General features: G+C 32.1%; 55 protein-coding genes, 1 other RNA gene and 1 pseudogene (1 of these 57 running past the window's edge). 32 read left to right on the top strand and 25 right to left on the bottom strand.

Going from position 1 to position 57,671, the window contains the following annotated elements; all coding sequences use genetic code 11:
* From IR213_RS07695 to IR213_RS07685, 3 genes are all read left to right on the top strand, one after another.
* Positions 1-637, top strand: partial view of a DUF4339 domain-containing protein gene (locus IR213_RS07695; protein ID WP_194311726.1) — the 3' portion only. 83 nt of this gene lie to the left of the window's left edge; 637 of the gene's 720 nt are visible here — the last part of the coding sequence; its start codon lies off the left edge, out of view; its stop codon occupies positions 635-637.
* A 395-nt stretch (positions 638-1,032) separates the two neighbouring features.
* Entirely contained in the window at positions 1,033-2,157 is a 1,125-nt protein-coding gene (gene cfa, locus IR213_RS07690; protein WP_194311725.1) for a cyclopropane fatty acyl phospholipid synthase, read from the top strand.
* Between the two features lie 127 nt (positions 2,158-2,284).
* Positions 2,285-2,782: a hypothetical protein gene (locus IR213_RS07685; RefSeq protein ID WP_194311724.1), complete on the top strand. Its 498-nt coding sequence runs from the start codon at positions 2,285-2,287 to the stop codon at positions 2,780-2,782.
* Positions 2,783-2,884: 102 nt separating this feature from the next.
* Here the strand turns inward: IR213_RS07685 and IR213_RS07680 are convergent, their stop codons facing one another.
* The 7 genes from IR213_RS07680 to ffs form a co-directional block, all read right to left on the bottom strand.
* Positions 2,885-3,454 carry a 2-oxoacid:acceptor oxidoreductase family protein gene (locus IR213_RS07680; protein ID WP_194311723.1) on the bottom strand — a complete coding sequence of 190 codons (570 nt, stop codon included), beginning with the start codon at positions 3,452-3,454 and terminating at the stop codon, positions 2,885-2,887.
* Between the two features lie 3 nt (positions 3,455-3,457).
* On the bottom strand, positions 3,458-4,234 hold the full coding sequence (locus IR213_RS07675; protein ID WP_194311722.1) for a thiamine pyrophosphate-dependent enzyme: 777 nt from the start codon (positions 4,232-4,234) through the stop codon (positions 3,458-3,460).
* Complete coding sequence (locus IR213_RS07670) at positions 4,188-5,312, bottom strand: 3-methyl-2-oxobutanoate dehydrogenase subunit VorB (protein ID WP_228479121.1); 1,125 nt, start codon at positions 5,310-5,312, stop codon at positions 4,188-4,190. The genes IR213_RS07675 and IR213_RS07670 overlap by 47 nt, the downstream gene beginning before the upstream one ends.
* Before the next feature lie 19 nt (positions 5,313-5,331).
* Entirely contained in the window at positions 5,332-5,562 is a 231-nt protein-coding gene (locus tag IR213_RS07665; protein ID WP_194311721.1) for a 4Fe-4S dicluster domain-containing protein, read from the bottom strand.
* Positions 5,563-6,194: 632 nt separating this feature from the next.
* Positions 6,195-6,851, bottom strand: coding sequence for a fructose-6-phosphate aldolase (fsa, locus tag IR213_RS07660; RefSeq protein WP_194311720.1), 657 nt, complete (start codon positions 6,849-6,851; stop codon positions 6,195-6,197).
* A gap of 42 nt (positions 6,852-6,893) precedes the next feature.
* Entirely contained in the window at positions 6,894-7,697 is an 804-nt protein-coding gene (locus IR213_RS07655) for an SDR family oxidoreductase (RefSeq protein ID WP_194311719.1), read from the bottom strand.
* Between the two features lie 70 nt (positions 7,698-7,767).
* Positions 7,768-7,865, bottom strand: an RNA gene (ffs, locus tag IR213_RS07650) — signal recognition particle sRNA small type.
* Between the two features lie 88 nt (positions 7,866-7,953).
* On the opposite strand from ffs, the gene IR213_RS07645 reads away from it, so the two are divergent.
* Together IR213_RS07645 and hutI are read left to right on the top strand one after the other, a co-directional pair.
* Complete coding sequence (locus tag IR213_RS07645) at positions 7,954-9,003, top strand: glutaminyl-peptide cyclotransferase (RefSeq protein WP_194311718.1); 1,050 nt, start codon at positions 7,954-7,956, stop codon at positions 9,001-9,003.
* A gap of 11 nt (positions 9,004-9,014) precedes the next feature.
* Entirely contained in the window at positions 9,015-10,256 is a 1,242-nt protein-coding gene (gene hutI, locus IR213_RS07640; RefSeq protein WP_194311717.1) for an imidazolonepropionase, read from the top strand.
* Positions 10,257-10,306: 50 nt separating this feature from the next.
* On the opposite strand, the gene IR213_RS07635 is transcribed toward hutI, so the two are convergent.
* Complete coding sequence (locus tag IR213_RS07635; protein ID WP_194311716.1) at positions 10,307-11,188, bottom strand: hypothetical protein; 882 nt, start codon at positions 11,186-11,188, stop codon at positions 10,307-10,309.
* Positions 11,189-11,280: 92 nt separating this feature from the next.
* Here IR213_RS07635 and IR213_RS07630 point away from each other — a divergent pair, with 92 nt between their 5' ends.
* The 3 genes from IR213_RS07630 (at position 11,281) to IR213_RS07620 (ending at position 14,347) form a co-directional block, all read left to right on the top strand.
* Positions 11,281-12,324, top strand: coding sequence for a formimidoylglutamase (locus IR213_RS07630; protein ID WP_194311715.1), 1,044 nt, complete (start codon positions 11,281-11,283; stop codon positions 12,322-12,324).
* Positions 12,325-12,441: 117 nt separating this feature from the next.
* Positions 12,442-13,695 (top strand): DEAD/DEAH box helicase, encoded by a 1,254-nt coding sequence (locus tag IR213_RS07625; protein WP_194311714.1) that lies wholly within the window; start codon positions 12,442-12,444, stop codon positions 13,693-13,695.
* A 190-nt stretch (positions 13,696-13,885) separates the two neighbouring features.
* Positions 13,886-14,347 carry an Hsp20/alpha crystallin family protein gene (locus IR213_RS07620; RefSeq protein WP_194311713.1) on the top strand — a complete coding sequence of 154 codons (462 nt, stop codon included), beginning with the start codon at positions 13,886-13,888 and terminating at the stop codon, positions 14,345-14,347.
* 42 nt (positions 14,348-14,389) lie between these two features.
* On the opposite strand, the gene IR213_RS07615 is transcribed toward IR213_RS07620, so the two are convergent.
* From IR213_RS07615 to aroC, 3 genes are all read right to left on the bottom strand, one after another.
* Positions 14,390-16,600 carry a response regulator gene (locus tag IR213_RS07615; RefSeq protein WP_194311712.1) on the bottom strand — a complete coding sequence of 737 codons (2,211 nt, stop codon included), beginning with the start codon at positions 16,598-16,600 and terminating at the stop codon, positions 14,390-14,392.
* Between the two features lie 193 nt (positions 16,601-16,793).
* Positions 16,794-18,068: a dicarboxylate/amino acid:cation symporter gene (locus IR213_RS07610; protein ID WP_194311711.1), complete on the bottom strand. Its 1,275-nt coding sequence runs from the start codon at positions 18,066-18,068 to the stop codon at positions 16,794-16,796.
* 46 nt (positions 18,069-18,114) lie between these two features.
* Complete coding sequence (gene aroC / locus IR213_RS07605) at positions 18,115-19,179, bottom strand: chorismate synthase (RefSeq protein ID WP_194311710.1); 1,065 nt, start codon at positions 19,177-19,179, stop codon at positions 18,115-18,117.
* Positions 19,180-19,348: 169 nt separating this feature from the next.
* On the opposite strand from aroC, the gene IR213_RS07600 reads away from it, so the two are divergent.
* A complete protein-coding gene (locus IR213_RS07600) occupies positions 19,349-19,858 on the top strand; it encodes an outer membrane protein (protein ID WP_194311709.1) in 510 nt (169 codons plus the stop codon).
* Positions 19,859-19,916: 58 nt separating this feature from the next.
* Here IR213_RS07600 and IR213_RS07595 read toward each other — a convergent pair whose 3' ends face one another.
* From IR213_RS07595 to IR213_RS07565, 7 genes are all read right to left on the bottom strand, one after another.
* Positions 19,917-20,345: a protease complex subunit PrcB family protein gene (locus tag IR213_RS07595; protein ID WP_194311708.1), complete on the bottom strand. Its 429-nt coding sequence runs from the start codon at positions 20,343-20,345 to the stop codon at positions 19,917-19,919.
* Between the two features lie 92 nt (positions 20,346-20,437).
* Positions 20,438-21,571: an N-acetyl-alpha-D-glucosaminyl L-malate synthase BshA gene (bshA, locus tag IR213_RS07590; protein WP_194311707.1), complete on the bottom strand. Its 1,134-nt coding sequence runs from the start codon at positions 21,569-21,571 to the stop codon at positions 20,438-20,440.
* A gap of 568 nt (positions 21,572-22,139) precedes the next feature.
* The gene (locus tag IR213_RS07585; protein WP_194311706.1) at positions 22,140-22,622 is read right to left on the bottom strand and encodes an ABC transporter ATPase; all 483 of its coding nucleotides are present in this window, start codon (positions 22,620-22,622) and stop codon (positions 22,140-22,142) included.
* A gap of 39 nt (positions 22,623-22,661) precedes the next feature.
* The gene (locus tag IR213_RS07580) at positions 22,662-23,453 is read right to left on the bottom strand and encodes a (Fe-S)-binding protein (protein WP_194311705.1); all 792 of its coding nucleotides are present in this window, start codon (positions 23,451-23,453) and stop codon (positions 22,662-22,664) included.
* A 49-nt stretch (positions 23,454-23,502) separates the two neighbouring features.
* Positions 23,503-24,837, bottom strand: a complete 1,335-nt coding sequence (locus IR213_RS07575) for a (Fe-S)-binding protein (RefSeq protein ID WP_194311704.1) — start codon at positions 24,835-24,837, stop codon at positions 23,503-23,505.
* Between the two features lie 5 nt (positions 24,838-24,842).
* Positions 24,843-25,808, bottom strand: a complete 966-nt coding sequence (locus IR213_RS07570) for an MlaD family protein (RefSeq protein ID WP_194311703.1) — start codon at positions 25,806-25,808, stop codon at positions 24,843-24,845.
* A gap of 58 nt (positions 25,809-25,866) precedes the next feature.
* A complete protein-coding gene (locus IR213_RS07565) occupies positions 25,867-27,033 on the bottom strand; it encodes an N-acetylmuramoyl-L-alanine amidase family protein (protein ID WP_194311702.1) in 1,167 nt (388 codons plus the stop codon).
* An 83-nt stretch (positions 27,034-27,116) separates the two neighbouring features.
* Between IR213_RS07565 and IR213_RS07560 the strand changes: the two genes are divergently transcribed.
* Both IR213_RS07560 and IR213_RS07555 read left to right on the top strand, forming a co-directional pair.
* The gene (locus tag IR213_RS07560; protein ID WP_194311701.1) at positions 27,117-29,855 is read left to right on the top strand and encodes a putative LPS assembly protein LptD; all 2,739 of its coding nucleotides are present in this window, start codon (positions 27,117-27,119) and stop codon (positions 29,853-29,855) included.
* 45 nt (positions 29,856-29,900) lie between these two features.
* Positions 29,901-30,281 (top strand): RidA family protein, encoded by a 381-nt coding sequence (locus IR213_RS07555; RefSeq protein WP_194311700.1) that lies wholly within the window; start codon positions 29,901-29,903, stop codon positions 30,279-30,281.
* Here IR213_RS07555 and IR213_RS07550 read toward each other — a convergent pair.
* The 5 genes from IR213_RS07550 to IR213_RS07530 form a co-directional block, all read right to left on the bottom strand.
* The gene (locus IR213_RS07550) at positions 30,262-30,642 is read right to left on the bottom strand and encodes a methylglyoxal synthase (protein ID WP_194311699.1); all 381 of its coding nucleotides are present in this window, start codon (positions 30,640-30,642) and stop codon (positions 30,262-30,264) included. The two genes, IR213_RS07555 and IR213_RS07550, sit on opposite strands and share 20 nt — an antisense overlap.
* An 80-nt stretch (positions 30,643-30,722) precedes the next feature.
* Positions 30,723-31,574 carry an N-acetylglucosamine kinase gene (locus IR213_RS07545; protein WP_194311698.1) on the bottom strand — a complete coding sequence of 284 codons (852 nt, stop codon included), beginning with the start codon at positions 31,572-31,574 and terminating at the stop codon, positions 30,723-30,725.
* A gap of 137 nt (positions 31,575-31,711) precedes the next feature.
* Positions 31,712-32,716 carry a type I glyceraldehyde-3-phosphate dehydrogenase gene (gene gap, locus IR213_RS07540; RefSeq protein WP_194311697.1) on the bottom strand — a complete coding sequence of 335 codons (1,005 nt, stop codon included), beginning with the start codon at positions 32,714-32,716 and terminating at the stop codon, positions 31,712-31,714.
* Positions 32,717-32,799: 83 nt separating this feature from the next.
* Positions 32,800-33,786 (bottom strand): 6-phosphofructokinase, encoded by a 987-nt coding sequence (gene pfkA / locus IR213_RS07535; RefSeq protein ID WP_194311696.1) that lies wholly within the window; start codon positions 33,784-33,786, stop codon positions 32,800-32,802.
* Positions 33,787-34,012: 226 nt separating this feature from the next.
* Positions 34,013-38,440: a translocation/assembly module TamB domain-containing protein gene (locus IR213_RS07530; RefSeq protein WP_194311695.1), complete on the bottom strand. Its 4,428-nt coding sequence runs from the start codon at positions 38,438-38,440 to the stop codon at positions 34,013-34,015.
* Positions 38,441-38,641: 201 nt separating this feature from the next.
* On the opposite strand from IR213_RS07530, the gene tsaD reads away from it, so the two are divergent.
* The 7 genes from tsaD to IR213_RS07495 all read left to right on the top strand — a co-directional run bounded on the left by tsaD (position 38,642) and on the right by IR213_RS07495 (position 45,164).
* Entirely contained in the window at positions 38,642-39,664 is a 1,023-nt protein-coding gene (gene tsaD, locus IR213_RS07525; protein WP_194311694.1) for a tRNA (adenosine(37)-N6)-threonylcarbamoyltransferase complex transferase subunit TsaD, read from the top strand.
* A 3-nt stretch (positions 39,665-39,667) separates the two neighbouring features.
* Positions 39,668-40,384, top strand: a complete 717-nt coding sequence (locus tag IR213_RS07520) for a 16S rRNA (uracil(1498)-N(3))-methyltransferase (protein ID WP_194311693.1) — start codon at positions 39,668-39,670, stop codon at positions 40,382-40,384.
* A complete protein-coding gene (locus IR213_RS07515; RefSeq protein ID WP_194311692.1) occupies positions 40,381-41,019 on the top strand; it encodes a DUF4159 domain-containing protein in 639 nt (212 codons plus the stop codon). The genes IR213_RS07520 and IR213_RS07515 overlap by 4 nt, the downstream gene beginning before the upstream one ends.
* Before the next feature lie 170 nt (positions 41,020-41,189).
* The gene (locus IR213_RS07510) at positions 41,190-42,152 is read left to right on the top strand and encodes a zinc metalloprotease (protein WP_194311691.1); all 963 of its coding nucleotides are present in this window, start codon (positions 41,190-41,192) and stop codon (positions 42,150-42,152) included.
* Positions 42,153-42,231: 79 nt separating this feature from the next.
* Positions 42,232-43,323 carry an AI-2E family transporter gene (locus tag IR213_RS07505; RefSeq protein ID WP_194311690.1) on the top strand — a complete coding sequence of 364 codons (1,092 nt, stop codon included), beginning with the start codon at positions 42,232-42,234 and terminating at the stop codon, positions 43,321-43,323.
* A 2-nt stretch (positions 43,324-43,325) separates the two neighbouring features.
* Positions 43,326-44,507, top strand: coding sequence for a class I SAM-dependent methyltransferase (locus IR213_RS07500; protein ID WP_194311689.1), 1,182 nt, complete (start codon positions 43,326-43,328; stop codon positions 44,505-44,507).
* A gap of 90 nt (positions 44,508-44,597) precedes the next feature.
* Positions 44,598-45,164, top strand: coding sequence for a hypothetical protein (locus tag IR213_RS07495; RefSeq protein ID WP_194311688.1), 567 nt, complete (start codon positions 44,598-44,600; stop codon positions 45,162-45,164).
* On the opposite strand, the gene IR213_RS07490 is transcribed toward IR213_RS07495, so the two are convergent.
* Positions 45,165-45,824: a M15 family metallopeptidase gene (locus IR213_RS07490; RefSeq protein WP_194311687.1), complete on the bottom strand. Its 660-nt coding sequence runs from the start codon at positions 45,822-45,824 to the stop codon at positions 45,165-45,167. It abuts the gene before it with no gap.
* 416 nt (positions 45,825-46,240) lie between these two features.
* Here IR213_RS07490 and IR213_RS07485 point away from each other — a divergent pair, with 416 nt between their 5' ends.
* The 14 genes from IR213_RS07485 to IR213_RS07420 all read left to right on the top strand — a co-directional run bounded on the left by IR213_RS07485 (position 46,241) and on the right by IR213_RS07420 (position 57,516).
* Positions 46,241-46,918 (top strand): Crp/Fnr family transcriptional regulator, encoded by a 678-nt coding sequence (locus IR213_RS07485; protein WP_194311686.1) that lies wholly within the window; start codon positions 46,241-46,243, stop codon positions 46,916-46,918.
* An 86-nt stretch (positions 46,919-47,004) separates the two neighbouring features.
* Positions 47,005-47,421, top strand: a complete 417-nt coding sequence (locus tag IR213_RS07480; RefSeq protein WP_194311685.1) for a DM13 domain-containing protein — start codon at positions 47,005-47,007, stop codon at positions 47,419-47,421.
* 1 nt (position 47,422) lies between these two features.
* On the top strand, positions 47,423-48,214 hold the full coding sequence (locus IR213_RS07475; protein WP_194311684.1) for a hypothetical protein: 792 nt from the start codon (positions 47,423-47,425) through the stop codon (positions 48,212-48,214).
* Positions 48,215-49,082: 868 nt separating this feature from the next.
* The gene (locus tag IR213_RS07470; RefSeq protein WP_194311683.1) at positions 49,083-49,928 is read left to right on the top strand and encodes a class I SAM-dependent methyltransferase; all 846 of its coding nucleotides are present in this window, start codon (positions 49,083-49,085) and stop codon (positions 49,926-49,928) included.
* Positions 49,929-50,448: 520 nt separating this feature from the next.
* Positions 50,449-50,904: a YHS domain-containing (seleno)protein gene (locus IR213_RS07465; protein ID WP_194311682.1), complete on the top strand. Its 456-nt coding sequence runs from the start codon at positions 50,449-50,451 to the stop codon at positions 50,902-50,904.
* 85 nt (positions 50,905-50,989) lie between these two features.
* The gene (locus IR213_RS07460) at positions 50,990-51,451 is read left to right on the top strand and encodes a YHS domain-containing (seleno)protein (RefSeq protein ID WP_194311681.1); all 462 of its coding nucleotides are present in this window, start codon (positions 50,990-50,992) and stop codon (positions 51,449-51,451) included.
* Between the two features lie 6 nt (positions 51,452-51,457).
* Entirely contained in the window at positions 51,458-51,847 is a 390-nt protein-coding gene (locus IR213_RS07455) for a DoxX family protein (RefSeq protein ID WP_194311680.1), read from the top strand.
* A 60-nt stretch (positions 51,848-51,907) separates the two neighbouring features.
* Positions 51,908-52,396 (top strand): DinB family protein, encoded by a 489-nt coding sequence (locus IR213_RS07450; RefSeq protein WP_194311679.1) that lies wholly within the window; start codon positions 51,908-51,910, stop codon positions 52,394-52,396.
* Positions 52,384-53,094: an NRDE family protein gene (locus IR213_RS07445; protein ID WP_194311678.1), complete on the top strand. Its 711-nt coding sequence runs from the start codon at positions 52,384-52,386 to the stop codon at positions 53,092-53,094. The genes IR213_RS07450 and IR213_RS07445 overlap by 13 nt, the downstream gene beginning before the upstream one ends.
* A 10-nt stretch (positions 53,095-53,104) precedes the next feature.
* On the top strand, positions 53,105-54,139 hold the full coding sequence (locus IR213_RS07440) for an ATP-grasp domain-containing protein (protein WP_194311677.1): 1,035 nt from the start codon (positions 53,105-53,107) through the stop codon (positions 54,137-54,139).
* Positions 54,139-54,768 (top strand): hypothetical protein, encoded by a 630-nt coding sequence (locus IR213_RS07435; protein ID WP_194311676.1) that lies wholly within the window; start codon positions 54,139-54,141, stop codon positions 54,766-54,768. Before IR213_RS07440 ends, IR213_RS07435 begins: the two co-directional genes overlap by 1 nt.
* Before the next feature lie 394 nt (positions 54,769-55,162).
* Positions 55,163-55,726: a peptide-methionine (R)-S-oxide reductase MsrB gene (gene msrB / locus IR213_RS07430; RefSeq protein ID WP_194311675.1), complete on the top strand. Its 564-nt coding sequence runs from the start codon at positions 55,163-55,165 to the stop codon at positions 55,724-55,726.
* A gap of 6 nt (positions 55,727-55,732) precedes the next feature.
* The gene (locus tag IR213_RS07425) at positions 55,733-56,509 is read left to right on the top strand and encodes a DUF1223 domain-containing protein (protein WP_194311674.1); all 777 of its coding nucleotides are present in this window, start codon (positions 55,733-55,735) and stop codon (positions 56,507-56,509) included.
* 308 nt (positions 56,510-56,817) lie between these two features.
* Entirely contained in the window at positions 56,818-57,516 is a 699-nt protein-coding gene (locus IR213_RS07420; RefSeq protein ID WP_194311673.1) for a phosphopantothenoylcysteine decarboxylase domain-containing protein, read from the top strand.
* Between the two features lie 56 nt (positions 57,517-57,572).
* Here IR213_RS07420 and IR213_RS07415 read toward each other — a convergent pair.
* Positions 57,573-57,671 (bottom strand): annotated as a pseudogene (locus IR213_RS07415) (IS982 family transposase); the annotation flags it as partial.

Here is a 57,671-nt window from a genome sequence, read left to right as displayed (position 1 = left end):
AACAACTCCAGTCTGGTATGAAGGTATGAAAAACTGGAAATATGCTGGGGAAATAGCCGAATTAAATACTATTTTTGCTACGGTTCCCCCTCCTATTTCTTCCTTTAAAACCCCTCCTCCAACTCCAAAAATGGAGCAAAAGTCTTCATCCCATAAAATTATTGGCTTGCCCAAGACCAGCTTTTTTGTGATTTTGACTGCTTTAGTAACACTAATTGGCATTAGCGTTTTAAATACCATGCAAGAAAACAGAAGTCAGGAATTAAAGCTCAAAAATCATAAAACCGAAGTTGAAAATTATCAATATGAGCTGCAACAAAAAGAAATAGCCAACCAAAAAATCATTGCCGCTCAAGAAGAAAAAGCAGCAGCAGAAAGAATGTTGAAAGAGAAAAAAAATGCTGGCAACAATAGGCTTTTGGTTATTCAGCAAATCATCGCCGAGTATCAAACCCAATTAAAAGAAACAGAGAAAAAATTAAATGATGTTTCCGGTTTTAAGTTGTTAAGAACCGCCTCAGAAAAAAAAGAGCAAATGAATCTGTTACAAAAAAATATAGATTCCTTTAAAATCGAAACGGTAAAATTGAAAAATGAATCCGATCAACTGAAATTAGAATTGGAGAAAACACAGTAAGTTTTCATTATCTTTTCTTTCAGAAGACTATATCTGTAAATCTTAATGAATTAAAATCGTATCATTAAACTTTGAATAAGCTTTTTGGAGTCCACCTTGATTGGCACTGGTTTTAAAAGCATATTAAATTCAGAGTTGATGGGTGGTTAAATACAATTTAAAAAAATCACTTTTTAAGTCAAGATTTTTTCTGCTCTGTCCCATCTCGAAAATTACCATTCAAAGCTTTCCTAACTCATAAAAACTATACTATAATTTTTTTTACATCTTATTACAATTATCATAATTTTTTGTATCTTCAACGTGTTGAATTTCAATACATTTAATAATATTTAGTCCATTTGTTTTTTTACAGAAAATTTACACCCAATGGTATAAAATAAGTACGTTGCAAAATGAAAACAAACAAATATAAAGCAGCCGTAGAAGAATTAATTTCAGGAACCGGAATTACCATTAATGGCGATAAACCTTATGATATCCAGGTTTATAATCCAAATTTCTATAAACGTGTTTTAAGTCAAGGATCGATTGGTGTGGGGGAAAGTTATATGGAAGGCTGGTGGGATTGCCAAGACTTAGATACATTTTTCAATAAAATTTTTGCACAGGAAGTAGAAAAAAAGATACAAAATAACTGGAAATTTATTTCATTATTCGTCAAAGCAAAATTATTTAATCTTCAAACTAAATCTAAAGCGCTTCAATCCATAGCTCATCATTATGATATTGGCAACTCTTTGTATAAAAATATGCTCGATCCTTTAATGATGTATTCCTGTGGTTATTGGGAAGGAGCGGCTACTTTAAATGAAGCGCAAGAACAAAAATTAAAATTGATTTGCGAAAAACTACAATTAAAACCCGGTCAAAAAGTATTGGATATTGGTTGCGGATGGGGAGGATTTGCTTATTATGCTGCTAAAAATTATAAAGTGAATGTTGTGGGAATAACTATTTCAGCAGAACAACAAAAATTAGCAATTGAACGTTGTCAGGGTTTAAATGTTGAAATTCGTTTTCAGGATTACAGAGATATTGACGAAAAATTTGATCGCATTGTGTCCATTGGAATGTTAGAGCATGTGGGTCATAAGAATTACGCCAGATTTATGCAAATCATCAATAAAAATCTAACCGATAATGGTCTTTGTCTCCTCCATTTTATAGGTAGCAACAAATCTGATTTGAATGTTGATCCCTGGATTCACAAATATATTTTCCCTAACGGATTAATTCCATCATTGACCCAAATAGGAAAAGCAATGGAAGAAAAACTCCTATTGGAGGATTTGCACAACATTGGTCTGCATTATTATTTTACTTTGAAGGCCTGGCAAGAAAATTTCAAAAAATCAAAAGAATATCTAAAAAAGGAATACGATGAAACGTTTTACAGAATGTGGAATTTTTATCTGGCCACTTCAGCAGCATCATTTCGTTCCCGAAGGCTAAATCTTTGGCAGATTGTAGTTGCTAAACCATGTTTTCAAAAAGAATATAAATCTGTTCGATTTTAATTATTATCCAAGCAAAAACTCCTTATAATATCAAGTTGAATAAAAAATATTTTATTCCGCATAAAAGTCATTTCTGTCAAATAAAATAGACAAAATCTGAATTCAATAACTTAAAAATTAAAGAACTATGAAGAATTTATTATTTGCAATTGCAATGCTATTATGCTCAACCATTTATGCCCAAAAAGAGGTTGCGAAAAATTCTCTATTTATTCGAGTATATAATTTAGAGGGCGATAAAATGAATAAAGGAAAAGTACTTTCAGTGAATGATACCATTCTTCAACTGCAAGAAAAAAATGGCTCTGTCGATATTGACATTAGGACTATCGGCTTTATCAAAACTAAACATTCAGCTGGAAATAATATGCTTTTTGGATCATTAATTGGACTCACAGTAGGAGTGATTTTTGGCGTAGCTACTTCAGACCCTAATCCAGATGAGGTTTTCTTCGGATATTCCGCTTCAGAAGGAGGCACTGGCTTTGGTCTTATTGGTGCAATTCTTGGGACTGGAGTAGGTGGAACAACTGCTTTATTCAAAAATTCAAAATCTTATATAATCAATGGAGATACATCAAAATGGAAAGTTTTTGAAAAAATGATAAGTGGTAAGAAAAACTAAATTCTCCAATAAAAATCAAGACCTGAGAGACTCATAAATTCTCACAGGTCTTATCTAAAAAAATCAATGGGTTACTAATTCAAATTTGATTCTTATTAAAACTTAATTCTGGAAAACAGGTTCTACTACTTTATAAGGAACAATACTTTTCATTCCCATTGTAATCGCTTCCAGATTTAAAGGAATTAAGTGATGGTTGCGTTCTGAGATGGATTTTTTTAAGCCTTCAATTACATTTTCTAATTTCACTACCGGTTTTTCTTTTAAAAACCCTCCTAAAATTACCATATTAAATATTTTCTTATTTCCCATTTCGGCTGCTAATTTAGTACCTTCAATCTGGAAAATATGGATATTTTTTCTAGTGGGATGTGAAGTAATTCCGTTAGGGTCATAAATTAAAATTCCACCGGGTTTTACAGATTCCTCAAACTTATCCATCGATTGCTGATTTAAAATAATTGCGGTATCCACTATTTTTAAGTAGGGTGAACTAATTCTTTCATCACTTAAAATTACAGTAACATTTGCAGTACCACCGCGCATTTCAGGTCCGTAAGAAGGCATCCAACTCACTTCCTGATCTTGCATTATTCCGGAGTAGGCCAATATTTTACCCATTGAGAGCACTCCCTGCCCACCAAAACCTGCGATAATAATTTCTTCAGTCATGATTTAAACTTTTAATTTACCCTCTACTTTTATATCTCCAAGAGGAAAGTAAGGAAACATATTTTCTTCCATCCAAATATTGGCATCATTAGGAGTCATTTTCCAACCTGAATTACAGTTGGAAAGAATTTCAATAAATGAAAGTCCCTTTTTTAATCGTGTATTTTCAAATGCCTGTCTAATCGCTATCTTAGCTTTTCGAGCGTGTTTATGGGTATGAATCGCATGGCGACTTACTGAATAAACTCCCGGAAGATTCGCGATTAATTCTGTTATTTTTAATGGGGAACCCATGGTTTCGATTTCTCGTCCATACGGCGAAGTGGAAGATTTCATTCCTTCTAAAGTTGTTGGTGCCATTTGCCCTCCCGTCATTCCGTATATGCCATTATTGACAAAAAAGATGACCATATTCTCCCCTCTATTGCAAGCGTGAATCGTTTCAGCAGTCCCAATAGCCGCTAAATCTCCATCACCTTGATAGGTAAATACATATTTTTCAGGCCAGGTTCGGGCAATAGCCGTTGCTACTGCAGGCGCTCGTCCATGAGCGGCTTGGGTCATATCGATATTCATAAAATCATATGCTAAAACAGAACAACCAACAGGAGCTACACCAATAGTATCTTCTGAAATGCCCATTTCATCAATGACTTCCATAATTAAATTATTGGCCGTTCCATGACCACAACCCGGACAATACGACAAGGGCGTGTCCGTCATTAATTGCGATTTACAGAATACCTGATTCTCTGGTTTTATGATGTCTAATGCTTCCATTATTGATGATTTTTTGTTCTAAAGCTTCTAAAATTTCTTCCGGAGTGTGAATAATTCCCCCCGTTCTTCCAAAATGCTCCACCGGGACTTTGTGTTCTACAGAAAGTCTGACATCTTCTACCATTTGGCCGGCATTCAACTCCACACTTAAAATTCCATTGACTTGATTTGCTAATTTAAATAGCTCTTTTTTGGGAAAAGGAAACAGTGTTATTGGTCGCAATAAACCCACTTTTAGTCCTTTGGCTCTAGCCAATTCAACCGCTTTTTGAGAAATTCTTGCACTTGAACCATAAGCTACTATCAGATATTCTGCATCGTCGCAGTTAATTTTCTCAAACCGTAAGTCTTCTTTTTCCATTTGCACATATTTCTTTTGCAATCTATGTACTCTGGCTTCCATTTTTTCGGATTGTAAATCTAGAGACGTGATTATGTTGCGTTCCCTTCCTTTTTTACCGGTCACTGCCCAATCTCCGTATTTTTCGATCAATTCCTCATTAGTCAATCTTGATTTTTGATCCTTTAGAATCACTTTTTCCATCATTTGACCAATTAATCCATCGGAAAGAATCAATACAGGCGCACGATATTTAAAGGCAATATCGAAAGCATCTTCAACAAAATCTGCCATTTCCTGAACGGATGCCGGAGCTAAAACGTAAAGTTTATAATCACCGTGTCCACCGCCTTTTACCGATTGAAAATAGTCTGCTTGAGAAGGTTGTATTGTTCCTAAACCAGGGCCACCACGCACAACATTTACAATCACAGCAGGCAATTCGGCTCCAGCCAAATAAGAAATTCCTTCTAATTTTAATGAAATACCGGGGCTTGAAGAGGAAGTCAGTGCTTTTTTACCGGTACTTGCTGCACCATAAACCATGTTTACAGCCGCTATTTCGCTTTCTGCCTGAAGAACGACCATTCCTGTTCGTTTTTCGGGACGTTCGTTCATTAAATATTCAATAATTTCTGTTTGTGGCGTAATTGGATAACCAAAATAAGCATCTACTCCGGCTCTTATTGCGGCTTCAGCCAATGCTTCGTTCCCTTTCATTAATTTTAATTCTGACATTCTACTAATGGTTTAATGGTTAGGTTGAAACTTTTACTCTATATACTGAGATAGCTCTGTCGGGACATACAATACCACAATTTGTACAACCATTACAAGCTTCTGGATTTTTCATATAAGCATAGTGATAGCCTTTTCGGTTAACTTCGCTTGACATAGCAATCACCTTTTCCTGACAAACGGGAATGCAAACTTCGCAGCCTTTGCATATTTGTGTATCTACAACTATAGCTCCTTTTACTTTTGCCATATCAATAAATTTATATATGATTACTCTATAATAATTTTATTATTCTCAAAGTTACACGTTAATTATTGTTATAAAAATGATAAATATCATATTTAGCGATAATCTTAAACTTAAAAAAAAGATAAACTAGGGTAATCTTTAAAAAAGTATTTTGCTTAACCTACAAACCTCACAAAAGCAATATAAAAAAACCCACTAAATTCAATATTTAGTGGGTTGCAATTTTTAGTTAGCAAAATGCCTTCAATCAGAATTAGTTTTATACTTCAAGCTCCATCAAAAACAGCCATCATCCTCAATAGTTTATGCTTCTGAAACAGTTGTACCATTACTAAATATGGTTGAAATTGTCATCTTGTTGTTTAATGCTGTGGTAAAAAAAGCCATCCATAACTAACATTAAATGGTAAGTGTCTTAAAGTTCAGCACCCTTAAATTCATTACGTGTGATATTATACTTTAATCCTTTGGCTAAAAATGGGAATATTTTACAGCACAATCCAAGTCAAAACTCGCAACATCATCCACCTCGTTAACAGTTGTTATTATTTTTGCTTCATGGGCATTTATAAGAACGATTCTCATTAAGAATGCAATTAATACAGATAGTTTTCACATGGTTATTCTTTTTTTTATTTATTTCCTTTTTCGAAATCGGCCACAAATTGTGCCAAACCAATATCAGTCAATGGGTGTTTCAACAAGCCATAAATAGCAGAAAGTGGCCCGGTCATTACATCGGCACCAATTTTTGCACAGTTCACAATGTGCATAGTGTGACGAACTGAAGCTGCGAGAATTTGTGTTTCGTAACCGTAGTTATCATAAATCAATCTAATTTCTTCAATTAAAGCTAAACCATCGGTCGAAACATCATCTAAACGCCCAATAAACGGAGAAACGTAAGTTGCACCAGCTTTGGCAGCCAATAAAGCCTGACCTGCTGAAAACACAAGAGTAACATTTGTTTTAATTCCTTTATCAGAAAAATATTTGGCAGCCATAACACCTTCTTTGGTCATAGGCAATTTTACCACAATTTGCTCATGCAGATCCGCTAATTCTTCTCCTTCTCTAACCATTCCGTCATAATCCAGCGCATTAACTTCGGCACTTACGTCTCCATCCACACTATTGCAAATGTCAACATAATGTTTCAAAATGTTGTTTTTCCCAGTGATTCCTTCCTTTGCCATCAATGATGGATTTGTAGTTACACCGTCTAAAACGCCTAATGCTTGTGCTTCTTTTATTTGAGCTAAATTCGCTGTGTCGATAAAAAATTTCATATATTATTTAGTTTAATTGTGTGTTTAAAATTAGGTGCAAAATTACAATTTATAATGATTCATAAGCATTTTTTCATATACTTTATCCGGTAAAATTCGCTTTAAAACAATCGAAAATTTCTGCATAAAAGCACCTACTTTATAATGAATTTTGGGGTTTGGATTTTCGATAATTTGATAAACTGCTTCCGCCATTTCATTCGGATTACTTCCGCTATTCACGTGTTCGTCCATCATTTTTAGTGTATTTCCATACGGAATTTCATAAGCTGAATTCTTAATTAAAGGCGCATGAAAACGACCTGAAGCAATATTTGTGGCAAAATCTCCTGGAGCTACATTTGTAATCTGGATTCCAAAAGATTTGACTTCCATTCTCAAGGCTTCGGTAATTAATTCCAAAGCGCCTTTTGAAGCGGAGTAAACGCTGCGATATGGCAAACCCATATAACCGGCAATAGAAGTTATATTAATGATTAAACCTGATTTTTGAGAGCGCATTTGTGGCAAGACTGCCTTCATTACTTCGATTGGTCCAAAAAAATTGGTTTCAAAATTATTCTTGATTTCGGCTGTTGGAATTTCTTCCAAAGGCCCAGTAATTCCCACTCCTGCATTATTAATGACAATATCAAGTCTGCCAGAAGTGGCAATAATTTTGGCCACAGCCATATGAATTGATTCGGTATTTCGAACATCTAAATTAACCAATGGAAAAACCGAATTCAAAACTCCTCCCGGATTCCTGCTGGTTCCATAAACAACAAAGCCTTTATGATGCAAAAACTCTCCAATAGATTTCCCTATTCCCGAAGATCCGCCTGTGATTAGAACTACTTTGCTCATTTTATGAATTTAGATTTGGGTAAAAATAAAAAAATCTTCCCAAAGGAAGACTACTTTTGTGTGAAATAAAAAATGGCAAGCGACCTACATCGCACCGCTCAACCGCTTACCCTTGCTATGTTCCCATCCTGGGGGATTCTGCAGGAGCTGGTCGTGTAGGACTTGCCGGTGCAAATATACAATCTATTTTATATTTTTGCAAGGGCTTTGCACCTATAAAATATCGGTGTATATTGCATCATCAAAATTTTAATTTATGAAAAATTATAACTTCCTATTTATCATTTTATTAGGAATTACATTGGCTAATTGTGGAGGCACAAAAAAAGGTGAAAATACTTTATTTACTTTCGATGATTCGAAATTTAAGGAACAATATCAGCCACAAGAAGCTTTAGAATTGGGAATTTTAAACCCAAATTCGAAAACCATTGACAGTGTTGCTTACTTTGTTAATGACACAAAAATTGGTTCCAAGAAAGGACTTGAAAAACTTCCTTTCGAATTAAAAAACCAACGGTTAGGCTATCAAAACCTGAAAGCGGTAGTTTATTTTGACGGAGAAAATTCTGAAACAACAACACGAATAGAATTAGTCTCGAATGTGCAGCCTAAAGCATTAAAATATAAAATCATCAATATGTATTCTCATGATACAGCTTCATTTACCGAGGGGTTTGAGTTTCGTAATGACACTTTAAATGAAAGTACAGGTCAAAAAGGAGCCTCTTATTATAGAAAATACGATTATAAAACAGGTAAAATTTACAAACAAATTAATCTAGATTCAAAATATTTCGGAGAAGGGATTACTTTTGTAAACAATAAATTATACCAATTAACCTGGCAAGAAAAAACAGGTTTTATCTATAATGCCAATACTTTAAAACTGGAAAAGACATTTGCTTTTGACAAAGATATTGAAGGTTGGGGAATGACCAATGATGGAAAAAAGATATACCAATCTGATGGAACTGAGAAAATTTGGATGATGAATCCGGAGAATCAAAAAATGATGGGCTATGTAAATGTATATACTTCAAGTACAAAAATCCCAAAAATTAACGAATTGGAATGGATTGACGGAAAAATCTATGCAAATGTTTGGCAAAAAGATGCAATTGCAGTTGTAAATCCAGTAAATGGAGCTGTTGAAGGAATTTTAGATCTTTCTGGTTTGAGAAAATTTATTAAATATCCAAATGCAGACGTTCTCAATGGAATAGCCTATAATCCAAAAACAAAAACCATTTTTGTAACAGGAAAATACTGGGATAAAATGTTCGAAATAACAGTTTCAGAATAATTTCAAAATAAATGAAAACGCTAATCATCAACATTAAGGAGTTAATTCAAGTGAGAGATTCCTCAATTTTGAAAGTTTCTGGTGCTGAAATGGCAGATCTTCCCACCATTAAGAATGCTTATTTAGTAATCGAAAATGATTTGATTGCTGATTTTGGTTCAATGGAAAATGTGCCAGAGGATATTAATCCGGAAAAATGTATTGATGTTGATGGAAAAATGGTGCTCCCCGCTTGGTGCGACAGTCACACACATATCGTTTATGCCGGCAATCGAGAACAGGAATTTGTCGACAGAATCAATGGACTTTCCTATGAAGAAATTGCTAATCGTGGTGGAGGTATTTTAAATTCGGCACGAAAACTCAACGAAACTTCCAGAGACGAACTTTACAACCAATCGAAAGTTCGACTCGAAGAAATAATGCACCTAGGAACTGGTGCTGTCGAAATAAAATCAGGTTACGGACTCACCGTTGATGGCGAACTGAAAATGCTTCGGGTTATCAAAAGATTGTCAAAAGAGTATCCAATTACCATAAAAGCGACTTTTCTTGGCGCACACGCCGTTCCACGAGAATTTAAAGAAAATCGCAAAGGATATGTCGATTTGATTATTGACAAAATGCTCCCGGAAATCGCCAAAAACAAACTGGCAGACTTTATCGATGTTTTTTGTGAAACCGGTTATTTCACGGTTTCTGAAACCGAACAAATTATGCAAGCCGGAATCCGTTTTGGTTTAAAACCAAAAATACACGTCAACCAATTCAATTCCATCGGAGGAGTCCAAGCTGCAATAAAATACAATGCACTTTCGGTAGATCATTTGGAAATAATGGAATCCGAAGACATTGAAGCCTTGAGAGATACGGATACAATTCCTGTGGCCTTACCATCGTGTTCTTATTTTTTGGGAATTCCATATACTCCGGTTCGAGAAATGATGGCGAAAGGTTTGCCATTAGCACTCGCCACTGATTTTAACCCTGGTTCTACTCCTTCTGGAAATATGAATTTTGTAATTTCGACGGCTTGCATTAAAATGAAAATGACTCCCGAAGAAGCCATAAATGCTGCTACCCTAAATGGAGCTTACGCTATGGGAATTTCAGAAACCCACGGAAGCATTACCATTGGCAAGAAAGCCAATCTTATTATCACAAAACCTATTTCCTCTTATTATCAATTGCCATATGCTTTTGGCAGTAATTTGATTGATACTGTTTTTATTAAAGGAAAAGTTTTTGCATAAAAAAAGAGGAACAACTATGCTCCTCTTTCCTATATAATTCCCGAACTAACTTATCTTAAAGTAAAACTTGTTTTAGAAACCAATTCATCCTTGTCGAAAACATTTACAAAATAGGTTCCTTTTTCGAAGTTTTTACCAGGCAAATCTTGTGAAACCTGAACTGTTTTATTTTCATATTTTACAGTAGTTATAAAACTATAAGTCAATGATTTGTCTCCAAAAGAAACTGTTTGTTTATCACCTAACACATTGCTTTTGCTATCAATTACTTGTACATAATATTCTTTATCCCCAGATTTCGCAATTTGGTTTTCTGCAATTGTAAAACTAATTCTAAGTACATTGGCTCTGCCTGCTTTATCCGTCTCAATTTGTTTACCGGAACTTTTTATTTTATAAGCTGAAGTTTTCATATTCAAAACAGACAATTTCGAACCTTTTTCAACAGTTTTTGCCAACTCTTCGTTTTGACCTACCAATACTTCGTTGTTTTTTTTGGATTCACCTAAAACAACAATAGTGCTGTCTCGTTGTGTAGTTAAAACTGTGTTTTGTTTTTTCAGACCTTCGTTTTCGGCCATTAAAACCTTCATATTGCCTTCTAATTTGGCATATTGTGATCTGTATTTTGACACATCACCTTTTGATTTATTTACTTCATTTATCAAGTTTACCACTTTGTCTCTTTCTTTAATTAATTCATCGGACATTGAGGTGTTTTCAGCAATTGCGGTATCATAGGTAGCTTTTAACTCCTGTAAATCTTTCATTACCAACTCTTTTTCAGATACGGTTTTTGTCAATTCTGTCTGAACAGTTTTGGCATCTGTGGTCATTTTATAAATATAAACTAAACTTCCTACTAACAGGATTGCTAAAATGGCAATAATTACCTTTAGACTTGAACTTGAATTATTTTGTTGCTCTTCCATTTTTTTTTAAAATTTTTATACAAATTTAATAATATAATATGACCTATAACGTATTCTCGACAATTATATTATATTTGGTGATTATATATTTTATGGAAAAACTAATCCCATTTACGATTATTGACCTTGCAAAAGTTACGAACCACAGAAGTGGCGAAATAAAATTTGGAGAGAAAATGATGACTATTCCAAAAGGAGTAGATCCAACTTCTTTTTTGAAAACTTCAGAAGCAAAATATGTAATATTTGGAATCCCTGAAGATATAGGCGTCAGAGCTAATTATGGCAGACCCGGAGCAGCATCAGCCTGGGATAGTGCTATAGGAAGTATTGCCAATATTCAGCATAATCGCTTTTGCAAAGGAAGTCAAATTCTTATTTTAGGAAAACTAGACGTTTGTGAAGAAATGAAAGATGTAGAGCATTTGAATTTTAACAATGTCGATGATCGGACAAAACTGAGCCAACTTGTAGAAAAAATTGACAAAGAAGTTTCCCATATTATTTTTACTATCACAAAATCCGGGAAGATTCCGATAGTTATTGGAGGCGGTCACAACAATTCTTACGGAAACATAAAAGGAACAGCACTTGCCAAAGGAAAATCCATTAATGCCATAAATTTTGATGCTCATTCTGATTTTAGAATTCTCGAAGGACGCCATAGCGGAAACGGTTTTTCTTATGCTTATGAAGAAGGTTTTTTGAAAAAATATTTCATTTTTGGTTTACATGAAAATTATACTTCAAAAAGTGTTCTGGATATTATCAAAAAAATTGAAGACAGAGTCCGTTACAATACATATGACAGTATCAACATTCGAAAGGAAAAAAACTTTAATCAGGAACTTGTTCATGCTTTAGAATTTATTCAAAATGATTCCTACGGAATTGAAATTGATCTTGATGCGATTCCCAATATTGCAAGCAGCGCCATGACTTTAAGTGGCTTTTCTATTGAAGAACTTCGGCAGTTTGTCACTTATTTCGGCAAAAACAAAAATGCGGCTTATTTACATATTTGTGAAGGTGCTCCTGACCTTGGAGAAGAAAAAAACAATCATTTAATTGGTAAACTTATTGGTTATCTCGTTACTGATTTTATAAAATCGCATAATAGCATTGAAGCTTTGTAATGCTTTAATGTTTTTTTTGGTTATCCAAAAAATACCAACTAATTTCCAACAAAAATAATAAACCTATCTTTGCAGCACTATCTATGTACTAATTACAGGATATTTAATACAAATTATATGTTATTCGAAGATTTATCACTTTCAAAAAGTATACAAAGAGCCGTTTTTGAAGAAGGCTACATAAGCCCAACACCTATTCAAGAGCAATCCATTCCACTAGTTTTAGCAGGAAGAGATTTAATAGGTTGTGCCCAAACAGGAACAGGAAAAACGGCAGCATTTGCCATTCCTATCATACATCAATTGCACCGAATTGTGGGTTCATCGAAAAAAGCCAAAGAAATTCGGGCTTTAATTGTAACTCCTACACGAGAATTAGCAGTACAAATTGGCCAAAGCTTTGACACTTATGGCAAATATACTAACTTAACACAATTGACTATTTTTGGCGGAGTTTCTCAAGTTCCACAAGTTGATGCGCTACGCAAAGGAGTTGATGTTTTGGTTGCAACACCCGGAAGATTGTTGGATTTGCACAAACAAGGTTTTATTGATTTAGACCATTTGCACACCTTAGTCCTTGACGAAGCAGACCAAATGCTGGATATGGGATTCATAAACGATGTCAAGAAAATTGTAAAGCTTACGCCAAAAAACAGACAAACATTATTATTCTCGGCAACGATGCCAATCGCCATAAGGGAATTAGCCGAAATGTTCCTGAAAGATCCAGAAAAAGTAGAAGTTTCACCTGTTTCATCTACAGCCGAAAACGTAGAACAACACGTATATTTTGTTGAAAAAACCGAGAAAAGAAACCTGTTGTATCATTTGATAAAAAATCAAAATTTATCGGATGTTTTGGTCTTTTCCAGAACTAAACACGGTGCCGATAATGTGGTAAAAGCTTTGCGGAAAAACAACATAGCCGCTGAAGCTATTCACGGGGACAAATCACAGAACGCCAGACAACGCGTTTTGGATGCCTTCAAAAATAAAGAAGTTGGCGTTCTTGTAGCAACCGATATTGCTGCTCGTGGTATTGATATTGACCAATTGCCTTTTGTAATCAATTTTGATTTACCCAATATTCCCGAAACTTACGTTCACCGAATTGGTAGAACCGGTCGTGCCGGAAATGAAGGAATTGCGATTTCTTTTTGCGGTAAAGACGAACATCAATATTGGAAAGACATTCAAAAGCTAATCAAAGTCGAGGTAAAAACCATCAGCGACCATCCCTATCCTTGGCATTCAGGCAGTCCGGAAACAGCTCCGGCGTCTGCTCAAAAAAATTCAAACCGAAGCGGAGGTGCCCATAAATCAAGAAAATCCGAGGCTTCTAAACAAAACAAAAAACGCTGGTATTAATTGTGTCTTTATTTCGTAATATTTTAAAAAAAATCAGCTTTTAGTTAAATACTAAAAGCTGATTTTTTTATTAGTAAGTTTCTTATTATCAGATATTTAAGTGTTAATTATTTGTTATATTGATTTTATTATTAACTGATTTTCGTTAATTTTATGACAGTTAATTATAAACAATTTAATATTATACATTATGAAAACTTTAGTTAAAACAAACAGCTTGTTTCCAACAGTGGAAAGTAAATTAGTCAACAATTTTTTCGATGATTTTATTACAAAAGATTTATTTGATTGGACAGACAGAAATTTTGCAGCTTTAGGCAGCAATCTTCCTTCTGTAAATTTAAAAGAAACTGATACTAAAATTGAAGTTGAAATGGCAGCTCCTGGAATGAAAAGAGAAGACTTCAAAGTTGAAATCGATAATGATATTCTAATGATTTCTTCAGAAAAGGAAGAAGAAAAAGAAGAAAAAAAAGAAAACTACATCAGAAGAGAATTTAATTACAAATCCTTCAACAGAACTTTCAGTTTACCTGATACCATAGATGAAAACAAAATAGAAGCCAATTATAAAGATGGTATTCTTCATGTTGTTGTTGCAAAAAAAGAAGGTGCTAAAAAAAGAGCTCTAAAAACTATCCCAATTAAATAGAAGTATAATCAATTTTGTTTAATAAAGCAATAAGAAACGCTGTCAAACGACAGCGTTTTTTGTTTTATTGATTTGATAATTAATAACCTGAAATAATTTTAAAGTTTCAAAAGGTTTTATAATAATATCGTTCATTCCTGCTGAAAGTGCCTCTTCTGTAATTTCATCTTTGGCGAAAGCCGTTAAAGCAATTATAGGCGTGTTAATTCCTTTGAGACGAATTTGTCTTGTAGTTTCAAAACCACTTATCAGAGGCATATTTATATCCATTAAAATGACATCAAAGACTTCCTTATTCAATATTTCAATTGCCTGAAATCCATCATCAACAAGGAAACAGCTGCAATTATTTTTTTCAATTATTTTCTTAGTGACAATTTGATTAATTTTGTTGTCTTCAACAACCAATACCTTAAAAATTTGACCTGAACTTAAATCTACCCTTATATTGTTTATTATTTCTTTTGTTTTATTAGGGTCAAAATCAAATGCTATGGTAAATGTGAATGTCGTTCCAATCCCAATCTGGCTTTCTAGTGAAATTTCACTTTTAAATAATTCCAATAATCGTTTCACAATTGCTAAACCCAGACCGGTTCCCTGATAATCATTCTCTTTTCTTCCAACCTGAACAAATTTTTCAAAAATTTTGTCTTGGTCATCTGTGGCAATTCCTATACCGTTATCCGATATTTGAAATTCAATATAATGCGATTTATCTTCAACTTTAACTAAATTAGCACTCACAATTACCTCTCCATTGTTTGTGAACTTCAAAGCATTGCTTATTAAATTCATAAGTATTTGGGCAAATCGTAATTTATCCCCAATTAAATATTCTGGAATTGACGGATCAATTTTTATCGTTATTTTATTATTATGACTTTGTGAAATAAAAGAGAGTGAGTTTTTAACCATGTTAATCTCATCTGTAACATTAAAAGTTAAATTTTCAAGAACAATTCTGTTTTCTTCAATTTTATTTATTTGGAGAATATCGTTCACAAGCGATAGTAAATAGCGCGCTGAAAATTTAAGTGAACTCAAATGCGGGCTATTTGCTAGTTCTTTATGCTCGTCTAACAGCATATTTGTAATCCCAACAACGCCATATAAAGGCGTTCTTAATTCATGGCTGATGGTTGATACGAATTGTGTTTTTGCATAGGAAGCTTCTTCTGCTTTATCTCTTGCTATAAGCAATTCTTCATTGGCAATAGTAAGATCATGATTTGCCTTTTTCTTAAAATTATAGTTTTTATAAAGTGAATAAAAGAATAACAATACAACCAATAATGCAATGACAAATAAAAACACAATAATTTTTGATTTTTTCAAACTTTGAGATTGTAAATTTCTTTCTGTTTCTATTTTATCAATTTCTCTTTTATATTCGTCTAATTCGAGATTAATCCCGGCTACATTAGCCTTTTTAATTTTATCTTTTTTATAAATTTCATCAGTAATTTTATTGTAAAGGGTTAAGTTTACATATGCTTGCTTATAATCTCCTTTTTTTAATAAAAACTTAGAATATTCCTGATGCGAAAATGATAAATCCGATTTTTCATTTCTTTTGTTTCCTAATTTTATGGCAGTCAAAAAATAAAATTCTGCTTTTTTATTATCATTTATATGACTATAATACATTCCATTAAGCATATTGAATGCAACTATAGTTGACTCATTCCCAAATTTAGGGTGGTATTTATTTATGTATTGTAAATATGGGAATCCTTCTTTAAAATGACCAATATCAAAATAAGCCCAGGCAATATTGAGTTTTGTGAAAACAATTTGACTCGTATCGGTCGTCTTTTGACTATATTCAAGAGATTTTTTATAATACTTTATTCCTGTTTCATATTGTTTTTTTTCAAAGCAATATACATTCCCCAAATTATTATTTATCCAATTTTTTATTTTATCATTATTGGTTTTATTGGCATAAGACAAGCCTTTTTTATAATATAAAATAGCTTTCTCATATTCAGACAATTCTTCAAGATTTGCTGCAACTACATTATAAGAAGCGGCAATAAGGTAATCGTCTTTAATGATTGTGGCGTAATTTAAACTTTGTCTTGCCGTTGATAACGATTTTTCATAATTGTCCTCACGCAAGTATTGAACTGCTAGTTTAGCTGTTTTTTTAATTTCTTCTTTGGAAGGTATCTTCGTTTGTGCAAAAGATATATTACTGAAAGGGCTCAGCAATAATAATAGGACTAAAAAAATCCGAATTTGATACATAATTAATTAAAATTCGATTCAAATATAAATAATAAATATTTATTAAAACGATATAAAATCTTTTTTTATAGGTTATTTCTCTAATTCATAATAGTTAAAAATATCATCTGATTTGAAAAAAATAACTTTTATTAAAATTTGATAAAAAAGACCACCCAAATGGTTGAACAGGTTTGTGGTAATTTATATTTAGTTATTTTATTATTTTAGAAGGAGCATTGTCTTCATCTTCCCATTTCCCTACTACAGATGTTGCCAATGCATTGCCCAAAACATTAGTGGCGCTTCTAAACATATCACAGAAATGATCAATTGGCAGAATTAATGCAATACCTTCAATAGGAATCTTAAACATTCCGCAGGTGGCAGCAACAACCACTAAACTTGCTCTTGGTACTCCCGCAATTCCTTTACTGGTAAGCATCAAGACTAAAAGCATCGTCATTTGGGTTCCCATGTCTAAATGGATTCCATAGGCTTGTGCGATGAATAAACTCGCAAAAGTCATATACATCATGCTTCCGTCTAAATTGAACGAATAACCCAATGGTAACATAAAAGAAACAATTTTGTCTCTTATACCAAAACGCTCCAGTTCCTCAGTGAGTTTAGGAAAAACTGCTTCGCTACTTGTTGTACCAAATGCGATTATCAATGGACTAACAATATGACTTAACAAAGTTTTCATTTTTTTTCCAAGAAAAATAAATCCTACTGCTATAAGAAAAACCCATAGAGATCCAATTCCTATAAGGAAAGAACCAAAAAATTTGATGTAGGTGATAACTAATTCGTTTAAGTCTTTTATAGCAAAAACACCCGCAATTGCTCCGAAAACACCCAGAGGAGCAAACTTCATCACATAATTCACCATTTTAAGAACGATATGAGAAGTTTTATCTAAAGCATTGATAACTGGTTTTGCAAAACTGCCTATTGAGGCTGCGGCCAATCCAAAAAAGATAGAAAAAGTAACGATTTGCAGGATTTCATTATTCGCCAAGGCCTCAAAAATACTTTTAGGAAAAATATGTTCAATAAAGTTTTGAGCAGAGAAACTGTGTGCATTTCCTGTCACTTCAGCAGCAGAAGTTAAATCAATATTTAATAAATTTAATCCAATACCAGGCTTCAAAATATTTACCCAAAACATACCTATTAAAAGTGAAATAAAAGAAGCGCTAAAAAACCATCCTAATGCTTTTCCCCCTACCCTTCCTACGGTTTTTATGTCACCCAATTTAGCAATTCCAACTACTAATGTCGTAAATACTAATGGAGCAATAATCATTTGAACCAAACGAATAAAAACAGTTGCCAATATTTTTACCTTATCACTAAATTCTTTGGCAAAAACTACATTATAACTATTATGAATATAAATACCCAATATTGCCCCAAGTAACATGGCTATAAGAATTTGAACAGTAAGATTACCTAATAAGGATGGTTTTTTGGTTTCAGTCATTTTTTTGTTTTTAGTATTCTGATTTTCTGTAAACTGTGACTGAATACTATTTAAAGTAAGTCTTATTTATCAAATAAAAATCAGCAAGAACAATGGCTGCCATTGCTTCAACAATAGGAACAGCTCGTGGCACGACACAAGGATCGTGACGTCCTTTTCCAGTCATTTCAGTGATATTTCCTTTATTGTCCAATGAATCCTGTTTTTGCATAATAGTAGCCACCGGTTTGAAAGCTACTCTAAAGTATATGTCCATTCCGTTGCTAATTCCTCCTTGAATTCCTCCCGAAAGATTCGTTTTAGTTGTTCCGTCAGGATTGTATAAATCATTGTGTTCGCTTCCTTTCATTTGAGCACCACAAAAACCGCTGCCAAATTCGAAACCTTTTACAGCATTTATGGAAAGCATTGCTTTGCCCAATTCAGCATGCAATTTATCAAAAACTGGTTCTCCCAAGCCAATTGGAACATTTTGAATCACGCAAGTAATGGTGCCTCCAACTGTGTCTCCCTGCTTTTTTATAACACGAATATATTCTTCCATTTTTACGGCCGATTCTTCATCAGGACAACGAACAGGATTGTTTTCCGTTTTAGAAAAGTCTAAATCCTGATATGGTTTTTCTAAAAATATTGGACCTACTGAGGAAACAAAAGCATTAATTTTTATTTCTGGAAGTATTTGTTTTGCAACTGCACCAGCCACTACTCTGCTGGCAGTTTCGCGTGCGGAACTTCTTCCGCCACCGCGATAATCTCGAAAACCATATTTTTTTTCATATACATAATCCGCATGACTGGGTCTGTAATTATCTTTGATATGTGAGTAATCGTCTGATTTTTGATTGGTATTCGGGATAATAAACCCAATTGGAGTTCCAGTAGTTTTTCCTTCGAAAATTCCAGACAAAAATTGTACATCATCTGGTTCTTTACGCTGTGTAACTATTGCGGATTGACCCGGTTTTCTTCGAGACATTTCTAATTGAATTGCATCTAAATCTAAGCTAATCCCTGAAGGACAACCGTCAATTATTCCGCCTAAAGCTTCTCCATGTGATTCACCAAAAGTTGTTATTCTAAATAGGGTTCCGTAGCTATTTCCTGCCATTTTAATTAGTTTTGAACAAATATAATATATTAGTTCAAAGTTTAAAAGTTTAAAGTGTGAAGTTTTAAAAAGCTATTAAAAAAATAAGGTAATTATTTTTTTTTTGGATTATACTATAATTTTTTAGTCTTTCAGCAGTTATAACTTTAGTAATTACAAATATTTATTTATGAAAAAAATCATTTTAACAACAGTTATGCTAATAGGATTGGCATTTACCACACAGGCACAAGACATTTCGAAAAACGCAATAGGTCTTCGATTGGGAGATAATGACGGTTTTGGCGCAGAAGTTTCGTATCAAAGAGGATTATCAAACAGTAATCGCCTCGAATTGGATTTGGGCTGGAGAAATAGAAATAATTATCATAATAATGGTTATTATGGTAAAGACAATGCATTAAAATTATCGGGTTTGTACCAATGGGTTTGGAATATTGACGAAGGATTCAATTGGTATGCCGGCGTTGGTGGAGGTTTTGGCAGTTATAACAGCGATTATAACGGAGTTAATGACAATGGGGTGTTTGCTTTTGCAGCAGGTGACGTAGGAATCGAATACAATTTTGATTTCCCGTTACAATTGTCACTTGATTTTAGACCTGAACTTGGTGGTAATGGTTATTATGATAATGGCTACAGTTCAGATATCGCTTTAGGGGTAAGATATAGATTCTAAAATATTTGGTCTTTTTGTAAAACTCCGTCTTGTTTCAAAAAAAACGAGATGGAGTTTTTTATTTAATGATAATCTCTTTTTTAGAGTTTATTTTGACCACGCAATATGGAGTCGTAATTTCTTGTGTGGCTACAGTATTAAATTCTGGGGAGGTTTCTTTTATGGTAACAATTATATTCTTATCTGTTTCTATAGCACTTTCAACGCTAATTCTATAACCGCTAGATGTTTTTTCTCCCATATTCAAAACAATAAAATTTGATGTCTGGATATCATTTGGGTGAATTTTATTTTTTAATTTTTCATCATTTTGCAACATTGCAATTTCTTTTTCCTCGTTTAAGATTTCAAAAAAACGAATGCTGGCACCGCCATCTGATTGTTGGGTCAAAACTTCATATAATGGCTTGTTCCCTGAACTTTTTGTAGATGAAGCTCCACAAGAAACAAGTATTAAAGTGAACAATACTAGACTTATTTTTTTCATATATGCGGATTTTGATTTTTTAGTGGCCATATATGGTATCGCCTAGTTATTTATTAGTATTTGCTTTCGCAAATTTGTTTTTAGTGGCGATTTCATGAAAATTTATCTATTGCTTTTTGATACAGCTCCTCATATAAAGGCAAAATATTTTTAATTTCAAATCGCTTTGCAACTGATAACGCATTTTCTTTAAATTTATTTAAAGTGGTCATATCTTTCAATATTTTCAAAGCATTTTCGGCCATTTCATCAGTATTGCCCACATCACTCAAATATCCTGAAACTCCATCAAAATTCACTTCGCGTAGACCTCCGGAATTACTTGAAATTACAGGAACACTCCAAGCCATTGCTTCCAGTGCGGCAAGCCCAAAACTTTCGGTCTCTGATGGCAAAAGGAATAAATCAGTATAACTCAAAATTTTATCAATCTCATTGCTGTTTCCAAAGAAAATTACCTTATCCAGAATACCTAATTCCTGACATAAATATTCCGCTTTTTCTTTTTCGGGTCCATCACCTACCATCATTAATTTGGCAGGAATTTGTTGCTGAATTTTATAAAATATCTTAATCACGTCAGGAATTCTTTTCACTTTTCTAAAGTTACTGATGTGGGTTATAATTCGTTCATTTTCTTTGGCAATAACCGAGCGACGGCAAGAAATGCTGGGATCTACAATATTTTTATCCAATTCAATAAAATTAGGAATTACCTGGATTTCATTTTTTATATTGAATAATTTAATTGTATCTTCTTTCAAACTTTGAGAAACAGAAGTTACAAAATCAGATTTGTTGATGCTAAAAGTCACTGCAGTTTTATAGAAAGGATGATTTCCTACCAAGGTTATATCCGTTCCGTGAAGTGTGGTTATCATTGGGAGATTTATACCTTCATCCTTGAGCATTTGCTTTGCCATATAACCTGCATAAGCGTGAGGAATAGCATAATGTACGTGCAACAATTCTATTTTGTACAATTTCACCATATCAACTAATTTGCTCGACAAAGCCAATTCATACGGTTGAAAATGAAACAATGGATATTCCGGAACATTTACTTCGTGATAATACACATTTGGATTTAATAATGCCAAACGAACGGGCTGACTGTATGTAATAAAGTGAATTTCGTGACCACGACGAGCCAACTCAAGCCCTAATTCTGTAGCGACAACACCGCTTCCTCCAAAAGTTGGGTAACAAACAATTGCTATTTTCATATATGAATTTTGATAAGACGAAATTAGGCAAAATTAAGAATGATTCTTATTTCCACTTCCAAATTAATTCATCCTTGATTTTTATTTGATACTTCTTAAATATTCTCCCTAAATCTGATTTTAAATCAATTATATTTTCAAATTAAAGTTTTTTTGGAATGATTATGCTTTCTCCTGTTTTTAACTTTAGAAAAATAATAATTCTCAATTTAAATAATTTCTTCAAATGCAGAATAATTAATTTTGCTCACACTATTTATGTCAGATGTTTCAATGAAATCTTTTCAAAAGTTAACTATTGCAATTTAGTCAAATCTATTTTTATAAGTATCTCTATCCAAAAAAATAAATGAAACTAATATCCAACTTTTACTTTTTTTGGTTTTTAATTCTATCCGTTTTTGACGCTAAAATAGTTGATGTTCTAAAAAGTCATTTTCATTAAGACTAAATTTAAGTTCTATATTTTTTAAATCTGTATTTAGATTAAAAAAGTGAATAATTTAGCATTTCCAGAACTGGTTAGATGAATATAAATGTAAAGTAAACCTGTACCTATAAATTTATACTAAAAAAAACGACTGTGCCAACTATCCATAGCCGGAACTTCCCACGACTCATTAAATTCTTCAATATTATTTACCAAATTATTAAAAACAATTGTGTTTTCAGTAACGGCTTTTTCTTTGGCCATTTTTTTGAAATCAATTAAAGATTTGTGTGCAATGTGTTCGCCGTTTTTGAAAGTAACATTCATTTTATCCAATAAATCCACACTGTATTTTTGTTCCAATTTTTGAATAAATTGCACGGAGGAATCAATAGAGCAGCCTGTAGCTGCCTGTACATCCTGATTTACTGCAATGATTATAAATCGATTGTATTTTAACTGATAAGATGATTCAAGACCTACACTATGTGCTTCCCATTTTTCAAGAAAGGATTTTAAATCAGCTTCTATTTCAGAAAATTCTACATCCGAAAATTTTCTGTTCGATTGGTAAATCCAGATTTTGGATTCTAATGGTAAATTTTCAAAAGGAATAAGCATACTTTTTGGGTTTTATGTTTAAGGTAATTTGCAATTGATTTACAAATCTTGTGCGTTTGCAATTAATTCAGCAATGTCCAATACTTTTATTTCGCCTTCTTTTTCTTTATTTTTGATTCCATCCGTCATCATTGTATTGCAAAAAGGACAGGCAGCGGCAATAATATCGGGTTTGGTTTCTAAAGCATCTTCAGTTCTTTCCACATTTATTTCTTTGCTGCCAGGTTCAGAGTCTTTAAACATTTGTGCTCCACCGGCTCCACAACATAATCCATTGGCACGAGAACGTTTCATTTCGACTAATTCCATATCCAATTTTTGAATTAAATCACGAGGCGCTTCGTAGACATTATTGGCTCTTCCTAAATAACAAGGATCATGAAAAGTGATTTTTTTTCCTTTGAATTGCCCTCCTTCAATTGTTAATCTGCCATCGTCAAGCAAGGATTTCAGGAATTCTGTGTGATGACAAACTTCATATTTCCCGCCTAATTCAGGGTATTCGTTTTTCAAAGTATTGAAACAATGCGGACAAGCCGTAACGATTTTTTTTACTTCGTAGGCATTCAGAACTTCAATATTTGTCATTGCCTGCATTTGAAACAAAAACTCATTTCCTGCTCGTTTTGCGGGATCGCCAGAACAACTTTCTTCGGTTCCAAGAACTGCAAAGGAAACATTGGCGCGATTTAGAATTCGGACAAATGCTTTTGTAATTTTTTTGGCTCTGTCATCAAAACTTCCTGAACAACCCACCCAAAACAATACTTCTGGTTGCTTACCCTGAGACAGCATTTCGGCCATTGTTGGTACTATTAAGACTTCTGACATAAATTTTTATTGATTCGGTTAATCAAATAACCAATTATACTATAAAATATTAATTTTCGTTTTTCCAGTTTAATCGATCTTGCTGGTTGTATTGCCATGGTGCACCATTATTTTCAATATTGGTCATCATTGCATTTATTGGTGTAGGCGCAGCACTTTGTTCCATAACTAAATAACGGCGCATATCCATAATTATTGAAAGTGGACTAATGTTTACCGGACATTCTTCAACACAAGCATTACACGAAGTACAAGCCCATAACTCTTCGGGTGTGATGTAATCGTTTAATAATGATTTGTTGTCAGGAACAAAAATTCCTTTATTGGAGTCAATATTTTTTCCTACTTCCTCAATTCGGTCTCTGGTTGCCATCATAATTTTACGTGGCGATAATTTTTTTCCGGTAATATTTGCTGGACAAGCGGAAGTACAACGACCACATTCCGTGCAAGTATAAGCATTCATTAATTGAACCCAATTCAAATCCTGAATATCGCTTGCTCCAAATTTACTTGGAACTGCATTTTCGTTTACCGGTGCTGCTGCATATGGATCAGCGTTTGGATCCATCATCATTTTCACTTCATTGGTAACAGATTCTAAATTATCAAGTTGCCCTTTTGGATTCAAATCAGCAAAATAAGTATTTGGAAAAGCCAAGAGAATATGTAAGTGTTTTGAAAAATACAAATAATTCATAAATATCAAAATACCTATAATATGCAGCCACCAAAATAATTCATTGAGAAGCATAACAAAATCGCTGGAAACACCATTAAATAAAGGTTCTATAAATTGGCTTACAGGAAAACTTCCCGCTTTTATGAAATGAGAGAAACCACCCGGAATATTTTGCAAATGCAAATCTGAAGCGTTCATCAATAAAAATAAAGACATCAAAACGACTTCGAAATAAAGGATATAATTTGCATCATTTTTTGGAAAACCAGCCAAATCTTTGTTGGCAAACCGTTTTAACCTGATAATATTTCTTCTTGTCCAAAAAGTAGATACGGCTACCAAAACCAGTAAAGCTAATATTTCGAAAGATCCAATTAACACATCATAAGTCGTTCCTAAAGAGGCGAAAACTCTATGGGTGCCAAATAATCCATCAATAATAATTTCCAGTAATTCAATATTAATGATAATAAATCCTGCGTAAACTATGATGTGAAGTATTCCTGCAACTGGTCTTTTAACCATTTTTGATTGTCCAAGAGCAATCAATGCCATATTTTTCAAACGCGCTTTAGGGTTGTCTTTGCGATTTACGTCAGCTCCAAGATTGATGTTTCTAACTATTTTTTTAATATTGGCATAAAAATAACCAAATCCTAAAATCAGTAGAATCGCAAATAAAATATTATCCAAATAGCCCATAATTGCTAGTTTTTAACTTTTGAAACTGTATCGTTTACCGGTGCAACATAAGGTTTATTTTTCTTCCCAAAAACAGAGACATTCACATATCGGGTTGGGTGAAGCCTTACGTCTTCTAATAATAATTCTAATTCTTTTGAAGTTTTCTCTAAATTATTATACAATGCTTCGTCATTTATCAATTTACCCATTGTACCTTTTCCGGCCTGCATACTAGCCATCATTTTATCAACATTTTCCAATGTTTTTTGGAGATTTTTAGCAGTTTTTCCTAAATCGGCTTTGTTTAAAGAATCCGATATTTTAGAAAAATCACTTGATACTTTGTTTAGGTTTGTAACCACTCCTTTTACTCCTTCTTTATTATCGTCTAAAATTGTATTTATACTTGAAGAAACTTTGTGAAATTGCTCCATAGTTTTACTCAATTCTGAGAGACTAACTTTTAAATTTTGTTGTCCTTTATTATCTAAAACATTGTTTATTCCTATCAATAGATTGTCTGCATTTTTCATCAGCATCTCAAATTTTTCCTGAAGCGGATACACTTGCTTTTTCAAGGCTTCTATTAAATCCAATTCAGCATTTCCTATGAGCATCTGACCATTAGCTGACACTGATTTGTCCTCAAGATTGGGATGAATCGCAATTTGTTTTCCATCAATAAAACCAGGCTTATAAATAGTGGCTATACTTGTTTTTGAAATAGGGAAATCCGTTTTGAGTTGCAATTGAACCAATAGTTTTCCTGTTTCTTTGTTTAAAGAAATCTTAGTAACTTTTCCCACTATCAAGCCGTTAATAGTAACAGATGCTGAAGAGGATAAACCTTCAACATTGTCATATTGCACATAAAATGTTTTGTATTTATCTAAAAGGTCTTTTCCTTTTACAAAGCTATAGCCCCAAATAAAAAGTAAAATTGTCGAAATGACTAATATGGCGGTTTTAATTTCTCGTGTTAATTTCAAAATTCAAGTATATTTGTACAAATTTAATATAAAAATAATTAAAGTTGCAGTTGTTAATTTATTTGGTAGCTTCTTGCAGACTAATCTTTTTTCCGTTTTTAAATGCAATTAAATAGGCGGAATCATACCCTTTGGATTTTGCTTCCTGCAACAGTTTTTTAGCATCATTGTAATCAGTGGTTTCACCATACATATATTTGTATAGATTAGTACCTGACTCAATTGAAATGTTTTTCAATCCTTTAAAATTAGTTGGTGTCAATTCTAACTTCTTTGCACTTGCCGAAAGTTGAACCTTGAAGATGGTACTATTTGTATCCTGATTATTAGCAGATTTTTTCGGAACTGTTACCTCTAAGTTCAGTTTTGGTTTTGCCGGTGACGAAGTATCTTTTATCGGTTTATCGATTATTTTTTGAGAAGGTCTTTCGGCATCACTATCGTTACCTTCATTGCCAAAGTATTCATTTTTGTAGCTAACAATGGCATTTGCAATGACTCGGGCGATTTCGTTTTGACCCTCTTCAGAATCTAAATTAGCACCTTCTGCAGGATTAGAAATAAATCCGGTTTCAATTAAAACTCTTGGCATGTAGGCTTTATGCAACACCATAAAAGGGGCTTGCTTTACGCCACCATGTCTGATTTTTTTTCCCAAAGCTGCAAATCCATCTTCTACTTTGCTTGCCAATGAAATACTGTTATCCAAATATTCTTCAGCCATCAAGGTCATTCCTATCAAAGTTTCAGGTGAATTGGGATCAAAGCCTTCGTATTTTTGTTTGTAATCTTTTTCCAAAGTAATAACGGAATTCTCCTTTTTAGCTGCTTCAAGATTTGAAGCCACTTTACTCATCCCCATAACATAGGTTTCAGTCCCCTCGCCTACAGGATTTTTATTTGCATTGCAATGAATGGAAACAAAAATATTGGCATCTGCTCGATTGGCGATATTGGCTCGTTCAATTAAATCGATAAAAACATCAGTCTTGCGAGTATAAATTACATCAATTTTCGGGTTCTGTTCTAATAATCTTCCAACTTTGAGTACAAGTGCCAAATTTATATTTTTTTCGACATGTCCATTATAAGTAGCCCCAAAATCGTGATCTCCATGACCAGCGTCAAGAGTAACCTTAAAAACATTGGATTGACCGTAAGTGAGAAATGAAACTATGGTTAGGAAAAAAGCAAATTTTAGTTTGATTCTATTTATTATATACATAAATCTAAAAAGTTAATTTAATTAAAACACTAAGGTTATAAATTTAATAATTGATTATTTTTGACAAAAATTTATATGTAAGTTTGACACGTCATAAAACAAGCCATATTTTTACAAAAATAGCATTAAAACCTTTGAATACAAACTTATTTAATATCGTTTTATTATCAATTTTCCTAACAATAGGATCTTGCAAAATATATTCACAAGATATAAAGAACAAAACAACGGCGATACCTGCCAAAAATCAAAAAGTAAGGACTGGTTCTATTCCTGAAAACACTTCTAAATCGACTGCAAAAAAAGAAACCGACACTATTAAAAAGGATAGCGTAAAAATAAAAGTGTTTCTTGATGGAAAAGTAAAATATAAATCTGAGGATTACGCCCGAATTGACCAAAAGAAAAAACTTATTACACTATACAATAAGGCTGAACTTTATTATCAGGATATCGAGTTAAAATCGGGGATTATTGTATTGGATTATGAAAAAAATGAAGTTTATGCAGGCCGTATCAAAGATTCAACAGGTACATATACACAATATCCGAATTTTAAACAGGGCGCAAATGTAATAGAACCAGACTCAATTCGCTTTAATTTCAAGACAAAAAAAGCTTTAATTTGGAATTCGAGAACTGATCAAGGAGAGTTTAAAGTAAAAGCTTCCATCTCAAAAAAGGAAAATGATTCTGTATATTTCCTGAAAGGGGCTCGATTTACAACATCAAAAGATATAGATAATCCTGAATATTATTTTCAAACCAGTAAAGTAAAATTTATTCCTGGAAAGAAAGTGGTTACTGGTTTAACCAATATGGTAATTGCTAATGTACCCACTCCGATAGCATTGCCTTTTGCTTTTTTTCCGATGAGTAAAGAAACTAGTGTTTCAGGAATATTATTACCCACTTATAATGATTCAAACACTAGAGGATTTTCATTGCAAAATGGCGGCTATTATTTTGCTTTAAGTGATCATTATGATTTAACCGTTTTGGGAGATTATTATACTAATGGAAGTTATGCCTTGCGATTTGAATCCAGTTATGGTAAAAGATACAGTTACAGAGGAAATATTAACGTTCGATTCGAAAATTTAATTAATAGCGAAAGAGGTTATCCAGACTATTCAAAGCAAAATATTTATAATATACAATGGTCACATGCGAAAGATTCTAAAGGAAGTCCCAATTCAAGTTTTTCTGCTTCTGTAAATTTGGGTAGCAGTAAATACTATAAGCAATCTATTAATCAGGCAAATGTAGGGTCAAATTTAAACAACACTTTAAGTTCATCTGTTTCTTATAGCAAGACTTTTAATGGTACGGTTGGATCCAGATTAGCTGTGTCTGCAACGCATTCTCAAAACACACAAACTTCAGAAATCAATTTGACATTGCCAGATTTACAATATAGCGTAGACCGTCTCTATCCGTTTGTAGGCAAAGATGGAGTAAAAAAAGGCTTTTTCAAGAATATAAATTTACAGTATAATTTAAGCGGAAAAAATAGTTTTGTTACCACAGATTCTTTGTTCTTTAAACCAGAAATGTTTAATAATGCCAAAGTAGGCGTTCAGCAAAGTATCCCTATAAGTACCAATTTCAAATTATTTAAATATTTTAGTGTATCGACTGCTATGAATTATGAAGAAGTTTGGTATTTAAAAACCATCCGTAGAGGTTATGATACAGATCAAAGTAAGGTTATAGATAAAACGGTTAATGGTTTCGATGCCTTCAGAACCTATAATTTCTCAAGCAGTTTGGGAACTACCATTTATGGAACATTTAATTTTGGTAAAAATAAAAAAATAAAATCCATTCGACACGTAATGAGGCCATCGGTTTCCTATAGTTACACTCCAAGTTTTGAAAAATATTACGATACCTATGCAACTGATGCAAGCGGAACAATTACTAAAGATTACACCCGGTTTGAAGGTGGCATTTTTTCATCACCCGGCAAAACTAATTCAAATATACTTGGTTTTGATTTAAGTAACACTTTCGAAGCAAAAGTTACAGATAAAGATAGCACAAAGGTTGAGGCAAAAAAAATTATGCTTCTTAATAATTTAAATTTTTCCACAAGCTATGATATTAATGCTAATGGAATTACTTCTCTAGCCTGGGCACCAGTAAGAGTTAGTGGAGGAACACAACTATTTAACAACAAAATGAATATCAATTTTGCAACAACATTAGACCCTTATGCAATAGATAATTCAGGCACTCGTATTAACGTCTATAACATAAACAATGGCGGGAGTTTGTTTAGAATGACAAGTTCAAATGTGACTTTAAACTATTCTATATCCAGCAAGGATATGGAAGCAAAAAAGAAAGATAAAAATCAACAAAGTCAAAGAAACGGTGGTCGTGATGATGATTTATTTGGAAGAAACACTATTGATACAGCAAGGGGAAAAAGCCAATTTGATGAGGAAGAAGATAGCGGAGAAGATAAAATCACTGAGTTTTTTGCTTCAATATTGCCATGGGACATGACATTTGCCTATTCCCTTACTTATGGGAATAACAATCGGGAAAATAAAATTACCGGAAATTCAATAATGATTTCTGCCAATGCTGATTTGACACCAAAATGGAAAGCAGGCGTCTCTACAGGATATGATTTTGTCCAAAATGGAGTTACCTACACCCAACTCCGTTTTGAAAGAGATTTGTTGAGCTGGAGAATGGATTTTAACTGGCAGCCCTTTGGAACCCAATCAAACTGGAGCTTCTTTATCGGGATAAAATCTGGTGTGTTAAGCGATATTAAGTACGACAAACGAAGTGCCAGCAAAAGATAAATAAATTCAGATCTTAAAAAAATTTACAAATAATACATCTTTTTTATGAAAAAAATAATTTTTACCGAAAATGCTCCTGCACCAATTGGCCCTTATAATCAAGCTGTTTTAAAAGGAAATACGCTGTATACTTCAGGACAAATTGCCCTTAATCCAGCAACGATGGAACTTGTAATAGATACAATTGAAGCGGAAACAAAGCAAGTTATGGAGAATATGAAGGCTGTTCTCGAAGCGGCCGGAATGACATTTGAAAACGTCGTAAAAACCACGATATTCATTATGAATATGAATGATTTTGGAAAAATAAACACCATTTATGGTTCTTATTTTGACGAAAAAACCGCTCCAGCTCGCGAAACGGTTCAAGTGGCTTGCTTGCCAAAAAATGTAAATGTCGAAATTTCTATGATTGCTGTTCTATAGCTATAGCATTCAAAAATAATTGTGCGGAGGCTTCATTAGTTGCCAATGGGACATTGTGAACATCACAAACGCGTAATAACATATTCACATCTGATTCATGTGCGTGACTCGACAAAGGGTCTTTAAAAAACAATACCATTTTAGTTTTGCCCTCGGCAACTCTACCTGCAATTTGAGCATCGCCACCTTGAGGTCCTGAAAGCATTTTTTTAACTTTAAAACCCGCACTTTCAGCTTTAGTTCCAGTTGTTCCTGTGGCAATTAGTTTGATGTTTTCGCTTATTAAAACAAGCTTATTTTTGTTCAAAAACTGAACCATGTCAGCTTTTTTTCCATCGTGAGCAATAATTGCTATTTCCATATGTCTTTGCGAGCTTGCGAAGCAATCTCATCATTTAAGTTATTAAAAAAACCTGACATTTAAAAGGTCAGGTTTGTATTTTATTTGTTTTTAATATGATAAGCAATGAGTCCGTCAATGGGTCTTCTTAACACATTTCCTAGTTTCATTTGGTATTTATCAAATGTTATCTGCAATTCATCCTTTAAGTAGAAAGCTATCGAACCTACAAAATGCACAGGAACTTCTTTGCAATTATCATATTGTCTTATGTAGTTTTTTACAAAAGATTTCATTCCTTTGAAAATGATTTTTTTACAAAATTCATGATCTTTATTTTGAATAAGGAATTTTGCAAAAGTTGCTAAATATGCATTTGGATTTGGCTCTTTGTATAATTTATTTTTAATATAATCTGGATCTAAATTATACTCTTTTTCAAATTCTACAGCCAATTCTTTTGGCATTTTATTGAAATAATATTTTCGGATTAATTCTTTTCCAAAAACATTGCCACTACAATCATCCATTACAATATAACCAAGTGATTGCACTTTTTGATGCAAAGTTTTGCCGTCAAAATAACTACAGTTTGAACCCGTTCCAAGAATACTGACAATAGCTTCTTCCCCTTTTGGAGTTGTTGCATAAACGGCAGCATAAGTATCTTCATTTACTGAAATAATTGCATTTGAAAAATATTCTTGAAAAACTCTCGAAAGATTTATCTTCATTCTATCCGTTCCGCAACCTGCACCATAAAAGAAAAGGTGCGTAGCTTTGTCTTTATTTTGAAGAATATCGAAACGATCATTTATACGCTCAATAATTTCGTCTCCATCAAGAATTTCGGGGTTTAATCCTAATGTTTGCGTTGTGAACATTACTTTTCCATCCTCATCTATTGCAATCCAATCGGCTTTAGTAGAGCCACTATCAACTAATAATCTCATCTTTAATTTGGTTTAAATTTTAGATTTTAGTCTCGAACTAACGGGATTAAAAACTAAAAAATGGTTGTTTTTTTGGTTTGGTAAAAAAAAATCCCGTAAGAATAAAGTCTAACGGGATTTTATGTAAATATATGTAATTATTTTAAACCTGCAATATGCACAGACAGATCAATCAATTTACATGAATATCCATATTCATTATCATACCAAGATACCAATTTGAAGAAAGTTGAATTTAAACCAATTCCTGCGGTAGCATCGATGATTGAAGTTCTTTTATCAGAAATAAAATCCTGAGATACAACTGCATCTTCAGTATATCCTAAAATACCTTTCATTGTAGTTTCCGAAGCTTTCTTTAATACTGCCATAATTTCTTCATAAGAAGTTTCTTTGGCAACTTTTACAGTTAAATCTACTGTAGAAACATCTGCAGTAGGAACACGGAAAGCCATACCTGTTAATTTTCCATTCAAATCAGGAATAACCTTTCCAACCGCTTTTGCCGCTCCAGTTGATGATGGAATAATGTTTATGTTTGCAGCACGTCCACCTCTCCAGTCTTTTCTTGAAGGCCCATCAGAAGTCATTTGAGTTGAAGTTGTTGCATGAACAGTTGTCATTAATGCTTCAACAATTCCAAAATTATCGTGAATAACTTTAGCTAAAGGAGCTAAACAGTTTGTTGTACAAGAAGCATTAGAAACAACAATATCTGAAGCTTTTGCATTTTCGTGGTTTACTCCCATTACAAACATTGGAGCATCTGCAGATGGAGCAGAGATAATTACTTTTTTGGCACCACCTTTAATGTGCTCATTCGCAGTTTCAATAGTTGTGAAGATACCTGTACATTCAGCCACTACATCAACATCAACTTCATTCCATTTTAAATCTACAGGATTTCTTTCGGCAGTAATACGGATGTTTCTTCCGTTTACAAAAAGTTTTCCTTCTTTTACTTCTACTGTTCCGTTAAAACGACCATGAACTGAATCATATTTTAATAAATAAGCTAGATGATCTACATCTAATAAATCATTAATTGCCACTACTTCTACATTGTCTCTATTGAAAGATTCTCTAAAAACGATTCTTCCAATTCTTCCAAATCCGTTTATTCCTAATTTTACTTTTGACATTTTTTGTTTGCTTTTGGCTTTAAGCTTTTGCTTTAAGCTGATTATAATTATTTAATTTATTTTTTATTTGGCGAAAGCCACTTCTAAACTGACATAATTTCAGAAACACGAAGCAATTCTCTATCAATTTCGGTTTTTCCTTTGATTGCTTGTAATAATGGCGTAAGAGCCACTTTATCATTAATCATTCCTACCATAAAATTTGATTTTCCTTCCAATAAAGATTCAACGGCTTTTACACCTAATCTACTGGCAAGAACTCTATCATAACAAGATGGCGCACCACCACGTTGCATATGGCCCAAAACCGAAACACGAACTTCGTACTCTGGTAAATTAGCTTCAACGTAATCTTTTAATTCGAAAACATTTTTACCAATTTTATCTCCTTCGGCAATAACAACAATACTGGACGATTTTCCAGCAGCTTTGCTTTTTCGAAGCGATTCCACTAATCTTTCTAACCCTAAATCTTCTTCAGGAATTAAAATTTCTTCTGCTCCAGCTCCAATTCCGGCATTCAAGGCGATGTGACCTGCATCACGCCCCATAACTTCAACGAAGAATAATCTATTGTGTGAACTTGCAGTATCACGGATTTTATCAATACATTCTACTACCGTATTCAAAGCGGTATCATACCCTAATGTATGACTCGTTCCGAAAATATCATTATCAATCGTTCCAGGAATTCCCATTACAGGAAACTTGAATTCTTTATTGAAAATTTCTGCTCCTGTAAAACTTCCGTCTCCACCGATAACCACAAAAGCATCAATTTCGGCTTTTATTAATTCATCGTAGGCTTTTTTTCGACCTTCAACAGTCATAAACTCTTTTGAACGAGCTGATTTAAGTACAGTTCCTCCTTTATTGACAATATTATGAACACTCCTTGGACCCATTTCTTTGAAGTCACCTTCTATCATTCCTTGATAGCCCCTATATATTCCGACGCATTGTATGTTATGGAATGAACAAGTCCTAACTACAGATCTAATTGCTGCATTCATTCCCGGTGAATCTCCGCCTGAGGTAAGTACTGCAACCTTTTTTATTGTTTTTGGCATTATTTAAGTATTAAAAGTGTAAAATTAGCAAACATCCACCACTTTTGAGAGCATGTTATTAATAAATTAATAGAGCAAGGTGAATTCAAACGTTTTCGTTAATAAGTTTATTATAAATGTAAAAGCTTGTTATTAATTAACAAATAAACGATTAAAATAATTAATAAATTGAATATACTGTTCAGAAAATAAATAATATTAGGTTGAGGGCAATACTTTTAAAAGGCTAATCTTCTTCAGGAATTTTGCCTTCCTGATTTTGTTTTAGCTCTTTTGAATTTGATTTTGAAGAGTTACGATTTTCTGGAGGCAGATTTGAATCCTGGTCAATTGTATTAAAATTCTGGATCTTTTCTATTTTTTTATTTTTGAATATTTTATTGGCCAATTCCTTAAATGTATCAAAATCAACTTCATAAGAAATACCGGCTCCTTGTGTATAGCCTATTCCTTCTCCTATATAACTAATGTCATTTTCTCTATTAAAAAAGCGAAGGTTTACGGTTCCATCCTCATTAACTCTGTATAAAATTTCTACATCACCAACGACTGCTGTCTCATTGATACCCCCAAAAGGAACTCCCACTTTTCCGTTAATCGTAATTCTTTCATTGATTTTTGACGAAACTGTAGCCACAAATCTTCCGTCGGATTCTTTTCCACTCGTTTTATCAGCACCAATAATATCAATACCCACTTGGAATTTTTCGTCCTCTGAATGTATAAGACTACTCAATAAACTGGTAGCAGTTTCAAATGCATTCGAAGTCAAAGCAGAATTATTCACGCCTTCGGCACTCAGAAAACTACCCGTAGACAGTAAATACAAAGCTTGGGTTTGACGAACATCTTTGTCGTTTAATTTGTATTCGATTTCTGATTTTAAGACGTTACTAACCGTTGGAAATTCAAAATTAAAATCGGGCTCTGGGCTTGTTAAATCTCCTCGAAGCCCTATAATTACATTCACAGGAACTTTTTTATTAAAGGACGAATTTTCTAATAATAAGGCGGGATTTGCACTAGTTTTATATATGGCTTCTAAATTTAAACGGGCTTTCATGGGATTTCCTTCCCAAGAAACATACCCTCCTTTTTTTACTGTAAATTTCTTATCTATAATACCTCCATATTTAAAATTGTAGGTTCCTTCATAAGCCTGAAAATCGCCCCACATATTAAATTTACCCAATGTGTTTATTTTAAATAGCAACGTTCCATTTCCTTTGCCCTTCATCCCATGGCCTGAATTTCGATCCAGAATGACTTCTACTTCTGCGTTTGGAGTAATATCAAGATCAAACTCTAATTCAAGTCCTTTGTAAATTTTTGAATTATCAACAATTCCCTTTTTGATATTAAACTTTTCTTTGGCATTCAAAAAATGAATAAAATTATTTTCGCTTATATTTTCAGAATCATTAATAGGAATTTTTAAGGAAGAACCTTTTTCAGATTTTGCGTCCACCTTAATAAATAGTCCGTCTGTTGGCCCTTTGATTGTTGCACTGCCATCAATAAATGCAATTCCATAATAAGCAGCATCTTCGGAATCTTTTGTGTCAAGTACCAATAATCTTTTTGAATTAATGGCCAAATCCAATTTCCAATCCGAAAAATTATTGTGTGAAATACTTCCGTTTAAAGTTCCTTTTGTGCCAAATTTGGTGTCGGTAAGCACGTCATTTTTAAACAAAAACTTCTCGTCTGTTAAATCAACAATGGTTCTATTGCTTAATGAATAATCCACATTTAAATATGGAATTGCCAATCCTGCATCATCTACATAAAGACGTCCGTTTATTTCAGGCTTTTTGAGATTTCCTGCAATACTTGCATTTCCTGATGCAAATCCTCTGATATTTGACAATACTTCTCCCCCAAGCGAACTTAAAATTCCCAAATTAAATTTGTCAAATTTTAAATCTAAATCCAAAATCGTTTTATCGTCTTTTATTTCAAAATTTCCATTGGCCTTAAATGACTCCGCATTTTCGTTTTCGATATTGGCATTTAATGTAAATTTCTTCAGTTTTTCATCTCCAACAATATCAAAGTTCAAATTACCCAAATCGGTTTTATTTATGTTTAGATGATCAATTTGTATCGAGGCTGGAATCTGATAAATATCATTATTTTGTTTATAGTTTACAGTTGCATTCATATTCCCATTAAAGAAAAACTTGGGATTTGCAGGGGTAATTTGATTTATATCAACATTTTTCAAACTTAACTTCAAATCCTTGTATGTGGTTCCTTTAATATCGCCCATAAAAGAAATTTCTTGATTTTCATGAGACATTAATAGGTTATTGAAGTTGAAATTATGAAATGATTTATCAAATACGATTTGATTATCAGGCGTCTCTTTTTCGTTCAAATACCATAAATAATCCTTCAACTTGACCTCGGATTTGCTAATTCCCACCACATTATTATTGGCTGCATTTATGGTATGATATAAATTCAAATTAAAATAATCTTCCCCTTTTGTACCTCCTTTAAACTCCGATCGAAAGAACAAAGTATCTTTCATAGTAACGTTTATCAGACTAAAATCCCGAATTTTATAAAATTTAGTTTTGATGGTGTCCAATTCGATATACGCATTATAAAGTGGATTTTTATTATCGATCTTAATTCTAATATTATCGAAAGTATTAGCCGAAGCCATAATTTTTGGCGAATTAAAATTGAGCTTAAATTCCTGCTTATCTGAATTAATATTTCCTTTAACAATGGTATTTGCAGCAATGGAAATTTCCGGATAAAAGATTTCGATAATTTTATTATAAATGGTAAAATTAAATTTCAAAAACTGCCCTTTCTTTACTTTTTCAGGTTTGTAATTCGTGTAAAGACTTCCGAGCGAATTTTTTATTAAATTTTTCAGTTGGTTGAATTGATATTTTCCCACAATTTCACCTTGCACAATATCAGGAGAATTTATGGTAATTGTTCTTACAAGATCCTGGTCAAAACTTGAATTAATATAAAAGTCATCAAAAAGATAGGTTGCTTTTGCATTTTGATAGGTAGTTTTATTAATAAATACATCGCCTTTTAGATTGTCAATTGTATTACCGGATAATTTTACCAAAACATCCCCTTTGAAAACAGAAATGGAATCTTTCAAGAATTTCAATTTTTGCAAGTCGGCATTTTCAACATTGATATGGAAATCATATCGGCTCTCTTTTTTACTCAAATCTACCAATCCGTCAAAATTCATGGTCAAATTAGGATCGTTTACTGAAACCTGACCCATATAGAGACCGCTTTTAAAATTTCCGTTTAAAACTACATTATTATAAGTGTAATTATTATAATAGATTTGGGCAACAGCACCTTTTACGGAAGTATTCAAATACTTTTCTGAAAAACCTTTGCCATCAACATCAAGATTCAAACTTACTTTCCCAACGTCTTTTCTGTCTAATAATGTTCCCAAATCAAAACTCTCCAAAACAACATTTCCTTCGTAAGCAGCTTTATCTGTCAAATTTATGCTTTCAATATTCAAATCAGATTTTATTTTCCCCAATTGAGTTGCCATAACAAAACTAGCTGCAACAGAAGTAGTGGTAACTTGAGTATTACCAACTAAATTAATGATTCCCAATTTTTTCAAAATAACAGGCAGCCTTTTGCCTAAAACATTTGGCAATATTGTCACTAGATCATCATAGTTGGTATAAAGTCCGGCAAATTTTCCATCCATATAAAATTCCTGCTCCTTGTTTGGAAAAAGATTTTTAAAGTTTATTGTGCCTATTATCTGAGATTTTTTAGAATCAACTAATTTTAAATTTGTTATTTTTAGGTTGTTTAATGGCCCTTTAATCCTTCCGTTTACATAAAAATGTTGGTTTTTACCTAATTCATTATAAAAACAACGAATATCATTTGAAGCCAAGGAAGTTTTATTTAGTTTTATATCAAATTCCACCTTATCTGTAAAATGTGAAAAATCTCCTTTATCTATATCATAATTTAATGCAATTGCTCCTTTTAACTTGGATTCCCTGGTTACCAAATCAAGTTTATCAAGTTTAATATGTTTTTTAGTATAGCTAAATATTCCGCTTAAACTTTTAACAAAAATTCCGCGATGATCTTGGAAAGACATCTTATTAATTAAAGTATTTACTTCTGGTCCGTAAACTTTCAAATTACTTACCGATGCGTTAATCTTATTAAAATCAACGTCTTTTGAGCCTATTCTATTTTCATCAATTAGAGTATAATGTCCGTTGGTAATTTTTGCATTTGCGGCTGTTAATAGAAAATGTTTTTTGGAAGGCGGCTTATTATTCTTGAAAGAGGCAACAAATTTGTCTAGATTTGAATATTTTTCATTTTTGTAGGTTTTCATATTAAAATACAATCCATTCAAAGTGATGTCACCAAAAATTAAATCACCATCCAATAATTTTGAACCGTCTAAAATATTGGTTTTAATTCTATTGGCATAAATCAAAGTGTCTTTATGATGGTCTAAAATAATAACATTTTTAAGTTTTACACCACCAAAGACAGATACTGACGCTTCATCAATGGCAATATGAATTCCAAAGTCTTTATTGATACTTTTTACAAAATATTGAGCAACTCTAGTTTGCACGAAAGGCAAGGTAAGTGCTATTCCAAGCACCAATAATAGTAATATTAGTACAAGAAAGAAACGAAGTACTATTTTTAAAGCTTTTTTGATACTTAAAATGTTTTAAAATTTTTCTTAATTTTATTTTGCCTAAGGAAAGAAAGACCTTTGATAAAAATTCTTTAATTTTGGCTTCTCCGTAAATTTACATTAAACGGATTGTCAAATATAATTCAAAATTAATGCCTTTTTATGCAAAATCCCGAGGTTTTTATTCTTGCTATCGAAAGTTCGTGTGATGATACAGCCGCAGCAGTTTTAGATAACGACAAAGTATTATCAAATGTTGTTGCTAACCAACTGATTCACAATCAATATGGAGGAGTAGTTCCAGAACTTGCATCTCGTGCGCATCAACAAAATATTGTTCCGGTTATAGATGCCGCATTGCGCAAAGCGAAAATAAAAAAAGAACAACTCTCAGCAATTGCCTTTACACAAGGACCCGGCTTAATGGGTTCACTTCTTGTGGGAAGTTCGTTTGCAAAGTCTTTGGCTTTGGCTTTACAAATTCCGTTGATTGCTGTAAATCATATGCAAGCCCATATTTTGGCACATTTTATTGACGATGAAGGAAAGGAAAAACCCACTTTTCCATTTCTTGCGTTAACTATTTCCGGTGGTCACACCCAAATTGTTAAAGTGAACGACTTTTTCGATATGGAAATCATTGGCGAAACCACAGATGATGCAGTTGGAGAAGCTTTTGACAAAAGCGCCAAAATATTGGGTCTCCCCTATCCTGGCGGTCCTTTGGTCGATAAATATGCACAACTTGGAAATCCGAAAGCCTTTGTTTTTACGAAACCAAAAGTTCCTGGATTGGACTTCAGTTTTTCAGGGTTGAAAACTGCAATATTGTATTTTGTCCAAAAGAAAAAACTGGAAAACCCCAATTTTGTTGACGAAAATCTAAACGATATTTGTGCTTCTATTCAATATACTATCATCGAAATTTTGATGGACAAGTTGAAAATGGCCGTAAAGGAAACAGGAATCAAACAAATCGCCATTGGTGGAGGCGTTTCGGCCAATTCCGGAATTCGAAAAACGTTGAAAGAAGCCGAACAAAAATATGGCTGGAAGACTTTCATTCCAAAATTTGAATACACCACCGATAATGCTGCAATGATTGGAATTGTAGGTTATCAAAAGTTTTTATCCAAAAATTTCGAAACTTCTGCTGTTGTTTCAAAAGCACGAATTCAATTCTAAACTATGCAATTATTTTATAATCCAAATATTGACGAAACTACTGAAAGCTTTTTTTTTGATAAAGATGAAAGCAAGCACATAATTAAAGTATTACGCAAAAAAGATACCGATATATTATTTGTAACCAATGGTATAGGTTTGCTATTTAAAACCGAAATTACGCTGGCTTCGGACAATAAATGCACCGTTAAAATTCTCTCTTTCGAAAAGGCAGAACCTTCAAAATTTCACTTGCATTTAGCCGTTGCACCAACCAAAATGAATGATCGTTTCGAATGGTTTTTGGAAAAAGCAACCGAAATTGGCATTCAAGAAATAACACCAATTTTCTGTGACCGATCGGAACGAAAAGTGGTAAATAATGATCGATTTGATAAAATTATATTAACTGCAATGAAGCAATCCAATGTTTTATTTCTTCCAAAACTAAATGAAGCCACAACTTTTAAAGAGTTTTTAAAACGCAAAAACGAAGGTTTGCAATTAATCGCTCATTGCGAAGAATCAGACAAAAAATCATTAAAATCGGTTTTGAAACCAAATGAAAACATCACGTTGCTCATTGGTCCAGAAGGAGATTTTTCGGAGAAAGAAATTGCATTGGCAATTGAAAACAACTATGCTCCAGTATCTTTGGGAAACACCAGATTGCGAACAGAAACTGCTGCCATTGTAGCTTGTCATAGTGTGGTTTTTTTGAACGAGGATTATAACTTATGAAAAAAATATATTACATAATATTATTAATTTCTTTTGCTTCATTTTCCCAAGAAATTGCTTTGGTAAAATACAGCGGTGGTGGTGATTGGTATGCGAATCCAACTTCATTGCCTAACTTGATAATATATTGCAATGCTAATATAAACACAAAAATAAAATCCAAGCCTGCCAATGTAGAGCCCAACAGTCCTGATTTGTTTTCCTATCCTTTTGTTCATATGACCGGACACGGAAATGTGGTTTTTAGTGATGCTGATGTTAGTAATCTAAAAAATTATTTAACTTCAGGAGGCTTTCTGCACATTGACGATAATTATGGAATGGATCAATACATTAGAAAAGAAATCAAAAAAATATTCCCCAATAACGATTTGGTCGAAATTCCTGCCAATCACCAAATCTTTCAAAAGCCGTATTTTTTTTCCAATGGATTACCCAAAATACATGAACACGATGGAAAACGCCCGCAAGCTTTTGGAATTTTTATTGAAAACAGATTAGTATTACTTTATACATACGAATGTGATTTAGGCGATGGTTGGGAAGATCCAGAAGTTCACAACGACCCTATTGACATTCGAGAAAAAGCACTAAAAATGGGGGCTAACATTATAAATTACATTTTTAATAATTGATTAATTCCTTGTTTAACTTATAAAGAAAATTTCGAATTTTTTATAACTGTATCGATATAGTTGAAATTATTTTTAAATAAATTTAGTTTTTCTTAATAAATTTGTTGTATAATTGCTATATAATTGTCATATAATTAACCCAAAGCATTAATTATTTAACATTCATTATTATGAAAAAAATCATTTTCTCTGCAGCAGTATTTCTAGTGCTTTTTTCTTGTCAAAATGACACAACTAACTCCCCTGCCCCAACAACCACTGCTATTGCCCATCGTGGTTGTGCCTCTCAAGAAGTTCTTGAAGCACAATTAGCAGCTGATCCAACATTAGCCATTAGAATGAACCAAATTGAGGCTTTTACGCAAAGTGCAATATCTAAGTCTAATTATAGATTAGTAAACGGTAAAATTGTAATTCCTGTTGTAGTAAACGTATTATACAGAACCGCAGCCGAAAACATTTCAGATGCACAAATTCAATCACAAATTGATGTATTAAATAAAGATTTTACTGCAACAAATGCAGATTTTAGTAACACTCCTACAGAGTTTGCTGGAGTAGCAGCAAATGTTGGTATTACTTTTCAACTAGTAAAAACTAACAGAAAATCAACTACCAAAACATCTTGGGGAACAAGGGATGCAATGAAAAAAACGAAACAAGGTGGTTTAGATCCAACTTCTCCATCTACAAACCTTAACTTATGGTTTTGTACAATAGGTGGTGGAATTTTGGGTTATGCACAATTTCCAGGTGGTTCGTTAGCAACAGATGGAGTTGTTTGCGATTCTAAATACGTAGGTGTAACACCTGATTCAGCTGGAGCATATCCTTATAACTTAGGAAGAACCGCTTCTCACGAAATAGGACATTGGATGAACTTACGCCACATTTGGGGAGATGCTTCTTGTGGAAATGATTTAGTTGACGATACTCCTATTGCAAAAACTTCAAACTTTGGAGTTCCAGCATATCCTTATGTAAGCACCTGTTTACCAGCTCATAATGAAATAACGATGAACTACATGGACTATACTGACGACCGAGGAATGTATATGTTTACCAATGGTCAAAAAGCAAGAATGCTTGCAATATTTTCTTCTGGAGGAGCAAGAGCAGCTTTCGGAATATAATTTCTTTTGGTTTTTAGAATATAAAACTCGCTCTTTGTTAGTGAGTTTTTTTTTATCTTTATCCTCTAAAAAAATAGAAATGATAACATCTAAGATTATAGCAAACGGAATTTTAAGGGCAATTGTTTTTTTAGTTATAGCTGCATCATCCTTGTATTTCTTATACCTAATCCAATCCGTTTTAATTTATCTTGTTGTGGCTTTGATTCTTACATTGATAGGAAATCCAATTCTTGATTTCTTTAATAAAAGATTAAAATTCAAACATACGTTGGCGACAATTGTGACACTCCTAGTTTTTATTTTATTTATTAGCGGTTTTGTCTTGATGTTCATCCCTTTGATATCTACACAAGGACAAAATTTATCCCTTCTAAAAACTGCCGAAATTGAAAAAAACATAACCCAATTAGTAAATCAGACATCGGCTTTTTTGGAAAGTCATCATATTGATTCCGAAAAAATGTTAAATGAAGCAAAACTAACTTCTAAAATAAATTTTAATTTTATTCCTAATTTCTTAAATGCTGTCTTGGGAACTATAAGTAGTTTTGGAATTGGTTTAGCTTCTGTATTGTTTATAACATTTTTCTTTCTAAAAGATAGATTGCTATTTATCAACGGAGCAAAAAAATTAATTCCCGATAATCATGAAGACAAGATTTTGAATTCCATACATAAAATAAACCACTTGCTTTCCCGTTATTTTATTGGTTTATTACTTCAATTATTTATTGTTTTCCTTTTATACCTTATTGTATTATTTATTTTTGGAATTCCAAATCCATTTGTCATAGCCTTTTTATGTGCCGTTTTAAATATTGTTCCTTATATTGGACCACTAATAGCATCCGTTTTAGCGGCTATTTTAACAATGTTAAGTAACTTGGGAAGCGATTTCCAAACCGAAATATTACCCACTACAATCTATGTATTAATTGGATTTTGGATTGTACAAATTATTGATAACAACTTATCGCAACCTTTAATTTTTTCTAAAAGTGTCAGCTCACATCCATTGGAGATATTTCTTGTCATATTAATAGCTGGATTTTTATCCGGGATTTTAGGAATGATCATCGCAGTTCCTTTGTATACCATCCTGAAAGTAATAGGCAAAGAATTTTTTCCGGAAAATGTAGTAATTAAACTTTTAACTAAAAACATTTAATTTTGGGTTTAAATCTATTAAATCCTGAAGTTCAAAATTTTATCAATGAAAGTATTGATAAAAACTTAGCAAAATTAGCGTTGCAAAAAAATCCATTTCCTGAAGTTGATTGGATTTTAATTTTAAATCAAATTGAGTCCAAAACCAAATCAAAAAACAAATTACCCAATTGGTTTACAACAAAAAACATCATTTATCCAAACAAAATATCAATCGAACAAACTTCTTCCGAAAAAACAGCATTTTACAAAGCTGGAATTGTTTCAGGTGAAAGTCTTATAGATTTAACTGGGGGTTTTGGCATTGACGATTATTATTTTGCGAAAAATATGAACACCGTGGTTCATTGCGAAATAAATACAGAACTCTCCAATATTGTAAAACACAATTTCGAACAATTAAAGACAAAAAACATTAGTTGTCATTCTGGAGATAGCTTGGACATTTTAACAATATTAAACGCCAAATGGGATTGGATTTATATTGATCCTTCCAGAAGAAACGATGTCAAAGGAAAAGTTTTTATGCTCAAGGATTGTTTGCCAAATGTTCCCGAAAATCTTGATTTTTTATTCCAATATTCGGATTCAATTCTAATAAAAACAGCTCCTTTACTTGATATTGCCGCCGGTTTAACCGAACTGAAAAACGTAAAAACTATTCATATTGTAGCCGTTGAAAATGAAGTGAAGGAATTATTGTGGGAATTACAAAACCATTACCACGGAAAAATTGAAATTAAAACTGTTAATATTTTAAAAGAAAAAAAAGATATTTTTGAATTTATTTTGGACAAAAATAAGAAATCACCAACCTATAGTTTGCCCCAAAAGTATTTGTATGAGCCCAATAGCGCCATAATGAAATCGGGAGGATTTGATGAAGTGGGTATTTTTTACAACTTAAATAAACTTCATAAACATTCCCATTTATACACTAATTCAAAACTAATCGCATTTCCGGGACGAGTTTTTGAAATTGTTAATTCAATTCCCTACCACAAAAATGAAATGAAAACTTTTTTAGAAAACAAACAGGCTAATATCACTACTCGAAATTTTCCCGATACAGTAGAAAGCATTCGAAAAAAATGGAAAATAAAAGAAGGCGGAAATCAATATAGTTTTTTCACAACTGATGAAAATGACAATAAAATAGTTTTAATTTGTAAAAAAATACAATAAAAATGAAACGCCCATGACAATCGTCATTGACACATACAAAAATGATTATAGGCGTTCCATCTTCCAATAAAAAATAAATAGTATAAAAAGATGAAACAAGCCGTCCTAATATTTTTTTTCTTAATAAGCAGTAATTTATTCGCCCAAAAACCTTGTGAATACAGTACAAATGTTACTGATTCTATTGGCACATATAAGTCAACCAAGGAATATATGATTTACGAAAAGAATTTCGCAGGCAACACTAGTTACATTTTTTATGCATTAGCTTTAATCGATGGTACGCCAACACTGAATTTGCAGCTCATTCAAAAAAGTAAAGATTTTATGAAGGCCAATTGTTTTGATAAAAATTCAAAATTATTTTTGCAGTTAAATAATGGAAAAATAATAACGCTGATTTACCTTGACCAAGAAAATTGTGGTTCAATGATTCGAGACGACAAAGGTTTTGACAATAGAATTCTATCAGGCACTTTTATGTTTATGAAAGGTACTTTTGAAGATTTGAAAAGTTCTCCAGTTAATTTGATGCGAATAAAATATCTTACCGATATAGAAGATTATGTCATCAAAAAGCAATTTCAATCGGAACTTGACAATCAGGTTTATGAGCCCGAAACTTACTTTATCAACTATTTAAACTGCATTGAATAACTAATCACATTTCCATTTTGCATTAGAAACTTTATCATTTAATGCTGATTTTAAATTATAATGCCACCATTCTGAGTCGAGGATATTAAATCCTTTTACCATCATTGTGTTTTTCAATAATTTCCTATTGTCTTTTATTTCCTGAGAAAGATTTTGATAATCATGGCTGGCTTCTATTCCAAAAAAGTCGAAAGGCGTTCCCATATTGAGTTCGTTTTCATTCGAGTCTACTAAAGTAATATCAACAGCTCCTCCTCTATTGTGTATTGAACCTTTTGCGGGATCAGCAACATACGAAGGATTAGGAACAATTTTCCACATTTTTTTTTGAATGTCCAATGGTCGATAACAATCAAATATTTTGATTTTGTAGCCCATTTTCATAAAATCCTCATTAGCTTCAATCATCGCTTTAACTGTTTTTAACCTCAAAAAGCATTCGGCACAATCATATACTTTGGCTTTCAAAAAATTATCCAAAGTGGCATATTTCATATCATAAACAAAATCTTTGCTATAATCTTTCAAATTTACAAACGTAGTGTCATTGACAATGGATTTTTTTTTTGTTTCAACATTAGAAATTACCGTTTGGGATTTGCAGGAAAACAAACAAAAAAACGTGCAAAAAAGAAATAAGGGTTTTATATAGAAAGCCATAAATACTATTTTTGATAAAAATAGCATAATTTGAGGGAACAAAGGAGAAAATGAAACAAAAAAAGCATTATTTATTGTAACATTTTTCAGTTAACCTATTACCAACAAACACAATATTTCAAACTATAAAAAATTGTAAAAACTTTACGATTATAATAATAATAAAATCACGGTGAATTTTAATTATTTAAAATATAAAGTAGCCAACAAATAAAAATAAATAAATTTGAACAGTATAATGGCAGTAATTAGTCCTTCTAAATTGAAATAATCACCCTTCATTGTGAATCTCAATTGAACAACAAAACAGGACTTTAATTAGCCTAAACTTAATTATACAGGCCTCTTTTAAAATTTGTTCAAATCATATCTATAAGTTGATTACTTGTAACTAATTAATTTTATATATTTACAAAATGTATGAAGAATTAAAATATTGGTACCTTCGTGATCACAAATTATTTTGGACTTTAAGTATGTCTCAAATTAAGCAATTGTGCATTATTGTTGGATTTAGAAAAGCCAACAAGGGAGATGTTATCTATTTTTCTCATTCTGAAGTACCTAGGATTTTCTTACTTAAACAAGGGAATATTAAAATCGTTTCAATTGATGAAGAAGGAAACGAAACCATAAAAGAAATCCTTAAAAAAGGTGATTTATTTGGGGAATTAGCTCTAGAAAGAGATACAGATGTGAATGAATATGCCAAAGCATTAACTGATGAAGTTTCGATTTGTAGTTTCCTAATGTCTGATTTTGAAGATTTATTAATTAAAAATCCAACATTGGCATTGTCGTATACCAAGTTTGTAGGTTTAAAAATGAAGCGCTTTAAGAACAATTATTCCAATCTGGTTTCTAAAGATGCTAAAACCCGATTAATTACTTTTTTGAAAGATTGGGCCGAAAAAGAAGGAATACAAGAAGGAAATAAGTACACCATTGATAATTATCTTACTCAAACAGATATTGCTCAAATTATCTGTACTTCCAGACAAACAGCCACTTTACTCTTAAATGAATTGGAAGAAAAAAACCTTATTTTTTATTCCAGAAAGAAAATAATTATTGATGATGTCAAAAAGTTATAAAACAATTTCATTATAATTGTAAACTAACCGACATATTCATCATTTATAGCAATCTACTTTTGTTTTTATTAAAAAATAAAATTGCTATGAAAAAACTATTATTGCTACCCATTTTATTCCTTTTGTGCTCTTGCGAAGAGCAAGGTGAACTTACAAAAGACCGTTTTAATGTTACTCCAGCGACTCAAGATGCCTCTTTAAAATATCACGGAATATTTGTTCCAACATCTGGAATTTCAGTTACTGGTGAAGCAAGAATTTATTTGGAAAACAACCAATATAAAGTTCAACTCGAAGGTTTCAGTATTTCTGAAGGCCCTGATTTGAAAGTATATTTATCCAAAGCCGCTACCCCATCGGATTTTGTTTCTTTAGGAAATTTAACTTCAGCTACAGTTTATACCATTCCTCAAGGAATAAATATATTAGATTATTCTTATGTTCTTATTCATTGTCAAGAGTACAATCACTTATTCGCTGTTTCAAAATTAATTCAAAATTAATATGAGAAAGCTGTTATACATAATGTTGATTGTTTTAGCAACAACAAACAGTTATGCACAAGGATGCAGTGATGCCGGAATATGTTCCATCGGAAATAATTTTAGCGCTTCGGGAAAAGTATTGAAAAATAATGTTGAATTTTCAGTTATTTTTGGTAAAGGTGAAGGGGATGTTAGTTATTTTTCTAATTATATTTCTTATACTAGAAAAATTAATGATAAAATTTCCTGGAGTAGCAAAGTAACTTTTTCTTCGGCAAGCGGAAGTTTTGGCAAGCGAAGTGCATTTGGAGATGCATTTTTAATAGGAAAATATACTTTTGCAGCAAAAGATAACAAGCAGTGGAGCATTTTATTAGGCTCGAAAATTCCATTTACAACTTCTAATTTGAAGATTAATGGTTTTTCCCTTCCGTTAGATTATCAATCTAGTTTAGGGACATTTGATCTTTTATTGGCAACTAATTTTAAGTACAAAAAATGGGATTTTAACTCCGCTATACAAATCCCTGTTTTTAACAACAACAAAAATTCCTATTTTGAAGAATTTTCTGGAACCGATGATTTTCTTTCCACTAATTTATTCGAACGTAAATCTGATGCTTTGTTTAGAGCAACTTACAGTATAAACACAAAAAACCAAAAATTTACTTTTAAACCCAATGTGTTATTTATTTATCATCTTAGTGAAGATAGTTTTGAAAATATATATGGTAAAAGAGAAAATATAATTGGTTCTGAAGGCCTGACAATTAATGGAAACTTAATAAGTACACCCGTTGGGTGTAATTAGTTTTTAATAATAATTTATCGTCAGTTCGAGTGATTTTTGATAGAAAATCGTATCGGAAACAAAACAAATTTTATTAAAAACGGTTCTCGATACATTTTTTGTTCCGTTTTACTTCACAAAAAACACTTGAACTAACGGTTTTAATAATTACACCCAACGGGTTAAGTACTTATAATTTTAATAAAGAAAAAAGTGTTGAACTTTCGTTAGCAACTCCATTTGTAGTGAGAGATATTAGGCCAGACGGATTAACAAGAAGTTTTGTATTGGCAATACAATATAGGATTTTATTTTAATTTCATATTTCTTTAATTAATTGCAAACTAAATGACGAACGCTGTTTTATATTCTTAATATCTTTACTAGCAAAATAAAACACACATTTTATATATTTATTACCTATGAAAAAATTATCTGCTCATATATTAGTTTTTTTTCATAGGTAATATTACATTCTTAAGCAAAATCACAATACAGTTACTTAACGGAAATAGAAATGAAAGGGACTTTGATTTACCCTGAAATGAATATCATTTTTACTGATATCAAAAGACACTAATTCTAAATTTTTGCTTAGAAAAATTATTGTATATAGAATTGTGACTAAGAAATGAAAGTGCTTGTACAATTATTAAATAACAACAATGAGAATTTATTTGTTTACGAAACTTTTTCTTTTGAATAAAAATAGTAAGCTAATTTATATTTTAAACTACAAATTAAAAGAGAAAGCAATAGTGAAAATCAATTAGTAAAGATTGTTTTAAATTAGTACAATTTTTTTTAGGTCAATCAAAAATTAGAACCTTTACTAATTTTAAGCATATATAATGTATATTTACCCAATAACAATTTAAATATTAGCACTATGGAAGCAAATTTTGAATTAATTCGGGAACAACAAAAAGAATCTTGGAATGCTATTTCGGGAGGTTGGAAAAAGTGGGATACCATGACAATGGATTTTTTAAAACCTATGGGGGATGAAATTATTCGTGTACTAGAACCTAAAAATAGTGATTTAGTTTTAGATATAGCCTCGGGTACTGGTGAGCCCGGTCTAACAATTGCCACTATGCTCACTAACGGTAGCGTGGTTATTACAGATCTTGCTGACCATATGGTTGATATTGCTCGAGAAAATGCAATAAATAGGGGAATAAAAAATGTTGAAACCATAACTTGTGATGCATGTGAGCTTCCTTTTGCAGATAATACCTTTGATACTGTCAGCTGCCGTTTTGGATTTATGTTCTTTCCAGATATGCTTCTTGCTGCGAAAGAAATGCTGCGTGTTCTTAAACCGGGAGGAAGAATTGCCACATCGGTATGGAACACTTCCGATAAGAATTTTTGGGTAACCGCCATTATGGGCTCTATCAACAAAAATATGCAAATGTCGCCGGCAGTCGCTGGAGCTCCAGGGATGTTTCGTTGTTCAGAAGATGGATTTATGGATGATTTATTCAAACGGGCTGGCTTTAAAAATATTTCCAAAACAGAAATTTATGGAAAATTAAATTGTGGAACTGCTGATATGTATTGGGCTTTTATGAATGAAGTGGCTGGTCCGGTCGCAGCAGCTCTTAGCAAAGCCGATGATGCTTTAAAGGCAAAAATTAAAGATGAAGTAGTAGATACTATAATGCAAAAATACCCCGAAAAAGTAATCGCAGTTGACTCTAATGGATTAATTATCTATGCCGAAAAATAAAAAATGATAACAAAATGGACAGATACTATGAAATTAGAACAATGAATCCGAAGTCAATGACTTCGGATTCATTATTCTAATTAAAATTGAATTCAAATAGTATATTCCTCATAAAAAAATTAATTACATCAATTGAAGTCAAAACGACTTACATTTTGACTGATAAAAAAGTACTGATAAAAGAATAAGAGTATATTGTAAAATCTAAAATGTCCATCTAAATAGACATCTATTTGATACCGGGCAAATACTAAATAGAACAGTAGGGAGAATTATCCATCATCTTACGGCTATTGTCCATTTTTTAACTTTTAAAACTAAGCATCTTTGTTGTGTAAACAACGACAAACAATAAAAAATCATTAATTTTGAAAAAAAAAGAACGCCTTATATAAGGAGTTGAAAACTGGAGTACACTAACGTATAAAAATAATTCAACAAATTTAAGTCAATTGCAACTTATCTGACAAAACAAGCTTTTGAACTACTTTACCTTTGATATTTTTAAAAATAAACTATTATGAAAAAAAAAATTTTATTACTAGCATTAACTTTTATTACCATGTCAATAAATGCTCAAACTGTAGCAAAAATTACTACTGAATACAACCTGGATAACAAAGTGGCCATTCAAGGTTATGATCCAGTAGCCTACTTTGTAAATAACAAAGCAGCGCTGGGTTCAAAAGATATTACAACTGAGCTGGACGGGGTAATATATTATTTTTCCAATGAAGGAAATAAAAAGTTGTTTCTTAACAACCCGACACAATACCAACCACAGTTTGGAGGGTATTGCGCTTATGGAATCTCTGAAGGACATAAAGCCCCAATAACACCCGAAGCTTTTACAATTGTTGACAATAAGTTGTATTTAAATTATAATCTAGAAGTAAAAGAAATCTGGCTAAAAAATCAAAAAGAACACATTGCAAAAGCTATTGAAAACTGGAGTAAAATAACTGATACAAAATAATATAACAAATTTAAGCTAATTGTAACTTAGCTGACAAAACAAATTTTTGAATTATATTACCTTTGAAAAAAAATAATTAACTTTTATGAAAAAAAATATTTTATTACTTGCAATTGCTTTTATTACTATGTCAATAAATGCACAAACTGCGGCAAAAAGAGCTACAGAATTTAATCTAGAAAATAAAGTGGCAATTCAAGGATATGACCCTGTTGCATACTTTACACAAAAAAAAGCCATAAAAGGAAAATCAAGTATAACTGCAACTTATGAAGGAGTAATCTATAATTTTTCTTCTCAGGCCAATAAAGATACCTTTTCGAAAAATCCGGCTAGTTATGAACCACAATATGGTGGTTGGTGTGCTTATGCGATGGGAAGTTCAGCCGATAAGGTTGAAATTGACCCAAGTACATTTAAAATTATTGATAATAAGTTGTATTTGTTTTATAATGCTTATTTCAATAATACCTTAAAGTCTTGGAACAAAGACGAAATGAATTTGAAGAAAAAAGCAGATGCCAATTGGAAAAAAATTTCTAACTAAATTAATATGAAAAACCCAATATTTATTTGGATTATCAAACTCACTGCAGTGGTAATTTTTCTTCAGACTTTGTTTTTTAAATTTTCAGCGGCCGAAGAAAGCATTTATATCTTTTCAACTTTGGGCATAGAACCTTATGGACGAATTGGGTCAGGTGTAGTAGAACTCATTGCTTCAATTTTAATTTTAATTCCAAGAACGACTTTACTAGGGGCTATTATTGGATTAGGAACTGTTGCAGTAGCAATTTTATCTCACATATTAGTGCTAGGAATTGTAGTGCAAAATGATGGCGGAACCCTTTTTATATTGGCTGTGATTACTTTTTTATGTTGTTCAATATTAATTTTTCAAAACAAAAAAGACATACCCAATTTAATTAAATTTAATATCTAATATAAATTCGAAACTTTTTTCCGATTCATTTCGTACATAAAGCCTAAAACACAATTAATTATGCTTACAATTTCAATTCACAAAACATTGACCGAACTGTTAGATCTGTTATCACAACTGTCTAATGAAGATTATACAAATCCATGCGAGGAGTTAAGCAATTCTTCCATCGGTGCGCATACCCGTCATATTATTGAACTTTTTCAATGTTTACAAAATCAATACGAATCAGGAACAATCAATTACGATAACCGATTGAGGGATTATGGCATTCAAACCGATACAATTAAAGCGAAAATGGCTATTACAGCAATTTTACATTCAATGCCAAGACCAAACAAAAACCTAATTTTGCAACAAGTTATTGATGAAAATGAAGTGACTATTGAAAGCAATTACCATAGAGAATTATTGTATAATTTGGAACATTGTATCCATCATCAAGCCCTAATAAAAGTGGCTGTTTTACAATTGAAACACCTGGTAATCGATGAAGATTTTGGTGTCGCACGTTCAACAATCGAATATAGAAAACAATGTGTACAGTAACCTTCGTGCAATCCAACGGTAAAACAATTATTACTTCCAATAGGGATGAAAAAGTGCTGCGTGAACCTGCCGTTGAACCTATGAATTATTTAATTAACAATAAGATTGTTACTTTTCCAAAGGATCAAAAAGGCGGTGGAACTTGGTATGCCGTTAATGAAGATGTTACTGTTTTGGTTTTGCTGAATGGTGCAGCTGAAAAACATGAATTAAAAACGAGTTATAAAAAAAGTCGTGGATTGGTTGTTTTGGATATAATTGGATGCAATTCACCAATTTTAGAATGGGAAACAATTGATTTAACAGGAATAGAGCCGTTTACTTTAGTGTTATTTCAAGATAAAAAATTGTTTCAATTGCGTTGGAATGAAATCAACAAAGAAACCATTTTATTAGATGCTTCTCAAAATTACATATGGTCTTCCTCTACTTTATATTCTGCTGAACTTCGTCAGAAAAGAGCACAATGGTTTTCAGCTTTCTTGGATACAAAGCAAGATTTTTCGTCCAAAGAATTATTCCATTTTCACAGATATACCGAAGAGCAAAATCAAGAACATGGATTAGTTATCAATAGAAGTGATGTGCTAAAAACGGTAAGTATAACACAAACCGTAATTGAAAATAATAAAGTTAAAATTTGTTATAATGATTTGATTACTGAAAAAGAATTTTCAAATGCATTTCTAACGATATAATAAGATAAAAGTGAAATTAATATTCCATAAAATATTCCATTGGGAATATTGGCCTTTTCAAATTGTGTATGTTCCCATATATTTTTTGTGGGCCTATTTTGCTTTAAAAGCGCGAACTATTTTCTTTTTTAATTCGTGTAACCCAACGATGAAAAACGGAGGTTTTATCATGGATAGTAAGAAGGAAATTTATGATTTAATTCCGCAAAAATATTATCCAAAAACTGAATTTATCAAAGAAAGATTAGATTTTAATAAAGTATTAGAAGCAATCAATAATTCAGAAATTAAGCTTCCGTTTATTGCAAAACCGGATATAGGTCTGCGTGGTTCGGCCGTAAAAAAAATCAATTCAAAACATGAATTGTTTTTGTATCATAGCAAAGCTAATTTTGATTATTTAGTGCAGGATTTAATTCCATATGAGAATGAAGTTGGCATTTTTTATGTTCGTTTTCCAAATGAAAAAAAAGGTAAAATTACAGGAATTGTTTCTAAAGAATTCCTTATAGTAGAAGGTAATGGCACATCCAATATTGAAGATTTGATTATCCAAAATCCAAGGTATAAATTGCAATTGGGAAGTCTAAAAACAGAATATGGAGAGCAATTAAAAGAAATTTTACCGAAAGGTGTAAAACTAAATTTAGTACCTTATGGAAATCATGCCCGAGGAGCTAAATTTATAGATTCCAGTTTTTTAATTTCTGAAAAATTGACTACAGTAATTGATCAAATGTGTTTGCAAATTCCTGAATTCTACTTTGGAAGAATGGATTTAATGTTCAACAATTGGCAAGAATTAGAAGATGGTAAAAATTTTTCAATCGTTGAATTGAATGGTGCAGCAAGTGAACCCACACACATTTACGATCCAAAACATTCTATCTTTTTTGCCTGGAAAGTATTAGCGCAACACATTAACTATATGTACAAAATAAGTGTCGCTAATTATAAAAGAGGATTTCCATATCTATCTCATAAAGAGGGAATGATTCAATACCGATTGCATTTAGAACAGAATAGTAAAATTATAAATTTTTGATGAAAATTCTCAAAAACTTAACAGTTGGATTTTTGGTTAGTTTTATCGGTTCAATTCCAATGGGTTTTTTGAATATTATTGGTTTTCAGATATATAACATGTCTGGGTTAAGGCTAACAATTTCATATCTTCTGGGAGTAATTGCTATTGAATTTTGGGTTATATATTTTACTTTGCTTTTCGCAAACCAATTGATAAAAAATAAAAAACTCATTAAATTAATCGAAGGATTTTCGGTTATTTTTATGTTTATTCTGGCTTATGTTTTTTATTCTGGTTCCAAATCGGAAAACATAAATTCAGGCATTTTTAGTGATTACACAAAATATCCTTTTATGCTTGGCATAATTTTGAGCAGTACTAATTTTATTCAAATTCCGTTTTGGACTAGTTGGAATCTGTATTTGCTAAACGGTAAGTATATCGAAATCTCAAAAACAAGAAAATACTTTTATGTTTTGGGTACTATTTGCGGAACATTCATCGGAATGTTAACCTTGATTTTATCTTTAAGTTACATTACTAATCAAACTGGTTTTTTGGCAAAATACCTAATGAAAGTAATTATCCCAACCGTCTTTATCATTTTGGGAATTTATCAGGGAATTAAGTTCTACAAAAAATATTAAGTATGACATTCATTATTTTCCAATCTTAGCATCCAATATTACCACTGTTAAAAATTATGAAAACAACTAGAATGGGAAGGCATTTCTTCTTGACTAAAGAACATAAACAAAAAAAGAACTAGAAAAAAATGCCCATCATTTTACGTTTATTATTCACTTTATAACCTTACTTACCTTTGCATCTTTACAATAAACACTTGGTGATATTAAAAAAAACAGAATACTAAAGATTGATTCAATATAACATACAGAATATAATCTTTGAAGAAAGTTGAAACATTGATATAAAAAAATAAATAAACGTTAATAAAAATTAAAATTTACGGTATTTGTAAATCAACTGACATTTCTACTTTTAATATCTCAATAGATTTGTCGTACAAAATTAAAAAAAATGAAAAAAAATATTTTACAATTTAGCGTACTAATTGTGTTTATCGCATTTTTTCTAACTTCATTTACCCAGTTAAAGAAGAAGGAAACAAACTTAGTTATCATTCAGAACAATGTTGATACTATACATAAACCCGAAAACCCTTATTATTCGAACACAAGCACCAAAAAGCTGAAACTTACTGATGCCGAGTGGAAAAAAGTGTTACCGGACGATGTATATGTCGTTTCAAGACATGCCGATACAGAAAGACCTTTTACCGGAAAATATTGGAACACTGATGACAAAGAAACATATTATTGTGCAGCCTGCGGGAATAAACTGTTTCGCTCAGGTGCCAAATTTTCTAGCACATGTGGTTGGCCAAGTTTCTTTGAACAAGCCAGTACTGGAAGTGTGGTTTACAAGAAAGACAATTCATTGGATGAAGAAAGAATTGAGGCTCTTTGTGGCCGATGTGGAGGACATTTAGGACATCTTTTTAATGATGGCCCTGAGCCAACGCACAAAAGATATTGTATGAATTCAATTGCTTTAGACTTTTTACCTGATAACAAAAAATAAATAATTATGAAAAACTCAATTTTAAAAACAACATTATACACAGGATTAATAATAGTAAGCATAGTCTTATCAAGTTTTACTATAAAAAAAGTTATTGAAAACAAAAAAATTAAAACTTCAAAAGAAGGATTTGCCGTACTGGAACTTTTTACCTCACAAGGGTGTAGCAGTTGTCCTCCAGCAGATGCCGTTTTAGGAAAATATGCAATACAAAATAATCCAAATGTAATTGCTTTGGCATTTCATGTTGATTACTGGAATTACATAGGGTGGAAAGATCCTTTTAGCAAAGCTCAATTTACTGACAGACAACGCAACTATGCAAATCTATTTAATGCTCAAGGAATTTACACACCTCAATTAATAATTAATGGCAAATATGAACTTGTAGGCAGCAAAGAAAACGAAATTAACAATCTAATAAACAAGGAATTAGAAATAAAAAAAGAATTAAATATTAGAATTAAAAAGGCATCCATATCTAACAATTTATTAAATATTGAATATGATGCAGATATTAACTCGAATATAGTTGTCAATTTGGCTTTGGTTAAGAAAAAAGAATTTACCAGCATTAAACGAGGCGAGAATAACGGCCTTAAACAAACTAATTACAATATTGTTTATGATTTTAAGAGCATTTCAAATTCAGCTAAATCAAATAACAATGCTAATTTTCAATTCAAATCAGAGTGGCTTGCATCTGATTTTATGGTAATTGCTTATCTACAGAATACTAAAAATGGAAATATAATAGCGGCTGCAAAAAACGAAATAAATTAAAACCGTAAAAAAATAATTGCAATTTGCTTTCAAACTAGTATTAGTGGTACTAAATAAACTAGAAAAAGACCAACAATAACTAACCTCAAAACCATAACTATTGGCAATGGAAGCTACTGGTTTGTTTAGGCAGTTTATTAAAACTTAATTGGCATAAATTCCGTTATTTCTGGTTTTTCTGGTAGAAAAACCAGAAATCAAGATTAAAAAAATACATCTTATCTGATTTGATAATTAGCTTACAAACAAAATACTTTTTCAAAAAAAAACTGCTTTTAAATAACAAAAGTATATTAAAAACCAAATTAATGGAAACCACATTAAAAAACAAAAAAATTTTAATTACTGCAGGTCCAACTAGAGAATATATTGATCCTGTTCGATTTATATCCAATGAAAGTAGTGGAAAAATGGGATATGCTATTGCCGAGGCTTTACATAATTTGGGTGCAAATGTTATACTGGTTAGTGGACCTGTTTCAATAGCGTCGACTTTTCCAAACCATAAAACAATAAAAGTTATGACTGGTAATGAAATGTATTTAGAATGCCAAAAACATTTTGACTCTGTCGATATAGCTATTTTTTGCGCAGCAGTTGCCGATTATAAACCTAAAACATCTTCTGAAATAAAAATAAAAAAAATTGAAAATGAAGTAGTTCTAGAACTTCAGAAAAATGTTGATATTGCTTTTGAGTTTGGTAAATTAAAGACTGTAAACCAAATTTCGGTAGGTTTTGCCCTGGAAACAAATAATGTACTCGAAAATTCTATTGGTAAACTAAAAAAGAAAAATTTCGATTTAGTGGTTATGAATTCACCTAATTTAAATGAAGGTTTTGGTTTTGATACCAATAAAATTTCAATCATACATTCCGATTTGTCAACACACAATTTCCCTTTAAAGAACAAGAAAGAAGTAGCATTAGACATAATTTCTTCTATCAAAATAAATTTAAGAAGCAAGCAAAAAATTGGGGAAGTTGAAATCAAGAGAATAGCATAATTTTAAAAATACATACATTTATAAACAAATACTAATACATAACCCGTTGGGTGTAATTAAACTATTTGTGTTTTAATATTGTTTATTGGTCTTTCAAAAATAAATCTATTGATGAATTGAACCAAAGTTAAAGCTGTTATTTTAGCTAAAATTCT

This window comes from Flavobacterium soyangense (assembly GCF_015277675.1).
GTDB classification, from domain to species: Bacteria; Bacteroidota; Bacteroidia; order Flavobacteriales; family Flavobacteriaceae; genus Flavobacterium; species Flavobacterium soyangense.
This window is presented reverse-complemented; position numbering and strand designations above follow the sequence as displayed.

Excerpts from the sequence above, each read along its gene's own strand:
- cfa (WP_194311725.1), top strand. The coding sequence starts at position 1,033 with ATGAAAACAAACAAATATAAAGCAGCCGTAGAAGAATTAATTTCAGGA.
- IR213_RS07685 (WP_194311724.1), top strand. The coding sequence starts at position 2,285 with ATGAAGAATTTATTATTTGCAATTGCAATGCTATTATGCTCAACCATT.
- IR213_RS07680 (WP_194311723.1), bottom strand. The coding sequence starts at position 3,454 with ATGACTGAAGAAATTATTATCGCAGGTTTTGGTGGGCAGGGAGTGCTC.
- IR213_RS07675 (WP_194311722.1), bottom strand. The coding sequence starts at position 4,234 with ATGGAAGCATTAGACATCATAAAACCAGAGAATCAGGTATTCTGTAAA.
- IR213_RS07670 (WP_228479121.1), bottom strand. The coding sequence starts at position 5,312 with ATGTCAGAATTAAAATTAATGAAAGGGAACGAAGCATTGGCTGAAGCC.
- IR213_RS07665 (WP_194311721.1), bottom strand. The coding sequence starts at position 5,562 with ATGGCAAAAGTAAAAGGAGCTATAGTTGTAGATACACAAATATGCAAA.
- fsa (WP_194311720.1), bottom strand. The coding sequence starts at position 6,851 with ATGAAATTTTTTATCGACACAGCGAATTTAGCTCAAATAAAAGAAGCA.
- IR213_RS07655 (WP_194311719.1), bottom strand. The coding sequence starts at position 7,697 with ATGAGCAAAGTAGTTCTAATCACAGGCGGATCTTCGGGAATAGGGAAA.
- IR213_RS07645 (WP_194311718.1), top strand. The coding sequence starts at position 7,954 with ATGAAAAATTATAACTTCCTATTTATCATTTTATTAGGAATTACATTG.
- hutI (WP_194311717.1), top strand. The coding sequence starts at position 9,015 with ATGAAAACGCTAATCATCAACATTAAGGAGTTAATTCAAGTGAGAGAT.
- IR213_RS07635 (WP_194311716.1), bottom strand. The coding sequence starts at position 11,188 with ATGGAAGAGCAACAAAATAATTCAAGTTCAAGTCTAAAGGTAATTATT.
- IR213_RS07630 (WP_194311715.1), top strand. The coding sequence starts at position 11,281 with ATGGAAAAACTAATCCCATTTACGATTATTGACCTTGCAAAAGTTACG.
- IR213_RS07625 (WP_194311714.1), top strand. The coding sequence starts at position 12,442 with ATGTTATTCGAAGATTTATCACTTTCAAAAAGTATACAAAGAGCCGTT.
- IR213_RS07620 (WP_194311713.1), top strand. The coding sequence starts at position 13,886 with ATGAAAACTTTAGTTAAAACAAACAGCTTGTTTCCAACAGTGGAAAGT.
- IR213_RS07615 (WP_194311712.1), bottom strand. The coding sequence starts at position 16,600 with ATGTATCAAATTCGGATTTTTTTAGTCCTATTATTATTGCTGAGCCCT.
- IR213_RS07610 (WP_194311711.1), bottom strand. The coding sequence starts at position 18,068 with ATGACTGAAACCAAAAAACCATCCTTATTAGGTAATCTTACTGTTCAA.
- aroC (WP_194311710.1), bottom strand. The coding sequence starts at position 19,179 with ATGGCAGGAAATAGCTACGGAACCCTATTTAGAATAACAACTTTTGGT.
- IR213_RS07600 (WP_194311709.1), top strand. The coding sequence starts at position 19,349 with ATGAAAAAAATCATTTTAACAACAGTTATGCTAATAGGATTGGCATTT.
- IR213_RS07595 (WP_194311708.1), bottom strand. The coding sequence starts at position 20,345 with ATGAAAAAAATAAGTCTAGTATTGTTCACTTTAATACTTGTTTCTTGT.
- bshA (WP_194311707.1), bottom strand. The coding sequence starts at position 21,571 with ATGAAAATAGCAATTGTTTGTTACCCAACTTTTGGAGGAAGCGGTGTT.
- IR213_RS07585 (WP_194311706.1), bottom strand. The coding sequence starts at position 22,622 with ATGCTTATTCCTTTTGAAAATTTACCATTAGAATCCAAAATCTGGATT.
- IR213_RS07580 (WP_194311705.1), bottom strand. The coding sequence starts at position 23,453 with ATGTCAGAAGTCTTAATAGTACCAACAATGGCCGAAATGCTGTCTCAG.
- IR213_RS07575 (WP_194311704.1), bottom strand. The coding sequence starts at position 24,837 with ATGGGCTATTTGGATAATATTTTATTTGCGATTCTACTGATTTTAGGA.
- IR213_RS07565 (WP_194311702.1), bottom strand. The coding sequence starts at position 27,033 with ATGTATATAATAAATAGAATCAAACTAAAATTTGCTTTTTTCCTAACC.
- IR213_RS07555 (WP_194311700.1), top strand. The coding sequence starts at position 29,901 with ATGAAAAAAATAATTTTTACCGAAAATGCTCCTGCACCAATTGGCCCT.
- IR213_RS07550 (WP_194311699.1), bottom strand. The coding sequence starts at position 30,642 with ATGGAAATAGCAATTATTGCTCACGATGGAAAAAAAGCTGACATGGTT.
- IR213_RS07545 (WP_194311698.1), bottom strand. The coding sequence starts at position 31,574 with ATGAGATTATTAGTTGATAGTGGCTCTACTAAAGCCGATTGGATTGCA.
- gap (WP_194311697.1), bottom strand. The coding sequence starts at position 32,716 with ATGTCAAAAGTAAAATTAGGAATAAACGGATTTGGAAGAATTGGAAGA.
- pfkA (WP_194311696.1), bottom strand. The coding sequence starts at position 33,786 with ATGCCAAAAACAATAAAAAAGGTTGCAGTACTTACCTCAGGCGGAGAT.
- tsaD (WP_194311694.1), top strand. The coding sequence starts at position 38,642 with ATGCAAAATCCCGAGGTTTTTATTCTTGCTATCGAAAGTTCGTGTGAT.
- IR213_RS07520 (WP_194311693.1), top strand. The coding sequence starts at position 39,668 with ATGCAATTATTTTATAATCCAAATATTGACGAAACTACTGAAAGCTTT.
- IR213_RS07515 (WP_194311692.1), top strand. The coding sequence starts at position 40,381 with ATGAAAAAAATATATTACATAATATTATTAATTTCTTTTGCTTCATTT.
- IR213_RS07510 (WP_194311691.1), top strand. The coding sequence starts at position 41,190 with ATGAAAAAAATCATTTTCTCTGCAGCAGTATTTCTAGTGCTTTTTTCT.
- IR213_RS07505 (WP_194311690.1), top strand. The coding sequence starts at position 42,232 with ATGATAACATCTAAGATTATAGCAAACGGAATTTTAAGGGCAATTGTT.
- IR213_RS07495 (WP_194311688.1), top strand. The coding sequence starts at position 44,598 with ATGAAACAAGCCGTCCTAATATTTTTTTTCTTAATAAGCAGTAATTTA.
- IR213_RS07490 (WP_194311687.1), bottom strand. The coding sequence starts at position 45,824 with ATGGCTTTCTATATAAAACCCTTATTTCTTTTTTGCACGTTTTTTTGT.
- IR213_RS07485 (WP_194311686.1), top strand. The coding sequence starts at position 46,241 with ATGTATGAAGAATTAAAATATTGGTACCTTCGTGATCACAAATTATTT.
- IR213_RS07480 (WP_194311685.1), top strand. The coding sequence starts at position 47,005 with ATGAAAAAACTATTATTGCTACCCATTTTATTCCTTTTGTGCTCTTGC.
- IR213_RS07475 (WP_194311684.1), top strand. The coding sequence starts at position 47,423 with ATGAGAAAGCTGTTATACATAATGTTGATTGTTTTAGCAACAACAAAC.
- IR213_RS07470 (WP_194311683.1), top strand. The coding sequence starts at position 49,083 with ATGGAAGCAAATTTTGAATTAATTCGGGAACAACAAAAAGAATCTTGG.
- IR213_RS07465 (WP_194311682.1), top strand. The coding sequence starts at position 50,449 with ATGAAAAAAAAAATTTTATTACTAGCATTAACTTTTATTACCATGTCA.
- IR213_RS07460 (WP_194311681.1), top strand. The coding sequence starts at position 50,990 with ATGAAAAAAAATATTTTATTACTTGCAATTGCTTTTATTACTATGTCA.
- IR213_RS07455 (WP_194311680.1), top strand. The coding sequence starts at position 51,458 with ATGAAAAACCCAATATTTATTTGGATTATCAAACTCACTGCAGTGGTA.
- IR213_RS07450 (WP_194311679.1), top strand. The coding sequence starts at position 51,908 with ATGCTTACAATTTCAATTCACAAAACATTGACCGAACTGTTAGATCTG.
- IR213_RS07445 (WP_194311678.1), top strand. The coding sequence starts at position 52,384 with ATGTGTACAGTAACCTTCGTGCAATCCAACGGTAAAACAATTATTACT.
- IR213_RS07435 (WP_194311676.1), top strand. The coding sequence starts at position 54,139 with ATGAAAATTCTCAAAAACTTAACAGTTGGATTTTTGGTTAGTTTTATC.
- msrB (WP_194311675.1), top strand. The coding sequence starts at position 55,163 with ATGAAAAAAAATATTTTACAATTTAGCGTACTAATTGTGTTTATCGCA.
- IR213_RS07425 (WP_194311674.1), top strand. The coding sequence starts at position 55,733 with ATGAAAAACTCAATTTTAAAAACAACATTATACACAGGATTAATAATA.
- IR213_RS07420 (WP_194311673.1), top strand. The coding sequence starts at position 56,818 with ATGGAAACCACATTAAAAAACAAAAAAATTTTAATTACTGCAGGTCCA.